General features: G+C 62.3%; 30 protein-coding genes. 22 read left to right on the top strand and 8 right to left on the bottom strand.

Translation table 11 applies throughout. The features are described 5' to 3' along the window. From PQQ51_RS30525 to PQQ51_RS30550, 6 genes are all read left to right on the top strand, one after another. Positions 1-2,570, top strand: a 2,570-nt coding sequence (locus PQQ51_RS30525) for an ATP-binding protein (protein WP_408500923.1), incomplete at its 5' end; no start/stop codon positions are given. Then, on the top strand, positions 2,567-3,154 hold the full coding sequence (locus PQQ51_RS30530; protein ID WP_408500924.1) for an HNH/ENDO VII family nuclease: 588 nt from the start codon (positions 2,567-2,569) through the stop codon (positions 3,152-3,154). The genes PQQ51_RS30525 and PQQ51_RS30530, both read left to right, overlap by 4 nt. A 13-nt stretch (positions 3,155-3,167) precedes the next feature. Beyond that, complete coding sequence (locus PQQ51_RS30535; protein WP_408500925.1) at positions 3,168-3,575, top strand: SMI1/KNR4 family protein; 408 nt, start codon at positions 3,168-3,170, stop codon at positions 3,573-3,575. A gap of 63 nt (positions 3,576-3,638) precedes the next feature. Next, positions 3,639-4,913: a hypothetical protein gene (locus tag PQQ51_RS30540; protein ID WP_408500926.1), complete on the top strand. Its 1,275-nt coding sequence runs from the start codon at positions 3,639-3,641 to the stop codon at positions 4,911-4,913. A gap of 8 nt (positions 4,914-4,921) precedes the next feature. Continuing rightward, positions 4,922-6,940: a phospholipase D-like domain-containing protein gene (locus PQQ51_RS30545; protein ID WP_408500927.1), complete on the top strand. Its 2,019-nt coding sequence runs from the start codon at positions 4,922-4,924 to the stop codon at positions 6,938-6,940. Next, positions 6,930-11,444 (top strand): DEAD/DEAH box helicase, encoded by a 4,515-nt coding sequence (locus tag PQQ51_RS30550; RefSeq protein WP_408500928.1) that lies wholly within the window; start codon positions 6,930-6,932, stop codon positions 11,442-11,444. The genes PQQ51_RS30545 and PQQ51_RS30550 overlap by 11 nt, the downstream gene beginning before the upstream one ends. An 18-nt stretch (positions 11,445-11,462) precedes the next feature. On the opposite strand, the gene PQQ51_RS30555 is transcribed toward PQQ51_RS30550, so the two are convergent. Then, positions 11,463-11,594: a hypothetical protein gene (locus PQQ51_RS30555; protein WP_408500929.1), complete on the bottom strand. Its 132-nt coding sequence runs from the start codon at positions 11,592-11,594 to the stop codon at positions 11,463-11,465. Positions 11,595-11,862: 268 nt separating this feature from the next. Between PQQ51_RS30555 and PQQ51_RS30560 the strand changes: the two genes are divergently transcribed. The 3 genes from PQQ51_RS30560 (at position 11,863) to PQQ51_RS30570 (ending at position 16,950) form a co-directional block, all read left to right on the top strand. Continuing rightward, positions 11,863-15,591 (top strand): glycosyltransferase, encoded by a 3,729-nt coding sequence (locus tag PQQ51_RS30560; protein WP_408500930.1) that lies wholly within the window; start codon positions 11,863-11,865, stop codon positions 15,589-15,591. A 124-nt stretch (positions 15,592-15,715) separates the two neighbouring features. Then, positions 15,716-16,393, top strand: a complete 678-nt coding sequence (locus PQQ51_RS30565; RefSeq protein WP_408500931.1) for a hypothetical protein — start codon at positions 15,716-15,718, stop codon at positions 16,391-16,393. A 53-nt stretch (positions 16,394-16,446) separates the two neighbouring features. Then, positions 16,447-16,950, top strand: a complete 504-nt coding sequence (locus PQQ51_RS30570) for a M48 metallopeptidase family protein (protein WP_408500932.1) — start codon at positions 16,447-16,449, stop codon at positions 16,948-16,950. An 83-nt stretch (positions 16,951-17,033) separates the two neighbouring features. On the opposite strand, the gene PQQ51_RS30575 is transcribed toward PQQ51_RS30570, so the two are convergent. Further along, positions 17,034-19,349 carry an FdhF/YdeP family oxidoreductase gene (locus tag PQQ51_RS30575; RefSeq protein WP_408500933.1) on the bottom strand — a complete coding sequence of 772 codons (2,316 nt, stop codon included), beginning with the start codon at positions 19,347-19,349 and terminating at the stop codon, positions 17,034-17,036. A 167-nt stretch (positions 19,350-19,516) separates the two neighbouring features. On the opposite strand from PQQ51_RS30575, the gene PQQ51_RS30580 reads away from it, so the two are divergent. Further along, positions 19,517-20,950, top strand: coding sequence for an aminotransferase-like domain-containing protein (locus PQQ51_RS30580; protein ID WP_408500934.1), 1,434 nt, complete (start codon positions 19,517-19,519; stop codon positions 20,948-20,950). A 33-nt stretch (positions 20,951-20,983) separates the two neighbouring features. Continuing rightward, on the top strand, positions 20,984-21,286 hold the full coding sequence (locus tag PQQ51_RS30585) for a helix-turn-helix domain-containing protein (RefSeq protein WP_408500951.1): 303 nt from the start codon (positions 20,984-20,986) through the stop codon (positions 21,284-21,286). A 33-nt stretch (positions 21,287-21,319) separates the two neighbouring features. On the opposite strand, the gene PQQ51_RS30590 is transcribed toward PQQ51_RS30585, so the two are convergent. Further along, positions 21,320-21,886 carry a lysozyme inhibitor LprI family protein gene (locus PQQ51_RS30590; protein ID WP_408500935.1) on the bottom strand — a complete coding sequence of 189 codons (567 nt, stop codon included), beginning with the start codon at positions 21,884-21,886 and terminating at the stop codon, positions 21,320-21,322. Positions 21,887-22,075: 189 nt separating this feature from the next. On the opposite strand from PQQ51_RS30590, the gene PQQ51_RS30595 reads away from it, so the two are divergent. The 5 genes from PQQ51_RS30595 (at position 22,076) to PQQ51_RS30615 (ending at position 28,053) form a co-directional block, all read left to right on the top strand. Then, positions 22,076-22,837 carry an SH3 domain-containing protein gene (locus PQQ51_RS30595; protein ID WP_408500936.1) on the top strand — a complete coding sequence of 254 codons (762 nt, stop codon included), beginning with the start codon at positions 22,076-22,078 and terminating at the stop codon, positions 22,835-22,837. Between the two features lie 227 nt (positions 22,838-23,064). Then, entirely contained in the window at positions 23,065-25,371 is a 2,307-nt protein-coding gene (locus tag PQQ51_RS30600) for a putative bifunctional diguanylate cyclase/phosphodiesterase (RefSeq protein ID WP_408500937.1), read from the top strand. 112 nt (positions 25,372-25,483) lie between these two features. Beyond that, on the top strand, positions 25,484-26,884 hold the full coding sequence (locus tag PQQ51_RS30605; RefSeq protein WP_408500938.1) for an FAD-containing oxidoreductase: 1,401 nt from the start codon (positions 25,484-25,486) through the stop codon (positions 26,882-26,884). Positions 26,885-27,001: 117 nt separating this feature from the next. Continuing rightward, positions 27,002-27,577, top strand: a complete 576-nt coding sequence (locus PQQ51_RS30610) for a TMEM175 family protein (protein ID WP_408500939.1) — start codon at positions 27,002-27,004, stop codon at positions 27,575-27,577. Positions 27,578-27,579: 2 nt separating this feature from the next. Further along, positions 27,580-28,053 (top strand): metallophosphoesterase family protein, encoded by a 474-nt coding sequence (locus PQQ51_RS30615; RefSeq protein ID WP_408500940.1) that lies wholly within the window; start codon positions 27,580-27,582, stop codon positions 28,051-28,053. Between the two features lie 96 nt (positions 28,054-28,149). Here the strand turns inward: PQQ51_RS30615 and proP are convergent, their stop codons facing one another. From proP to argA, 3 genes are all read right to left on the bottom strand, one after another. Then, positions 28,150-29,652: a glycine betaine/L-proline transporter ProP gene (proP, locus tag PQQ51_RS30620; RefSeq protein ID WP_408500941.1), complete on the bottom strand. Its 1,503-nt coding sequence runs from the start codon at positions 29,650-29,652 to the stop codon at positions 28,150-28,152. A 697-nt stretch (positions 29,653-30,349) separates the two neighbouring features. Further along, positions 30,350-30,628, bottom strand: a complete 279-nt coding sequence (locus tag PQQ51_RS30625) for an oxidative damage protection protein (RefSeq protein ID WP_408500942.1) — start codon at positions 30,626-30,628, stop codon at positions 30,350-30,352. Between the two features lie 56 nt (positions 30,629-30,684). Continuing rightward, positions 30,685-32,073 (bottom strand): amino-acid N-acetyltransferase, encoded by a 1,389-nt coding sequence (gene argA, locus PQQ51_RS30630; protein WP_408500943.1) that lies wholly within the window; start codon positions 32,071-32,073, stop codon positions 30,685-30,687. Positions 32,074-32,096: 23 nt separating this feature from the next. Between argA and hrpA the strand changes: the two genes are divergently transcribed. Further along, the gene (gene hrpA, locus PQQ51_RS30635; protein ID WP_408500944.1) at positions 32,097-36,347 is read left to right on the top strand and encodes an ATP-dependent RNA helicase HrpA; all 4,251 of its coding nucleotides are present in this window, start codon (positions 32,097-32,099) and stop codon (positions 36,345-36,347) included. Between the two features lie 296 nt (positions 36,348-36,643). Here the strand turns inward: hrpA and PQQ51_RS30640 are convergent, their stop codons facing one another. Continuing rightward, positions 36,644-38,524, bottom strand: a complete 1,881-nt coding sequence (locus tag PQQ51_RS30640; RefSeq protein WP_494478656.1) for a YadA family autotransporter adhesin — start codon at positions 38,522-38,524, stop codon at positions 36,644-36,646. A gap of 569 nt (positions 38,525-39,093) precedes the next feature. Here PQQ51_RS30640 and PQQ51_RS30645 point away from each other — a divergent pair. From PQQ51_RS30645 to PQQ51_RS30660, 4 genes are all read left to right on the top strand, one after another. Continuing rightward, positions 39,094-40,113 carry a YVTN family beta-propeller repeat protein gene (locus PQQ51_RS30645; protein ID WP_408500945.1) on the top strand — a complete coding sequence of 340 codons (1,020 nt, stop codon included), beginning with the start codon at positions 39,094-39,096 and terminating at the stop codon, positions 40,111-40,113. A gap of 95 nt (positions 40,114-40,208) precedes the next feature. Further along, positions 40,209-41,213: a sterol desaturase family protein gene (locus PQQ51_RS30650; RefSeq protein ID WP_408500946.1), complete on the top strand. Its 1,005-nt coding sequence runs from the start codon at positions 40,209-40,211 to the stop codon at positions 41,211-41,213. A 186-nt stretch (positions 41,214-41,399) separates the two neighbouring features. After that, entirely contained in the window at positions 41,400-42,230 is an 831-nt protein-coding gene (locus PQQ51_RS30655) for an EI24 domain-containing protein (protein WP_408500947.1), read from the top strand. Between the two features lie 36 nt (positions 42,231-42,266). Next, on the top strand, positions 42,267-43,103 hold the full coding sequence (locus tag PQQ51_RS30660) for a competence/damage-inducible protein A (RefSeq protein WP_408500948.1): 837 nt from the start codon (positions 42,267-42,269) through the stop codon (positions 43,101-43,103). A 200-nt stretch (positions 43,104-43,303) separates the two neighbouring features. Here the strand turns inward: PQQ51_RS30660 and PQQ51_RS30665 are convergent, their stop codons facing one another. Next, entirely contained in the window at positions 43,304-43,768 is a 465-nt protein-coding gene (locus PQQ51_RS30665) for a rhodanese-like domain-containing protein (protein ID WP_408500949.1), read from the bottom strand. A gap of 475 nt (positions 43,769-44,243) precedes the next feature. On the opposite strand from PQQ51_RS30665, the gene PQQ51_RS30670 reads away from it, so the two are divergent. Then, on the top strand, positions 44,244-44,675 hold a 432-nt coding region (locus PQQ51_RS30670), incomplete at its 3' end, for a glutamine synthetase beta-grasp domain-containing protein (RefSeq protein WP_408500950.1).

Genomic DNA, 44,675 nt, shown 5'->3' on the forward strand with positions numbered 1-44,675 from the left:
GTGTCAGCCTCAGCGAAGGGCTGAGTCAATCGTTGGGGCAGAGTCTCGGCCTGACGGAGACCAAAGGTACCTCCGAAACGATCGGAACGAGTACGACGGAGACCACGGGTACGTCGAGTTCACTGAGCTCGCAAACCAACGCGGCGAAGATCGCATCGATTGGAGGCTCCGTGGCGGGCGCGGCGATCGGCGCGGCAGGCGTGGTCGCGGCGGTGGCCACCGGGCCGTTCGCGCCGTTGACGATGATCGTTGCCGGTCAGGTCGCCAAGGCGGCCGTGACCGCGTTCAATGAGCAGCAGACCACCGGCACGAGCCAGTCCACGTCGAATGGCCGTAGCGAAAGCCACAGCACGTCATCGAGCGAAGCCACCTCGAGAACGACGTCGGACACCAGGACGACGAGTACGACGGACACCCGTTCGCTCAATAAAACCGGTGGTTCGAGCCGGCAAATGTCGATCGAGACCACCGACAAAACCATTGAACGGCTATTGTCGAAGATCGACCATCACCTCGAACGCATCGACGAGGCCAAGACATACGGTGGCTGGAATTGCGCAGCGTACTTTATCGGCGACAGCACGGCGTCTTCCGAATCGCTTGCGAGCATTTTTCTTGGATTGATCCGCGGCAGCAAATCCAGTCACGAGGATTTTGCGCTCACGACATGGCAATCAGTTCGCAAGAAATCGATCATCGATTGGCTGACCGCGTTGAGCCATCCGCAACTGCGGCCCAATTTCTCGAAGACCGTGCCGATCAGCTACCTGACGCCGGCCACGCTTGTTTCGGGTAAGGAACTGGCTATTCAATTGAGCCTGCCTCGCCGGTCCACCTCCACGGTGGCCGTGCTGGAAACGCAGGCGTTCGGCCGCAAGGTGCAGCGGCTCGACGGAACCTTTGCCGACGCCGGCGCGGGAAAAACGCTCACGCTCGGCAATATCCGCCATCTCTGGGAAAACCTGCCGCAAACTATTTCGCTGAATCTCAATCAGTTGTCCGGCCATGTGTTCGTCAGTGGTTCGACCGGTGCGGGCAAAAGCAACACGCTCTACGAAATGCTCAGCCAGATCGAAGCCGCGGGCGTGCCGTTTCTGGTGATCGAGCCGGCTAAGGGCGAATACAAGCACATCTTCGGTCAACGCGCCGATGTCAGCGTGTTCGGTACGCATCCGGCGCACAGTGAGTTGCTGCGAATCAACCCGTTCAAATTCCCCACGGCCATTCACGTGCTTGAGCATGTGGATCGACTGGTGGAGATTTTCAATGTCTGCTGGCCGATGTACGCCGCGATGCCGGCCGTACTCAAGGACGCGATTCTTCAGGCATACGAAGAGTGCGGCTGGGATCTCGAATCGTCCGCAAATCGCTACAGCGACAGTCTGTTCCCGACGTTCGCCGACCTGCTCATCGCTCTGGAAAGCGTGATCACGGCATCGGCCTATTCGCAGGAGCTCAAGGGTAACTACATCGGCTCCCTGTCGACGCGGATCAAATCGCTGACCAACGGCTTGAACGGCCAGATCTTCGTGGCCGACGAAATCGACAGTGCCACTCTGTTCGACAGCAACGTGATCGTGGACCTGAGCCGTGTCGGCTCTTCGGAAACCAAAGCGCTGATCATGGGCATTCTGGTCATGCGCCTGAGCGAATACCGGATGGCGTACGGCGGCATGAACCAGCAACTGCGCCATGTCACCGTGCTCGAGGAAGCGCACAACATACTCAGGCGTAGCGCAGGCGAAGGAGGTGCCGAAGGGGCGGCCGTGATCGGCAAATCGGTAGAAATGCTGACCAACGCGATTGCCGAAATGCGCACGTACGGTGAAGGTTTCATCATTGCGGATCAATCGCCGCACGCGGTGGATATTGCCGCGATCCGCAACACCAACACGAAAATCATCATGCGTCTGCCGGATGAAATGGACCGGCGCCTGATCGGCAAATCCGTTGCGTTGCGCGACGACCAGCTCGAAGAAATCGCGAGATTGCCGAAAGGTGTCGCCATCGTCTATCAGAACGACTGGTTGGAGCCGGTACTGTGTCAGGTCAAAAAATTTGCGGGTAGTGAAACGCCCTACGTCTACCACCCGGCGAACAAATCGGTCTCAAGTCGCAGCGTGTTCAACGAGCAGGTGCTCAAGCTGCTGCTGGCAACGCGTATTCGTAATACCGCTCCCGCCGATGTGAACCTGATCGAAGCGGGCATGCGCAGTTTGCCGATGCTCACGCGAAGCAAGCTACCCCTCTATCAGGCGCTCGACGAGTCGAAGCGAGAAGAGCCGCTTACGCTGTGGAAGCCCGAGCGCTTTGCCTTCACCGCGGCGCTGATCGTGGATATCCTGGGTTGCCGGTCCAACGTCCAGCAGGCCATCCAGGCAGCGCCTGACTTCGACAGGCTGCGCGACTGGCTGGGCGCGTTGCTGTCGTCTCTTGCTCACGGTCTGACAGCGGAACTGGCCGTCGCGACCCAGCAGTGTCTGATGAAGGACTACAGCATGCAGAAAGAAGCCGATCTTAAGATCTACGCCGCGTGGCGGGCTAGTGTTGAAAAAGGGAGTGTCCTGTGAATTATGAAACCTTCGCGTTCGAGCAGACCGACGCCCCCAGCAAGTTGACAGAACTCGCGAGCGAGATGCCCGACTTGTGCGTGGACGTCATCGAACTCGACAAACCTCTTTTCCTGACGCAGGAAAACCGTCTTGAGCTCCCGTCGCTCAAAGACGAAACTCGTGAGAAACTGAAGAACGACGGGTTTCCAGAAAGCATTCTGGACTCGATTGGGAGTGAGGCCGAAGGCCAGATCTACGGCAATGCCAATCTCGAGGCAACGAAAGTCAATGGCAAAGATGCATTGATTCGTACGGACATCGACTACGATAAGGTGGACCTCTTCGGCATGACCAACCTTGAGCGGATGCAGGATGGCCGCGCGCCGCTCGATGCCAGTGGACGGCCGATCGAGTTGCACCACATCGGTCAGAAGCAGGACTCGCCGCTTGCCGAGCTGACTTGCGCCGAGCATCGCGGGAACGGTAACGACAACGTTCTGCACAACAAGCTGAAAGAGTCGGAAATCAATCGCGAAGATTTCGGCAAGGAGCGGCAAGAGTACTGGAAGGCCCGAGCCGAACAGATCGAGTCACAAAGCTAACTGCGAGTTCATCATGCAAAACGTCAAACAACTGGTTGAACGCCATCAGGCCAATACCCGCCCGGCAGATCCGGCAAGCATTCAGGCGCTCGAGCAGAAGCTGCCGTTTACTTTGTCGAGCGAATACAGGTCTTTTCTATCGGACTTCGGCGTGATCGTATTCGGCGGCTACGAGACTTATGGCCTCGGCGTGCCGGAAGACCACTACCTCAACGTGCTCAATGCGTACACCGACCTGAGCCGCGATGCCAGCTATCCGGCGAATGCCGTGCCGCTGCTGGAGGTCGGAGACGGTCAGTACTATCTCTATGACAACAACGCGCAACGGATCGTACTGTGGGCCACGCCGAATGGCGGCGTCGTCCGTGTACTGGATGAAGCCCTGTCTACGTTTCTGTCGCAGAAGATTTTCGGCGCATAACGCTGCTGAACACGCCGCCGGCTTGCAAGAGCTGATTTCCTGCTACATATTTGACGGCTCTTCATGACCGAACTCGACAGCAGTACCGCCGCCATGCCGGCAGGCGGCCTTCCGTATTTCACCAATGTGGATCCCGCGTTGAGCAGGTCGTCTGGCGGCCGCGATCCACTGGGTTTGCTGCCGGTATGGAGCGCGTTCGGGCGCAGACTCGTTCCCAATTTGGCCTCGCCGGTCGGGCACGTGAATGGCATCAAGGCGGTGGTCCTGATCCAGTGGCTGCTCAATCTGGACGCGCTCCAGTCGCTGCTCGAGCGCGACGGTGCGCGTCGACGCTTTTTCCGGCTGATGGAAGGGCTCATCGAGTACTGGCTGTACCACAACGGCCATACAGCCTGCTTCGGCTATACGGCGCTCACCGCCGGCAAAGGGAATTTCAGTGTCACGACGAAGATGGGCAAGACCGTTGCAAACGGTCTCTACCAGTACTATCGCGGCACTTGCCGGCGTGCCGCCCTCGTGGACGACAACTGGGCGGTTGCGCCCGGTGTCGCCAGTCAGCTAGACGAGCACTGGACTGCGGATGCAACACAAGTACTCAAAGCCGCATTGGCCGATCCGCTCAAAAGCGCCAGCAATGCGTTGTTCCCCGAGCAGTATCTCGGCGGCGCGTTGGCTACGGCGTTGAGCGGCGTCTTCGATCAGAACACGCTTCGTCAAACGCTTCAGGAATGTCTTTTTGGCGATACGTATCAGCAAACACTAGCCAGTATGTTTCTCGCGCTGCGCAATGCGGCCGATACGAAGAATCTGAACCTCAAAGACCGTGTTGGCAAGCTTGTACTGCCGCAACTCGACCATGCGATCGACTGCGTCCAGCGATGCGAGCCGTTCCTTCTCGTGATGCAGGACGCGTTCGACTATCTGCGCGGCTCACCCGGCAAAAGGCTCGATCTCGTCGCGCGCGAACTGGACGCCATGCTGCCGGCTATGCGCGAACGTGCCGCGCGATTTGCGACGCTCGCGGGCGAGCAGAATTCCACGCGGATGAGGCATATGCAGGTACTAGCCGACATTCTGGCTACTGCTTCAACTGCTGCGGCTGCGTCGAAGGAAGCTGTTCTGGTGACATTCCTGCGCGAGTTGGTCGCCTATCACACGCGATGCATGAAAGAGCGCGGACGCGACCCGATGGTGCTGATTGAAAGCGACCTGGTGTTGCTGCCTGTGATTGGCGACCGAAGCCCGGAAGACGCGAAAAAGAGCCTCGAAAGCGGCCAGTCCTGGATGAACGACTACTATCTGACCACCGCATCGAATCTCTACGCGCAGGTATTTTGAGCACCGATATGACTTCACCGAAATCCGGCGCTGACCCGGTCATGCGCGCCACGCTCGAGCATATCCGTGACCGCTTCTCGACCGATCATCCGCGTCACGTTCTCTTTACTACCTTTAACTTTTCGTCGCGATTTTTCGAGGCCAACGTGTTGCCGCTGCTCGTCGGCGATAACGTGAGCGATCTGGAGGGCGCTTCGGAGACGCGTTATGCGATCAATGAAGATCTGAACACGGTCAAATGCGTCGTGGTGTGCGACCGCTCTACCTGCCCCGAGCCCAAGGGCGACATGCGCTACGGGCTGCTGCCGGTTGGTCTTGCACGCGGCCGCTTTCATCCGAAACTGATGTTGATGGCCGGTACGCTGAAGGATACGAAGAAGCAGGGCGTCTGGCTGTCAGTCGGCAGTGGCAATCTGACACTGTCCGGTTGGGCGATCAATCGCGAGGTTGTCGGAATGACGGCCGTGACCTCCAGCCATGCCCAGGTACTGCGCCCCTTGCTCAAATGGCTGCAAGACGAGGCCGCGCGTCAATTCGAATTCGCGGGCAACGCGGGATATCAGGAAGAGGGCGACGTGCGAGATATTCTGACCGCATTGCACGCCGCGCTCGACGACGCCAACCCGTTCCCGCCGCATACACCGGCTACACCGACGCTGCATCTGTCGCTGCCGCAAGGGTACGGAGAAAGCGCGATGCTCCACGCGTTGAAAGGCGGGAGCCGCTGGCGCATGGCGACGATCGTGTCACCCTACTGGAGCGCGGTGGACACGCTGGTTCAGGCGCTCGATGTCGAGCAATGCCGCTTTGTGCCATCGCTCACTGCCGACGGCCTGTACCGCTTCCCGCGCGACACGCTGGACCTGACGCGTCATGCATTTGCTGGCTTCCGGGAGGATGGCGAACGTTATACACACGCCAAGGCGCTGCTCCTTCATAACGAGAAGCAGCAAGTACTCTGCATCGGTTCGGCGAATTTCACGCAGGCGGCGATGCTCACCGCGCAGAACCAGAAATTGACGAATGTCGAGGCGATGCTTCGCTATGAACTCCACGACGCACCAGACCCGTGGAAGACAGTGCTCCGGCCGCTAGACGATCCGCCTTTCGCACAAGACGGCGAGAACGAGGAGGAGGAAGCACCCCCGCTTCCTCCGTTCGATGCAACCGTCCTGTACGACTGGAAGGCGAGTGAATTTCGCGCGCGCCTGACGCTCACCAGCGACGTGCCGGTTAGCGATATCGTGTTGTCGATCGGCGGTCGCGGTCACTGCTTCAATGCGGCCGTTGCCGGTCAACCGCAAGTCATCACGCAGCCCCATAAGGGTGCGCAGCCCGTGCGTTCGTTTTCGGTCACCTACCGCCTCGGACAGGGCGAGCCGATGATTTTTCGCGGGCTGATTACCCAGGTCAATGCGGACGACGATCAACTCGGCTACCAGCCTCGTCCGCGGCTCAACAAGGTTCTCGAATTGCTGCGTGGTCTCAATCCCGGGGCATCCGATCGCAAGACTAAGGAGCGCACGCTGTCCGACCTCGCCGACGGCCCAGGCGACGGCGAAGAAATCCCCGCCGACCCGACTTTCGATTTCTTCGGGCTGTTTCAGGGTGCGTGGAAGCTGCTCGAGTATTACCAGACGCCTGGAAGCCCGGGGGCGACGCGCGATCCCTACGACAAGCTGGCGCCGTACGGCGCCGTGACGTTATATCGGGCGATCACCGCGCAGGCCGCGGAGACGCATGAGGAAAAAATCGGCCGCTATATCCAGCTGTCGGAGATGGCCGACATCGTCGAGCGTCTGGACAGGACGACGAATGCCGCGTTGCGCGAGACGTTGCGAGACGACATCAAAGCGGAGATCGCGGTGCTCCATCGCGAGATGATGTGCCTGCTCGGCAAATCGGAGTCGTTCCGGTCGATGTTCGGCGAGGCTACGCGTGAACGCGTCGAGGGTTTTCTTGACTGGTTTCGCAAGGAGATCGGCCGGGAAGTGAGCAGTCAAACGCGAGCGGTTCATGGACAATAAAACAGACGTCATTCCGGCCGATCTGACTGCGCAGGCCGTTCGCTCATATATCGACTTCGATGGCCACGATGCCGCGCGAACAACTCCGAGTGCGCAGGCCGTCCTTCAGAGCGAAGGGGTTGCGGCTCTTTGGCATTTGCTGCAAAGCAAATCTTTCGCGTATCTCGCCGATGAAGTCGGGATGGGAAAGACGCGGCAGGCAATGGGCATCATCGCGACGCAATTCCTGCGCAAGCCGGATTCGCGTGTGGTGATCGTTTGTTCGAGCGCAACGCTACAGCGCCAGTGGCAAAGCGAATGGTCGGAGTTTTTGCGAACCTGCTACAAGCTGCTCGACAACCGTTTGCTCAGCGCGGCAGCGGCGAGCCCGCTGGAGAATCTGCATTTTCACCATAGTCTGCGTGACTTCGTCAAAACGCTGAGCCTCGGCGATGCTCGTATTCATCTGATGCGATATTCGTCTTTTAGCCGGCCGCTCACGTTCACGGGCGAAGATTCGGCTTCGATACTGGAAGAATATCGGGCCAAGGTTGGCGCGGCCTCGACCGACGATATGGACCATGACGAATCTGCGATTCCCGCGACGCGTCGGAAGCTGTCCAAAACCGAGAAGGACGATCTCACGCACGCACTGAGTGCGGCGTATTGCCGGCGCATCGGCGCATTGATGACGGGCGGCTCGCGGCGTGAGAATGACGAATCGATGCCTAACCAGCCGCTCGATCTGGTGATCTTCGACGAAGCGCAATATCTTCGTCATACGGGCAATTTCCAGAATAGTCATATAGCCGCGATTTTCCGGCGCAATGTCGAACGCTGGTTGTTCATGAGCGCCACGCCGTTGCATTCGAGCATGAACGACATTCGCAGTCTCGACACCTATCTTTGTCGCAAGCCTTTGTTCGCCGGCAGTGCCGACGATAAACGCGCGCTGGAAATTCCGCGCGATTGCGGTACTTGCAACTATCAGGAATCATGCAGCCGAATCAACTGGCAGCTTCACGTGCAGCCGGAAGGCAAGCGCGATGTCGTGCCCCTGTTGCCGACGTTCATGGTGCGTCGAACGCGCACGTACGCGGATAGCAAAGACACGCGATACGGCAAGATCCAATATCGCAAATACGAGCGGATTCGTTATACCGGCGCAGACGACCCGTTTCTGTCGCTGACGATGTCGCTGGTGCAAAAGCGGCTGGTTGGCGCGCTTGCGGGCAAGGGGAACAAGTTTCGTCTCGGCGAATGTGCGTCGTTTGAATCATTGTCCACATCGGTGGGGCGTACGCTCGGGTTCAGCAAGCAGGTCACACCGGAGCCGGTCGCCGAGCGCGAATACGAAGCGCTACGCGATACAAGACAACGCACGCAGGACGACGAACCCGGAGTAGCGTTCGACCGCACCGTCATCGACGATTTGAATCGCGACTTCGAGAGCGCGATGAACGCGCTCAATGAATCTGCACCGGGCGCACCACACGCGGCGCGGCGGGGTTTCGCGCTTCCTCACGCGAAACTGAATCGTACCGCCGACGCGCTGTTCGAACACAGCCTCAAAGATGCCAGCTGTCAGAAGACGCTGGTCTTCGTGCGGCGTATCGATACGGTGGAGGAAATCCGCGACCTGCTGAATACGAAGTTCCAGCAACAAATGGATCGGCGGATCGAGACATGGCGAACCCAATTGATGGGGCCTGCGTTTGGCACGCAAGGAAAATCGCCGTGGATCAAAGACGAGTTCTGGGAAACGGAACACGTGAGGTCAACCGGGAGTGCAGACGAGGAAATCGTCGCGACAGAGAGAAAGGCGGACGAGGATGCCGAACGCGAGAGCCTTGAACAATCCGACGAAGGACTGTCGGCCGATGAGCCACGCGGCACAGCCTATAAGGACGCGCTCAGGCTCCCTTATTTCGAAGCACTGAAGCGAGCCAGAAAAGGCGGCGATCACGGGATGCTGGTTTCATTCGGATCGCGGTTGCTCAGTGTAAAGGATGCATCGCGCAACCCGTTGCGAGGTTTTCTCCTGAAACGTCCGCCGGCATGCGATGAGGTGGTGAGCGACGCAAATGAAAGCCACTGGCGGAACAATGCGAAACGCTGGCGCCGTTTTCTGGAGATCGTTCTGGGTGACGAACGATTGATGGAACTCCGCGCCGAGCCGGGCCGCCAATGGCTGTTCGGCAACGCCGCGGAGAACACTGTCGACGCGTGGAAGCTCGCGGCGTTGCAACTATGCGTGCTTCAATCGATAAGGCAAACTGATTTTCTGGTCGATCTGTACATTCTGCATACGCACGTAGCGCGCACGCCGACGGGCGAGACAGAATTGCCCGACAAATTGCTATGGCTGCTGGAGACCGATCCGCAGTGCGCGGCAAACGATGGATTGGCCGGTTACATCGGCAACTGGAACGAGAGATTTCGCCGCTGGATCGAGCATTTCGATCTGATCGTCGACAAATGTATGCGCAGTGGCGCGGCCGTCGACTGGGCGGAGATCTACCGTGAACGCGTACATCTGGCGTTTCGCCAGATGTCGCCGGTGATCGGTCGTTCGAGCCGTTTGAGAAACCAGAACGCGGTTACGCAGTTCAAGTTTCCTACTTACCCGAACGTGCTGATCTGCACCGACGTGCTTAAAGAAGGCGTCGATATGCATCTGTTCTGCGACAACATCGTGCACTACGGAGTGGCGTGGACTTCGGGGGACCTCGAACAGCGCATCGGGCGCATCGACCGGTTAGGCAGTCTGATCGGACGAAGGATCGAGCGTTTCGCGAGTACCCACTGCGACAGTTCGCAGGATCTGCCGCGTCTTGGCGTCGCTTTCCCTTATCTGGACGGCACGCTCGACCGCTTTCAGGTCGAGCGCGTGATTCAGGCGAAGATCGTCAGCGATCTTCGAATGGATCTCGGCAAGCTCAAGGACGAAATTGGCGAGTTGAGTCTCGCAACGTTCGACGACGAGTCGATTCAAGTTGCTGCGACGAATGACTCTCCGCAATCCGGTGCGGTGTTTTTTCCGGAATCGGCGAAGCCGCTCGTCGCAAAAGATGCGATGCCGTCCGAGATTACTTTGCCTGACGGTATTCGCGGCAAGAGCGCCGACGACACGGTGCGATCAGTGCACGCCGCAGACGAAAACGCGCTCGAGTCGGCGGAGTACTTGCCGGCGTTCAACTGTGTACGTGTTCGGCGACGCGCTTCTCTCAGCGCGGAAGGCGGCCGCGTGGCCCAGCGGACCATCGACACGGGAGCCGGCGTGCTGCGCCTTTCACGAAGCGGCGCGAAGGAGGCAGACATCGTTTGCACGGAGGAAATACTGGTGCCGGGCACGCATGCCGACGCACGCTCGTTGAGCGCCGCGCTTTCTGAAAGCGAGCCTTCATCAGTCAGGCGTACCAACGCGGAAGGCTTCGCACTCGATCCGTTGGTGAAAACCGCGACCCGCGTAGTGGATATGTCACACGCGCTTCTGTCCCGGGGGCAGGGGAGCAGCAAGGTGATTCTGGAGTCGGTCGGCGGCGACTTCTGGCTGTTGCGCACCGCTGTCTGCGCGGCGGCTGCAGCGATCGCGACCGCGGACGGACGCAACTTGCCACGCTGGCTTGCGACGAAGAACCGTGACCGGCGGTGGGGCTATCTGATGGTGGAGGCCGGCATCGTATGGTTCGCTGTCGTGGTGAGCGACGCCGACAGTGGTGAGCAAAACCTGCTCACACGATTCTCTGCGGAGATGGGGCGGATCGCGCTTTACTATCGATCCACGGTGAACGATCCTGAGCAATACGTCGAGAAAGAATATCGTGCAAGCGCGTCGTTTCCGACACTGGCTGCGCTGAGCCAATCGTACGGTGGCGATGCGGATTTGCGCGTATCCCGGCTGCTGAAAACTTTGAGTGAAGGACATATCTCCGGCATGATGCACGACGATTTTTCTGCATGCGGCAGCGTGCTTGCGGGCGTTCAGGCGTGGTTTATCGGCGCATTCAACGCGGTACTGGATGCGCTGTGCGAGACGGAGGACGGTAATCCGCAGCACAGTTTCAAGGTAACGCCGCTTGCGTTTCTCGACGGTGGAATCCTGCACCTGTGTGCTGAAGGCAAGGAGCACTTTCGCATTCAGGCGTATCTGGACTTGAACGATGCGATGGGCAATGAGAATGTCATATCCGGACCGAAAATGGTTTGGGAGCTCGCCGCCAGTCCGATCGTCAAAGGACCGAAGCCGACGTTGCCGCTCTCCAGATATGAAGAGCTTCCGCACGTTCTGCGGCATGCATGGGAAGGAGAAATCGCCGAAGGCGCGGCGGCATTCACCTGCAAAGGCGACAAGTACCGCTTCGTCACGCTTTATCATCACCCCGCCGCGTGGGATAGAGCGCGCACCGATCTGCTCGAAGCGTGGCAGACGGTACGGACGAAAATGCAGGCGCTCACGAACTTTCAACGCAAAGGATGTCGCGACACGCTCATTCAGGCTGTGGGCCCGACGCGTGCAGTGTGAGCGGCCTGGGCGCGCGGGTCAGACTGCTGAAGCCCGCGCGTCGCGCTTTACCTTGTCGATATATTTACCCAATACAGTCGTAGCCAATACACCTGTGACGAAGACGATCGCAAACGCGGCGAGGCTCTCAAGCGGGGAATTGTTCTGCACGATATCGGTTCCTTAAAAGACGAGGGCGGGTTAATGAAGTCACGCGCATGCAGGTGCGGACGTGCAACTGGCGCTGCGGACCGCCAATGCAATGTGCGTGGTCGAAGAATGACAGCGCATCCGGACAATCGATGTCCGGATGCACTGCCGGTACGGTGCGCGCGTGGGTTGTGTATATTACGCGGCTACATCCGGTCCGGGTGCACGAGCCCTTCAGGGATTAAGGGAAAGTGCCGAGATCAGGAGGAACGCCTTTCAGGATTCCCGCATGCAAAAAAACTACTATGGCCACGAACGACAGCAACTGCTCGACCAGCTGAAAGAAAAGTGGCTCGTCGAGGGGCCGTTGGCCTGTTTTGTCGTCGGCTTTCCCGGGGTGGGAAAATCGGCTCTCGCTGAAACCTTGATGCAAGCTGCCGAATCGAGCGGGTGGATAACCGCTCACGTCAAGATTTCGGATCAGGTCAATCCGTCATTCAACGATGCGCTATGCTCGGTCGCCGATCAGTTGGCCGATCGAGGCAGCAGGAAAATGGCCACGGCGCTTTCGGATCCGAATGCGAACCCGGCCGCGGCGCTCGAGCGGGCATTGCGCGACCAGGTGCTGATCGTTATCGACGAAGCGGGGCGGCTTTTCGACGACGACGGCGAGGCGTCCTCCGAACTGGCAGGCGTGCTGTCCTATCTGCGTCCGCGGCTCAATTTGCCGGGCCGGATACTGTTTCTGTCCAATGTCATCGTGCAGCATGAGCGGTGGTCCGAAACGTTCCACCGCACGACGCTCCATCCGCCGACACTCGAGGAAGCGGTGGCGTTGTTCGCCGACCGGTTGCAAGGTCAGGAATGCGTCGATGCGATCCCGCCGGAGCGGATACCTGACCTCGTGCGCGTGCTGGGATGCAACCCGCGCGCGATCGAGGTGCTTGCCGGCACGCTGGCGGTCGATCCATTGGACGACATCATCGGCGCCGACCCCGGTATGTGGGAGGTCACCGACCGCGAAGTGTCCCCCGAGTTTCTCGACAAACTGGAGCGCATTCTGCTCGAGCGCACGCTGGCGAGGCTGGATCCGGTGCTGTTCAGGCGTCTCGCGATGCTGGCCGTGCATCGGACGAGCTTCAAGGATGAAGCGTTCGGCGCCGTCACCTCCGGCGCTCGCAAAGACTGGCGCAGCTTGCGGCACATGCTGATCGGCAGGTTTTTCGTCAGCGCGATGCACAAGCGCTTTTCGCTGAACCCTGTGGTGCGAGAGATCGCGTTGACGCATCTGAGAGACGACTCGCGGGCGTTTGCCACCGCGCATTCGATGGCTGCGAATTACCACTTGCAACGTCTGAAGTCGGGCAGCACCGATGAGACGAAGCGTTTGTCGGGCTTATACGCCGAACTTCGCTACCACCTGTATCACGCAGGTCGCGCGCAGGAACTGCGGGACGTGACGACCCGTGTCGGGGTCGACATGATGGTGACCTGGGGCGACAAAAGCCCGATACCCGAAGACGCACTCGAGCTGGATGAGCGGATCGGCGTGCTCTCGACGCTCCTCGAAGACGAAGGCCCGCGTCCGCTGGAGTTCTATTTGACGCGCTGCCTCGTCGGGCGCGACAAGGCGGGCGATGTCGAACAGGCGCTCGTCCATATCCGCAGGGTGTGTTCGTCCAGCCGGGCGCTGGCCAACATGTGGCTTCTGAAAGCGAAAATCCACGAAAGGCTGGGCGAGCCCGACGAGGCCATCCAGACGATTCGGGACGGCCTCGCCGCTGCGGAAGCGACCGACGCGATCGCGGCGCTGTATAAAACCGGCGCGGGTCTGCTGGAAAAGCAGGGTCGTCTCGACGACGCTATCGTCCTGGTGCGCGAGGGCATCGAAACGGTGTCGCCGTCCAACAGCCTGTCCACGTTGTACCTCGCAGCGCTCGAACTGCTGGAAACGCAGCACAAACCGGATGAAGCGCTGGCTTTATTGATGGAAGGGATCACGCGGATTCCCGCCGATCAACCTTTATTCTCGCTCTACCATGCAGCGGCTTTGCTGTTGAAGCGGCTAGGCCGCGTGGCCGAGGCGATAGCATTGCTTCTCGACGGACTCAGGATCGTGCCGGCCGACAAGGGCGCGGCCGTCATCTATCAGTCGGCCGCGGAAATGATTCACTCGGAAGGGGAAACGGATCGCGCCGTCGCTTTGCTGGTGGAAGGGATCCGCTCCATTCCCGTCGACAAGAACCTGTGCCCGCTCTATCAGTCGGCGGCCGAGATGCTGGCGCAGCAAGGCAAAATCGACGCTGCGCTCGAGTTGCTCAAAGAGGGCATTCAAACCGTACCTGTCGACAAGAACGTCGACCTGCTTTATCGGCAGACCGCCCGCATCCTGCACGCGCGAGGCGAAAGCAAGGAAGCGCTCGAACTGCTGCGGATCGGCGCGAGGCTGATTCCCGCTGCCAAGACCTCGGCCTCGCTTCATCGGGACGGCGCCGACATCCTGCTGCAATCCGGCGCGGCGGATGCTGCGTTCGATATGCTGAAGCAGGGCTTGAACGCGGCGTTTGCGCACAGCAAGGCGGTCTATCTTTACCGGAGCGCGGCTGACATGCTGATCCAGCGCGGCCATCTTGCATTGGCCGTCAAGCTGGTCGAGCAGGAGGTGGCCCTGCACCCCGGACACCTGGGGCTGGACGATCTGCTGCAGGCGTTGGTGGCACAGGCTGAACAAACAAAAAACGAGGGCGTAGCGATGCAACACGATGCGGCGATCAAACAGGATTCGTCTGATACAACGGAAGCAAAGCAAGCCGCTGAAGCAAAGCAAGCCGGCCACACCGTGCTGCTGATGGCGACCGAATGGCGCTCCGCGCATGGTGGACTGTCGACCTTCAATCGCCACCTGTGCATTACGTTGGCGGCGCAGGGGCATCGCGTTTATTGCGCGGTCCCGCAGGCCGGCGACAGCGATATCGCGCATGCGCGACAGCATGGCGTAACGCTCGTGGCCGCGCCTGCCACGTTAGGTGCCGACGAGTTGAGCGGTCTGTCGAGACGTCTGCCGTTGCCGTCGGACGTGTTGCCGTCGCATATCGTCGGCCATGGCCGGATCACCGGTGCGTTCGCCAAAGATCAGCAATGCGATTTTTTCCCGCAGGCGAAGCGGATTCATTTCGTGCACATGGCGCCAGGCGAAATCGAGTGGTTCAAGGAACCGGAGAAAGCCGCCGAAAAGGTCGACGCGCGGGAAAAAATCGAAGTGGCGCTGGCCTCGGACGCACAGCTCGTCGTCGCGGTCGGCCCGAGCCTGATGCGGGAGTACGCGGACCTGCTGCGCGGCACGCGAGGCAGCCCGCGCGTCGTGGAGTTCGTGCCGGGTCCGATCGGTGTCGTGGAAGCGGTGACGCCGCCGCATCTGAATCACTGCCTCGTGCTGGGCCGTGCCGACGATAGCGAGTTGAAGGGCCTCGACATCGCCGCACGCGCATTGTCGTATGTCGTGCGCGATCGCGCTTATACCGGGGCGCTTCCCGAGCTGGTGATTCGCGGCGCGTCGCCCGGCACCGGTGCGACGCTGCGCAAGAAGTTGCTGGATATATGCGAAGGCGTGGACGTGCCGGTCAAGGTCAAGGAATACAGCGCCGACGAGGGGGCGATCGAATCGGACATCCGCCGGGCCGCGTTGCTGCTGATGCCGTCGCGCCGCGAGGGTTTCGGGCTCGTCGCGCTGGAGGGGCTCGCACAAGGCACGCCCGTGCTCGCCACCGACAAGAGCGGCTTTGCCGATATCGTCGAGAGGCTGGCGCCCGAACGCCTGCTGCGCAACGCGGTGGTGGAGACGCCGAGCGACCGCGACAAGGCCGCGAAAAACTGGGCCGACGCGATCAGCAGGCAACTTACCGACAGACACGCAGCCTTCTCCCGTGCGGCGGAGCTGGGCAATGTGCTGGCTAAGGGCGCGAACTGGGAGATCGCGACGCGACAGTTGATGGCCGAAGTCGAACTGCGCGGTACGTGATTGCGGTGCAGGATGTAGATTGGGCGTGCATACCAAGCGCCGTCAGGCGCCGCCCAACCACGTGGCGCCACGAAGCGATACCAGGCGATACAAGCGATACAAGCGATACCAAGCGGAGAGAATCATGAAAAAACCCAAACCGAAAGTCACCCGCCAGAGCGCGGATGGACTGTTTCCGGACCTGAAGCCGAGCGGCTCGCATATCGGCGGCCGGCCGGACAATCCGTTCGGCGACACCGGCAACCGGTCTGACAATCCGTTTGGCGATTCGCCGTTCGAGCCGATCGAGCGGCGCGATCGTAGCGAAAAGGCGCTGTGGAAGGACAATCTCGTCACGCTGCCGATCGGTATCGAATTGCCGCCCGGCTATGAGTCGGCCTCGAAGTTGCGCGACGCAATGGAACGGGCATGGCGGATGAAATGGGTCAGAGAGGCCGCGAACGAAATCGTCGCCGAGTTTCCGGAAGGCTGGTCGGCGCTCAGGCCCGCGAGCGGTCCGGTCGAGTTGCGCGACGCGAGCGGTGTGGCGCGAGCGCTGTTCGGCTGGGCAGAGGATGCCGAACTCAGAATTCTGCCGCGCTACGTGGTGGAGTCGCAGGAGAACAGTACGAGCGGCCTCGGCAGTTTACTGGTGCGCGATCGCGAGAGCGGACAGATTCTCGAGCGTTCGTCGGTGTGGTCCGCGCAAACCGGGACTCATCATCCGGATTGGGCGAAGCTGTCGGCGTGGCTCGACAAACAGTATCCGTTGCATCGCGATCCGCTGCGGCTCTGGAGCGATTGCGAAACCAATCTGCGTTGAGCGGTGCGCCAATCCATCACGCCGTCGCCGGAAAAATCGGCAAGAACATCGTCATGCACCACCTGAAATACCTGACCGGCTATCCCGCGCCTCTGCAAGAGAAGGTGCAAAAGCTGATCGCCGACGAACAGTTGGGCGTCTATCTCGCGCAGCGCTATCCGAATACGCATGCGGTGCAAACGGATCGGGCACTGTACGCGTATTGCGCGGAGCTCAAGCGTGAACATCTGCGCAGCGCGGAGCAGATCGACAAGGTCACGTACGACAGCAAGCTCGATGTCGTGCGTCACGCGCTCGGCCTGCATACGAGCATCTCGCGCGTGCAGGGCGGCAAGCTGAAGGCGAAGAAGGAGATCCGCATCGCGTCGCTGTTCAAGGACGCCGCACCGGAATTTCTGAAGATGATCGTGGTGCACGAACTCGCGCATCTGAAAGAAAGCGACCATAACAAGGCGTTTTACCGCCTCTGCGAGTTCATGCAACCGGGTTATCACCAGATCGAATTCGATTTTCGTCTCTATCTGACGTATCGCGATCTGGCAAAAAAACAGGCCTGAGCGCGAAGCGTCAGGCCTGCCCTATCGACACGCTCAACACGCTCACCACGCGTGTTCTGCTGTGCACCGAAGCGGTGGCAACCTCAAGCGGCAACCGCTTCTTCGACCGAAGCCGTCAACAGCACCGGAATCGACTTCGAGGTCGGCGTACCCGCACCGTCGGCAACCGAAGACAACGGCACCAGCGGATTCGTCTCCGGGTAATACGCGCCGAGGCAACCGCGCGGAATGTCGTATTCCACCAGCAGGAAGCCTGCCGCGTGACGCTCGACACCGTCGGCCCACACGCTCGTGATATCCACGCGCTGGCCGGCGACGAAGCCAAGCATCGCCAGATCGTCCCTGTTCGCGAACAGCACGCGGCGTTGGCCGTACACGCCGCGATAGCGATCGTCGAGACCGTAGATCGTCGTGTTGTACTGATCGTGCGAGCGGGTTGTCATCAACGTCATCAGACGCTCGCCGTGTTCGGCCCGCGCCTGATGAATCGGCGTATCGACGGCGATCGCATGCACCATGAACTGCGCCTTGCCGCTCGGCGTCTTCCAGATCCGCTCGCGCGATGCGACGCCCAGATGAAAACCGCCTGGGTTCTTCAGCCGCTCGTTGTAGTCGTGGAAACCGTCGATCACCTTCGCGATGCCGTCGCGAATCAGCGCGTAATCGGCAGTTTGCGCGAGCCAGTCGACCTTGTCGCTGCCGAGCGTCGCATGCGCCATCCGCGCGACGATCGCGATCTCCGACAGCAGATTCTCCGAGGCCGGCTTGTTCATCCCATACGAGATGTGCACCATGCTCATCGAATCCTCGACGCTCACGCCTTGCGCCACGCCGTTCTGCAAGTCGATCTCGGTGCGCCCGAGCGTCGGCAGAATCAGTGCGTCGCGGCCATGCACGAGGTGGCTGCGGTTCAGCTTGGTGGTGATGTGCACGGTCAACTCGCACGAGCGCATCGCTTCCCACGTGCGCGGCGTGTCCGGCGTCGCGATCGAGAAGTTGCCGCCGAGGCCGATGAACACCTTCACCTTGCCGTCGAGCATCGCCTGAATCGTGTTGACGACGTCGAGCCCATGCTCGCGAGGCGGCTCGAAATCGTAGACTTCGCCGAGCCGGTCGAGGAACGCCTGAGTCGGCCGTTCTTCGATGCCGACCGTGCGGTCGCCCTGCACGTTCGAGTGGCCGCGCACCGGGCACAGGCCCGCGCCGCGGCGGCCGATATTGCCGCGCATCATCATCAGGTTCGACAGGATCTGCACCGTCGGCACCGAGTTCTTGTGCTGCGTGAGACCCATGCCCCACGTCGAAATCACCGCGCGGCCCTTCACGTAGATGTCGGCGAGTTTCAATACGTCTTCGAACGGCACGCCCGATTCTTCGACGATCGTGGCCCAGCTTTCGGCGCGCAGATCGTCGGCGAATGCGTCGAAGCCGACCGTGTGTCCGGCGATGAACGCGACGTCGAGCACGCGCTCGAGACCGGAGGCCAACGCTTCGTCGTCGAGTTCGATCACGCGTTTGGCGACACCCTTGATCAGCGCGAAATCGCCGCCGATCTTCGGGCGGATGAACACGGAGCTGATCTTCGTGCTGCCCATCGTGATCATTTCCACCGGATGCTGCGGGCTCGCAAAACGTTCGAGACCACGCTCCTTCAGCGGATTGATCGACACGATGGTCGCGCCGCGCTTCGCGCATTCGCGCAGTTCGCCCAGCATCCGCGGATGGTTCGTCGCCGGATTCTGACCGAAGATCAACAGCGTGTCGGCGTGTTCGAAGTCGTCGAGCGTCACCGTGCCCTTGCCGATGCCGACTGTGTGCGGCAAGCCGCGGCTGGTCGCCTCGTGGCACATGTTCGAGCAGTCGGGGAAATTGTTGGTGCCGTACATGCGCACGAACAACTGATACAGGAACGCGGCCTCGTTGCTCGCGCGGCCCGACGTGTAGAAGGCGGCGCTGTCGGGGTCGTCGAGACGCTTCAGATGCCCGGCGATCAGGTCGAACGCTTCGTCCCAGCCGATCGGCACGTAGCGGTCGCGCATCGCGTCGTAGACGAGCGGGTCGGTCAGGCGGCCATGCTGCTCCAGTTCGAAATCCGATTGCGCCATCAGTTCTTCGACCGTGTGTTCCTCGAAGAACGCCGGCGTCACGCGTTTGCTGGTCGCTTCGGCGGCCACCGCCTTCACGCCGTTTTCGCAGAACTCGAAGGTGGACGCGTGTTCGCGGTCCGGCCACGCGCAGCCCGGGCAATCGAAGCCGTCTGGCTGATTCTGCTTGAGCAGCATCCGATAGTCGCCGCCCGTGACCTTTTCCTTGAGCAGGTTGAGCGCGACATATTTGAGCGCGCCCCAGCCCGCGGCGGGGTGCGTGTACGGTTCGATGCGAGCGTTGGGTTTCTTCATGGTCTGCTGCCGGTGGGCCTGAGCGAGGCTTTTTAAGCCAATGCCTGCAAGCCTACTGTGTTCCAAATGCAGTGCAGCATACAGAAAATCGTAAAGCGGAGGAGTACAGTTAGGTGCTTTCTGTCATAGACTGACGTTCCCGCCCACGCGTTGCTTGAGCCAAGTCCTTGAAACTGTACGAAAAGCTCGCCGATGAGATGACCGAAGCCGTGCGCCGCGGCGTGTTCGCGGCGGGCGAGCGGATTCCTTCGGTGCGGCAGGCGAGCCAGCAGCACGGCGTCAGCATCAAGACGGTGCTGCATGCGTACGCGTTGCTGGAAAGCCGCGGGATCGTCGAAACGCGGCCGCAGTCGGGGTATTTCGTGCGCGACGCGGCGGCCGTCGCGGCAGCGCTCGACGAACCGCGCCTGAGCCGCAAGCCGGTCGCGCAGGCGCCGCCGGTGGCCGCCGAGGTGGACGTGAGCCGGTTGGTGTTGTCCACGTTGCGCAGCATCCGCGCGCACGACGCGATGCCGCTCGGCTCGCCGTACCCCGATCCGTCGCTGTTCCCCGGGCGTCGGATCAACCAGTACGCGAATGCGATTGCACGGCGCCAGGCGAGCTGGAATCTGATCGACGACCTGCCGCCCGGCAATCCCGAGCTGATCCGCCAGATCGCGCGGCGCTACGCGGAGAACGGCGTGCCGGTCGATCCGGACGACATCGTCATCACGCTCGGCGCGACCGAGGCGATCAACCTCAGCTTGCAGGCGGTCGCGAAACCCGGCGACACGGTCGCCGTCGAATCGCCGACTTACTACGCGATGCTGCACGCGATCGAGCGCCTCGGGATGCGCGCGATCGAAGTGGCGACGCATCCGGTGCATGGCATCGATGTCGACGCGCTCGCGCAAATCATCCGTAAGCAGAAGATTGCGGCGTGCATGGTGATGCCGAACTTCCAGAATCCGCTCGGTTTCCAGATGCCCGACGCGCGCAAACGGCAACTCGTCGCACTGCTTGCCGAGCATGAGATTCCCGCGATCGAAAACGACGTGTACCAGGAGCTGTATTTCGGCGACGCGCGGCCATCGACGCTGAAGAACTTCGATACCCAGGGACTGGTGCTGCATTGCGCGTCGTTTTCGAAGAGCCTGACCGCGTCGTACCGGATCGGTTGGGCGATGCCGGGGCGTTATCGCGCGCAGGTCGAGAAGCTCAAGTTTCTCAATACGCTGACCACGCCATCGGTGCCGCAAGTGGCTGTCGCCGATTATCTGCGGCAGGACGGCTATGATCGGCATCTGCGCCATGTGCGCAAGGTGTACCGGCAGCAGGCGAGCATCATGATCGCGATGGTGCAGCGCTTTTTCCCGGCCGGCACGCGCACGTCGACGCCGCAAGGCGGCTATGTGCTGTGGGTGGAATTGCCCGAACGCGTCGATTCGATGCGGCTTTATCAGGCGGCGCTCGCGCGCGGCATCACGATCGGGCCGGGCATGATGTTTTCGACGCGCAACGATTTTCGCCATTTCATCCGGCTCAATTACAGCTATCCGTGGACGGCGCAGACCGAAGCGGCGCTGAAGACGCTGGGAGAACTGGTCGCGCAGATGGCTTGAGAGGAGACAGGCATGACAGAAGAAACGATACCCATGGATGACGACGAACTCGATCCGGTGCTGGTCGCGATCCTGGCGCAACTGTGGCGCGCGCATCGGGAGACGCCGGGCGGCGCATGGTCGCTGGCCAAACTGTCGAAACAGGCGGGGGTGCCGATGAGCGGTTTGCGGCGGCAATTGACGGCGCTCGTCGACGGCGAACTGGTGGAGACCGCCTTCAACGACGAAGGCACCGGAACCGCGCGACTGAGCGAGATCGGCGTCGGCCTGTGCGCGGAGTTGTTCCGGGATTCGGATCCACCGGAGGAGACGGAGCCGTCGCCGAAGCTTCACTAAAACTACGCTCTTCGTTTCGCGTCAGAAAAACGATTACTCACCCCGCTCCGAAGGAGCCACCATCGCCACCCCACAAAACCAATCCCCACCCCGCGGTTCATACCGCCATGGACTCTTCTGCTGAATCACAGTCGAACACTGATCATGCAATTCGATCCCAGGGTTCGCCGCCGTGCACTGAAGCAGCATAGCGGTCTCCATCTGCTGCAAAGCCGGCGCGGGCATCGGCGCGTTACGCCCATCGTCGGCCCCGCCGGGCGTCAACCCGGGCGCGCCCACCTGCATGCTTTCAAGCAACCGTTTCAATTCGTCGATCCGCGTCGAATACCACGTCCCCAGACACGCTGCGTCCCGGCAATTCGCCTCTCGCCATGCCCACTTGCTGTCGCTGTCCGTCAGAAAGGCCCGCCGGTTTAACACCCGGCGCCGCGCTTTCCAGTACAGTTGTCCAAGCGTGTCGTCGAGCTTCGACAGCGCAGGGTCGTTGCAGATCATCCGTTCGGTCAGCGAACGTCCTTTGGTGCAGTCGAAGCTGGTAGCTTGAGCAGGCAGATGCGCGAACAACAGTGCAGCGATCAAGACAGGGCGGAGGATTCTCATGGCGGTCCCGGCAGTACATGGTTTTCTATCCCGTCGATGATCAGCCGAGTCGCCGGAAGACAGACCCCGGAGCACAACGTGACTTCAGGCAGGTGATTACCAAATCTTGCGTTGCGTTGCGATGTGCCAAAGCCTGAAACGGTAGAACTGCGCGAACGCCAGGCGTGGGATCAAAAGGGGAGAGACGAAATGAAACAACCACTCGTTCGATGGCTTTACCTGGCAACCGGTTTGCTCGCGCTGCCAGCCGCGGCGTTCGCTCAATCGCAGGCCTATACCAACGGACCGGTCAACGTACGCGCCGGCCCCGCGTCGGACTATCCGGTCGTCACGCAATTGCCAGGCGGCGTCCCGCTCTCGGTGATGGGCTGCCTCAGCAACTACCAGTGGTGCGATGTCGCCGCCCCCAATCTGCGTGGCTGGGTCTACGCCGGCCGGCTCAACTATCCGTACCAGGGCAGCAACGTCCCGCTGATGAACTACGGCACGGTAATCGGCTTGCCAATCGTGACGTTCTCGATCGGCACGTACTGGGGTAACTACTATCGCGGTCGACCATGGTACGGCCAGCAGTCTCGTTGGTCTCACCATCCGCCGCCTCCGCCGCCGAGACCCGGCGCCGGACGTCCGCCAGGACCGCCACCCGGACATGGCGGCGGACGTCCCCCAGGACCGCCGCCAGGCCATGCAGGAGGCCGCCCGCCGGGAGGACTGCCGCCAGGCCATGCAGGAGGCCGTCCGCCGGGAGGTCCGCCACCGGGCAATGCAGGAGGCCGTCCGCCCGGGAACGCTGGCGGCGGCGGCCGTCCACCGGATAACGCGCAAGGCCGTCCGCCGGGCGGTGGTGGTCGGCCCGACGGCGGCGGTAGCAGGCCGCCTGGCGGTGGGGAAAATCGCGGCGGTGGGGGCAACAACGGCGGAGGAGGAGGCGGTGGCCGTCCGCCCGGCTAAAGCGGCTAAAGCGGCTAAAGCGGCGAACGCAGCGAACACGGCAAACGCAGCAAACACACCGTTCCGCCCGATCTTCGCCGCACACGGGGCAGCCCATTCCGGCCGGACAGAAACCCTCACCGGCCGCCTGTCATGCCCATGCGTGCCGACTAAAATTGACCTGTTTAACGTAAACCCCGCTACGCCGCGTACACTGATTTGCCGATGTCGGGTTAGGGGGCGCATTTATGACACGCGAAGCGACATCAGATAGCGCGATGGGCGCGATGCCGGACGGCGCTCGCAATGGGCAGAATCTGGCGGAAGAGGTATTGGCGTCGGAGCGCACCGTGTTGCGGCTGATCACCCGCAACACGCCGCTACCGGAACTGCTCGACGAAGTCTGCCGCCGCGCGGAAGCGCTGCTCGGCGAAGGCGCGTCGTGCTCGATCCTGCTGCTCGACGCAGACGGGGTGCACACCCGCGTCGGCGGCGCGCCGTCGTTGCCGGCGCATTTCAGCGCCGCGTTGGACGGCTTCGCAATCGGCCCGCAGGCCGGTTCGTGCGGCACCGCGATGTTCGAGCGCCGCATGGTCGCCGTCGACGATATCGAAACCGATCCGCTATGGGCCGATTACCGGCATCTCGCATTGCCGCTCGGTCTGCGCGCGTGCTGGTCCGTGCCGTTTGAAAACGATTCCGGCGTGGTGCTCGGCGCGTTCGCGGTGTATCACCGCGCATCGCGCCGGCCGACGGCCGAGGAAGAGTCGATTCTGAACGACATCAGCCATAGCGTCGGGGTCGCCGTGCATCAGGACGCCATGGCCAAACGCCTCGCGCTCAGCGAGGAACATCACCGCCTGGTGGTCGATCATCTGAACGAGGGGATCGTCGTACAGTCGCGCGACGGCGTGGTGCTCGCGTGCAACCCGAGCGCGCAGCGCATCCTGCGCGCGAGCGCCGGGATCGTCGGCCGCGACATCATGACGGTGATGACGTGCGTCTACCACGAAGACGGCTCGGTCCTCACCGAAGCCGAGCGTCCGACCATGCAGGTGTTCGCGAGCGGCAAGCCGATACTGGGCGCCACGATCGGGCTGCAGCTGATCGGCGGCGACATGGTCTGGATCACCGAAAACGTCGTGCCGATCCTCAAACCGGGCGACAGCGAACCGGGCTCGGTACTGATCTCGTTCACCGACATCGGACCGGTGCGTGAAGCGCAACGCCAGCTCAAGCTGCTCGCGACCCGCGATCCGCTCACCGGCCTGTACAACCGCGCGTATCTGACCGAGCGGATGCGCGACCTGTTCACACCGGACGGCTCGGCGAGCGGCGAATGCGCGCGCGTCGCGGTGCTGTTCCTCGATCTGGACGGCTTCAAGAAGGTCAACGACACCGCCGGCCACGAAGCGGGCGACGCGCTGCTGTGCAGTGTCGCGGAGCGGCTGTCGGCCTGCATCGGGCGCGGCGACATGCTCGCGCGCGTGGGCGGCGACGAGTTCGTGATCGTCGTCAGCGGCCATGAGGACACGGATCATCTGACCGCGCTCGCGCGCCGCCTGCTCGACATGATCGCGGTGCCGTTCGCGGCGGCGGGCAACGAGTACTACCTGGGCGCGTCGATCGGCATCAGCGTGTTTCCGGAAGACGGCCAGGACGTGCCGACCCTGATCCGCAACGCCGATTCGGCGATGTACTACGCGAAGCAATGCGGCCGCAACAATTTCCAGTTCTTCACCGCGGAGCTGAACCGGCGTCTGCAGCGTCGTTTCTCGATCGAGCAATCGCTGCGCCGTGCGCTCGCCACCGACGAGCTGAGTCTCGTGTACCAGCCGATCGTCGACAGCCGGTACGGCCGCACGATCGGCGCCGAAGCGCTGCTGCGCTGGTATAACAGCGAGCTCGGCGACGTGTCGCCGGCCGAATTCATTCCGGTCGCCGAAGACGCCGGCCTGATCGTCGAGATCGGCCACTGGGTGCTGACGCGCGCGTGCGAGCAGCTCGCGCAGTGGCGCCGCACGCTCGCGCCGGATCTGGTCGTCGCGGTGAACCTGTCGCCGCGGCAGTTCAACGACGGTCTCGTCGAGCGCATCGAACGTTGCCTCGCGACGTTCGGGCTCGAACCGGCCGCGCTCGAACTGGAAATCACCGAGCGGCTGCTGATGAGCGACAGCGAAATCGTGTTGCCGATGCTGAGCGCGCTGACCGCAATGGGCGTGAAAATTTCCGTCGACGACTTCGGCACCGGCTATTCGTCGCTGTCGTATCTGAAGCGCTTTCCGCTGCATAACCTGAAGATCGATCGCTCGTTCGTCGCAGGGTTGCCGGACCATCGCGATTCGATTGCGATTACCCAGGCGGTGGTGGCGATGGCGCACTCGCTCGGCATGAACGTCACCGCGGAAGGCGTCGAGACCGAGGCGCAGGCGGCGTTTCTGCGCGGGATCGATTGCGACAAGCAGCAGGGCTATCTGTACAGCCGGCCCGTCGGAGCGAGAGCGTACGCAAGAACTTTGAGCGCCGCGCGCACCGGGATGGCCGATATTTCGTAGGGTCTTTCGCGGTTTCGAGGCCACGCCGGCACGCGTGAAAAGCCGCCTCAGCGGTGCCCCTCAAGCCGCGAGCCGATGCAACGAGCTGCACCTGAACCTCGGGAGAGATGCCATGCCACAGCACTTCGACGCAGTCGTCATCGGCACGGGACAAGGCGGCGCGCCGCTGGCCGTGCGCCTCGGTGAAAGCGGCCGCAAAACCGCGGTCATCGAACGCGCGGCGTTCGGCGGCACCTGTGTGAACGTCGGCTGCACGCCGACCAAATCGTATGTGGCGAGCGCCCGCGCCGCACATGTCGCGCGCCATGCCGCGGAGCTGGGCGTGCAGGTGAGCGGCGCGGTCGGCGTCGATCTGGCGGCCGTCAAAACGCGTAAGGACCGGATCATCGGCGAATCGCGCGACGGCGTCGAAAAATGGCTGCGCGGTGCGGACAATGTCACTGTTTTCAACGGCCATGCGCGTTTCACCGGCGCTCACACGCTGTCCATCAGCGCGCCCGACGGCAAGCTGCTCGACGAATTGAGCGCCGACGAAATCTTCATCAATACCGGCACGCGCGCGGTCGTGCCGACGCTCGACGGACTCGAGCGGATTCGTTACTACACCAACTCCAACCTGCTCGATCTGACGCAATTGCCCGCGCATCTGGCGATTGTCGGCGGCAGCTATATCGCGCTCGAATTCGCGCAGATCTTCCGGCGTTTCGGCAGCCGCGTGACGGTGCTCGTGCGCGGCGAGCGGCTGCTCGCGCGCGAAGACGCCGATTTCGCCGACTCCGTGCGCAAGGTGCTGGCGCGCGAAGGCGTCGAATTCCGCTTCGGCGTAGAGCCTTCGCGCGTCGAACCGCATCCGCATCGCGAGCACGACGTGTGCATCGGCTTCGCGCAGAATCTGCCCGCGCTCGAAGCGTCGCATCTTCTGTTCGCCACCGGCCGCGAGCCGAATACCGACGACCTCGGCCTCGCCGCCGCCGGCATCGCGACCGACAAACACGGCACGATTCCCGTCGACGCTCAGTTGCGCACCAACGTGCCGGGTGTCTGGGCGATCGGCGACGTCAACGGCCGCGGCGCATTTACCCACACTTCGTACGACGACTTCCAGATCGTCGCGGCGAATCTGCTCGACGGCGGCACGCGCAGCGTCGACACGCGGATCATGACGTACGCGGTGTTCGTCGATCCGCCGCTCGCGCGAGTCGGTCTTTCGGAGGCCGACGTGCGCAAGTCGGGCCGCGACGCGCTGATCGCCACGATGCCGATGACGCGGGTCGGCCGCGCACGCGAACGCGGCGAGACCGACGGCTTCATGAAGGTGCTGGTCGACGCCGGCAGCAAGCAGATTCTCGGCGCGGCGATTCACGGTATCGAAGGCGACGAGGCGCTGCACACGTTCATCGACATCATGACGGCGGGCGCGCCGTATCCGACGTTGCAGTACGCGATGCATATTCACCCGACCATCAGCGAACTGGTGCCGACGCTGCTCGACGGTCTGAAGCCGTTGAAGTGAGTGGCGGCCCTTTGCAGGCCGATCGAAAGCACATCGACAAAGCCGATCGCCATCGCGGATAATCGGCAGCGGCGCGGGCTGCGCGCCTAACCGCAATCAATCTCAGGAATCCGACCGATGGGCAAGGGACGCATCGAAGCCTTCAGCGATGGCGTGATCGCCATCATCATCACGATCATGGTGCTCGAATTGAAGGTGCCCGAAGGCTACGATCTTGCCGCGCTGCGGCCGGTGGCGCCGGTGTTTTGCGCGTACGTGCTGAGTTTCGTCTACGTCGGCATCTACTGGAACAATCACCATCACATGTTTCATACCGTGCAGAAGGTCAACGGCGCGGTGTTGTGGGCCAATCTTCATCTGCTGTTCTGGTTGTCGCTGCTGCCGGCCGTCACGCATTGGGTCGGTGAAAATCATCTGGCTTCGTGGCCGACCGCGATGTACGGCGTCGTGCTGTTCATGTCGGCGATCGCCTATTTCATTCTGACGCGCGTGCTGATCCGTGAACATGGCGGGGAATCGACGCTCGCGAAGGCGGTCGGCAACGACTTCAAGGGCAAGGTCTCGGTGGTGATCTATCTGGCCGGTATCGCGCTGGCCTTCGTCGCGCCGTGGGTCTCGGCGGCGTTGTACACGCTGGCCGCCGCGTGGTGGCTCATTCCCGACCGGCGCATCGAACACGTGCTGGAAGCGTAAGCGTGCGTGCCCCGTCCACTCGCATCGGCCTGATCTCCGACACGCATAACCTCGTGCGTCCGGAAGCGTTGCAGTACCTCGCGGGTTGCGACGCGATCATCCATGCCGGCGACATCTGCAATCCGTCTGTGCTCGATGCGCTCGCGCAGATCGCGCCTTTAACCGCGGTGCGCGGCAATAACGACGTCGGCGAGTGGGCGGCGGCCGTACCGACGCACGCCAAACTCACCGTGCAGCAGGTGGCGATCCTCGTCGTGCACGATATCGCGGACGTACCCGCCGGTCCGCGCAGCGATGGTATTCACGTGGTCGTTACCGGCCATTCGCACAAGCCGTCGATCAGCGAGCGCGACGGCGTGCTGTTCGTCAATCCGGGCAGCGCCGGTCCGCGGCGGTTCAAGTTGCCGGTGTCCGCGGGCATGCTGATCGTCGAAGGCGCACAGGCCACGGCGAAGTTCGATTTGCTGCTGACATGAAAAAACGGGCCGGCAAAAAATTTGCCGGCCCGTTTTCGGACACTTTTCCGACACATCAGCTATGGAGCGCGATGCAACCCGCGCTCAAGTACGCGCTCATGCACGCGCAGTAGCCGCGGCCGCATAACCCTCATCCATTTCCGCCGCTTCGCATTCGCCGCGCAGTACCGCATGCGCTTCGGCACGCGTCGCCACGCACGGACCCGAGCCGAGCAGCGGCTTGCGCGCGGTTTCGCGCAACGCGAGCACCGCCGCGATCCCGATCAGCGACGCGCCCATCAGATAGTACGCGGGCATCATCAGATTGCCGGTGCTGTCGACGAGCCATGCGGTGACGAGCGGCGTCGTGCCGCCGAACAGCGATACCGAGATGTTGAAGCCGATCGCCAGCGCGCCGTAGCGGATCTTCGTCGGGAACAGTGCCGGCAGCGCCGACGGCATCACGCCGGTGAAGCACGACAGCAGCACGCCGAGAATCATCAGGCCGCCGAACACCGGCAGCACCGTGCCCATCCGGATCAGCAGCAGCGCCGGAATCGACAGCGCGAACAGACCCACGCAACCGAACAGCATCACCGGCTTGCGGCCGATCGTGTCGGACAGACGGCCGGCGGCGAGCGTCATCGGCATCATCAGCACCATGACGAGCAGCACGAGGAACAGGCCGTGCGTTTCGTTGAAATGCAGCGTGGCCGACAGATAGCTCGGCAGATACGACAGCGCCATGTAATCGGTGACGTTGAAGATCAGCACGAGGCCGACGCACAGTAGCAGCGGCTTCCACTGCTGCATCAGCAACTCGCGCAACGATTGTTTGGGCAGCGCCTTGTCTTCCGCTTCGCGCTGTTCGGCCTGCTTCTTGAACGCAGGCGTTTCTTCGAGCTTCAGCCGGATGTACAGACCCACCAGGCCCAGCGGACCCGCGATCAGGAACGGCACACGCCAGCCCCACGACAGCAGCGCGTCGTTCGACAGCACCGCCGTGAGTACCGCGACGGTGCCCGCGCCGAGCACGTAGCCGATCAGCGTGCCGAATTCGAGGAAGCTGCCCATGAAGCCGCGGCGCTTGTCCGTCGAAAATTCGGCGATAAAGGTCGCCGCGCCGCCGTACTCGCCGCCGGTCGAGAAGCCTTGCACCAGACGCGCGACCAGCAGCAGCACCGGCGCGAAGATGCCGATCGTCGCATAGCTCGGAATCAGGCCGATCGCGAAGGTGCCGAGCGCCATCATGATCATCGTCATCGCCAATACGCGTTGACGGCCGATGCGGTCACCCAGCGGCCCGAACACCATGCCGCCGACCGGTCGCACGAGGAACGCCGCGGCGAACGTGCCGAACGTGGCGATCAACTGTGCAGCCGGGCTGGCCGACGGGAAGAAAACTTTGCCGAGCGTGACGGCGATGTAGCTGTACACGCCGAAATCGAACCATTCCATCGCGTTGCCGAGCGCCATCGCGCCAACGGCCCGCTTGAGGAGAGATTTGTCGACGACAGTGATGTCGTCGAGGGAGAGGCGCTGTTCTTCTTTGTGATGTCGCCAGAAGCCGTTGCTGGAAGCGGTCAAGGTGAAAACTCCAATGACTGCGACGAAACTCATGAAAACGCGCATGAACGTTCCGCCACGGGTGCTGGGGAAGTGTCGTTTCGCGAGCGAAAAGCGGCGGCGGGTTTTCGCGGTCGACGTTTGAACGTCAACCGCGAAAGAGTGGGCGCGAAGGGAAACACAACGCCCGTGCCTCGCGAGACAGATCGCGAAAAAACACTCGTCTAGATTGTGCTGACTGTTGCATCTGCGTGGCCGTGGAAGGGGGGCAGATGCATGAGGACGCTGGGGTGGCTGGAAGCTGGCCCATGCGCCGCTGGAAGGCTTGAAACGAAAAAGGCCGGTGCTGGATCGCCGCAGTGCTGCTAACTGATGCGAGCTTATGCGGTGAAACGACCGACGAGCCTTCTTGTATAAAAACTGTTCAATCCACGGCTCGCGCACGCAATGCGTGGAACTTAGGATGAACGTGAATGAAGGTGAAATGCTGTTGGAACGGTGCACATAATAGCACGATGACAGAGGATCGTGCAAACCCGGTGTCCGCCGTGGGTTTGGGGGACGGTGCTCAATCCCTTGCGGGGCGGGGGATCCGGCGGATTTTCTGGGTATGGAAAGAGCGCTTAAAAATGGCCCGAAATGTACCGTCTGGAGAGTTTTAACGCATGCTTCAGACGAAAAAAAATCCGCGCACGCGGCGCGGATTTTTCATCAAGCGGGGCAGGGCGCGAGCGTTGGCCCGAGGCGCAAATTACTCGGCAGCCGGCGGCGGCACATAACCCTGCGCTGTATCCGCGCCTTCGCCGAAGAAGAATTTTTCGGTCTGCTTCATCAGGTATTGACGCGCGCGCGGATCGGCCATGTTCAGGCGGTTTTCGTTGATCAGCATGGTTTGCTGCTTCAACCAGGCCTGCCACGCTTCCTTCGAAATGCTTTCGTAGATCCGCTTGCCGAGTTCGCCCGGCAGCGGCGGGAAATCGAGAGCTTCGGCTTCCTTGCCGAGCTTCGCGCATTGAACCATACGAGTCATGCTGTGTTTCTCCGGTAATCAGATGTGGGGCGGCTAGTCGTTTTATATGGGGCCGCTCAGAGCTGTTTCATCAGCACGAGCGACTTGCGCTGCCAGTTGTAGAGGCGGCGGCGGTCTTCAGGCAGATCGTCGACCGTGACCTTGACGAAGCCGCGCTTCAGGAACCAGTGTTCGGTGCGCGTGGTGAGCACGAAAATGCGTGTGAGGCCGCGGGCGCGCGCGCGTTGTTCGATGCGCTTGAGCAGGCGCTCGCCGTCGCCCGTGCCTTGCGCTTCCGGCGCGACCGTGAGGCAGGCCATTTCGCCGATGCGCTCCTGCGGATACGGATACAGCGCCGCGCAGCCGAACAGCACGCCATCGTGCTCGATCACCGAGAAATGGTCGATGTCGCGTTCGATCTGATGGCGGCCGCGCCGTACCAGCGTGCCGTCGGATTCGAGCGGCTCGATCAGCGAGAGAATGCCGCCGACGTCGTCCGGCGTGGCTTCGCGCAGGCTTTCGAGGTTCTCGTACGAGATCATCGTGCCCACGCCGTCGTGCAGGAACAGTTCGAGCAGCAGGCTGCCGTCGAGCGCGTAGGGGATGATGTGCGCCCGCGCGACGCCGCCGCGGCACGCGCGGATCGAATGCTTCAGATAGAAACCGGCGTCGCCGGTGACTTCGCCGCTTTCGTGCAGCTTGTACGCGTCGTCGAGCGACAGTTCGCGGACCAGTTCGGGGCCGTCTTCGCCGGTTTCCATCAGGCCCGGCGTTTCGGTCAGGAACACGATCTTGTCGGCGCGCAGCGCGATCGCCGCCGCCGATGCGACGTCTTCCATCGACAGATTGAAGGCCTCGCCGGTGGGCGAGAAGCCGAGCGGCGACAACAACACCAGTTTGCGGCTCGCGAGCGAATGGCGGATCGAATCCGCGTCGATCTTGCGCACCACGCCGGTGTGCGCGAAGTCGACGCCATCGAGAATGCCGACCGGCCGTGCCGTCACGAAGTTGCCCGACACCACGCTGATGTGCGCGTGCGCCATCGGCGTGTTCGGCAAGCCCTGGCTGATCGCGGCCTCGATGTCCAGACGGACTTCGCCGGCCGCTTCTTTTGCGGACTCCAGCGCGCGCGCGTCGGTAATTCGCATGCCGTGCGAAAACTCGGATTCCACGCCGTGCAGGCTCATTTGCTCTTCGACCTGCGGTCGCGAGCCGTGCACCAGAACGATCTGGATGCCCATTGCCTGCAACAGCGCGATGTCGGACACGAGCGCGTTCAGGAGCCCCTGATGCACCACCTCGCCGCCGAAACCGACGACAAAAGTCTTGTTACGGAACGCATGGATGTAAGGGGCGACTGAGCGCATCCAGTCGACGAATTGCGCGTGCTGGGCGAGGTCTTCCGTTGCTCCGGTGGGGGCCGGAACGCTCGCGGGCGCGGGGACGAGGTCGGTTTGGGAATTCATGCCGGGGATTATAATGCGCCCCCATGTCGAATGTACCCAAAAGTCCCGCTCCGGCGAACGAGAATACGGCGCCGGCCGCCGATCAGGTGAAGGCCGGCGATCTGCCGCGCCGCGATGACGGACGCGCGCAAAACGCGGCGCGTGGCCAACGCCCGCGGCAAGAGGCTGGGCCAGGCGCCCAGCCCGGTCGTGAATCACGGCCGCCGCAAGAGCCACGTCCGTCAAGTCCACCACGTCCACCACGTCCACCACGGCCGCCGCGCGTCGTCGAGCCGAACCCGATCCCGCCGATCACCTTCCCCGAAGCGCTGCCGGTGTCCGGCCGCCGCGAGGAAATCGCGCGCGCGATCGCGCAAAACCAGGTGGTGATCGTTTGCGGCGAGACCGGCTCGGGCAAGACCACCCAATTGCCGAAAATCTGCCTCGAACTCGGGCGCGGTCTCGGCGCGGGCGGCACCGGTCTGATCGGCCACACGCAGCCGCGCCGGATCGCCGCGTCGGCGACCGGCCGGCGCATCGCCGAAGAACTCGGCACGCCGTTCGGCGAAGTGGTCGGCTACAAGGTTCGCTTTACCGACAATCTGTCGCCCGGCGCGTCCGTGAAGCTGATGACCGACGGCATTCTGCTCGCGGAAACGCAGACCGATCCGCTGCTGAAAGCCTACGACACGCTGATCATCGACGAAGCGCACGAGCGCAGTCTGAACATCGATTTTCTGCTCGGTTACCTGAAGGAAATCCTCGTCAAGCGCCCCGATCTGAAACTGATCGTGACCTCGGCGACCATCGACGCGGATCGCTTCGCCCGCCATTTCGGCAGCGAAGAAAAACCCGCGCCGGTGATCGAAGTGAGCGGGCGGCTCTATCCGGTCGAAGTACGCTACCGGCCGGTCGCGGAAGACAGCCCGGCGGTGAAGGCGGCGGAGGGCACGGCCTCGACGTCGGCGGGGTCGCGCGAATCGCGTGACAGGCCGAAAACGCAGCGCGAGACTGACCGCGATCTGATGGAAGCGATCGTCGACGCGGTCGACGAACTGTGCCGCGAAGGCCCCGGCGACGTGCTCGTGTTCCTGCCCGGCGAGCGCGAAATCCGCGACGCCGCCGAAGCGCTGCGCAAGCACCATCCGCCGCATACGGAGATTTTGCCGCTGTTCGCGCGCCTCTCGGCGGCCGACCAGGAGCGCGTGTTCCGCACGTCGAACGCGCGCCGCATCGTGCTCGCGACCAACGTCGCCGAAACCTCGCTGACGGTGCCGGGCATTCGCTATGTGGTCGACACCGGGCTCGCGCGCGTGAAGCGCTACTCGTATCGCAACAAGGTCGAGCAGTTGCAGGTCGAGTCGATTTCGCAGGCGGCCGCGAATCAGCGCGCCGGACGTTGCGGTCGCGTTGCCGACGGCGTGTGCATTCGTCTCTATGAGGAGAGCGATTTTCAGGGCCGCGTGCGTTTTACCGATCCGGAGATTCTGCGTTCGTCACTGGCCTCCGTGATTCTGCGGATGAAATCGCTGCATCTGACGGCGATCGAAACCTTTCCGTTTATCGAGCCGCCGCCGGGCCGCGCGATCGCCGACGGCTACCAGTTGCTCAACGAACTGGGTGCCGTCGACGACGACAACCAGCTCACGCCGCTCGGCCGCGAACTCGCGCGCTTGCCGCTCGATCCGCGGGTCGGCCGGATGATTCTCGCCGCGCGCGATCAGCAGGCGTTGAAGGAAGTGCTGATTATCGCGAGCGCGCTGTCCGTGCAGGACCCGCGCGACCGGCCGATCGAAGCGCAGGAGCAGGCGGACCAGGCGCATCGCCGGTTCGCCGACGAGCGCTCCGAGTTCCTGCAATGGCTGAAAATCTGGAACTGGTTTGAAGAAGCGATCGCGCACAAGAAGTCGAACAAGCAGTTGCACGACGAGTGCCGCAAGAACTTCCTGTCGCAATTGCGTTTGCGCGAATGGCGCGACGTGCACTCGCAACTGCTGACAGTGGTGCGCGAACACGGCTGGCGTCTGAACGAAGCGGAAGCCACGTTCGAGCAGATCCATCTCGCGCTGCTGACGGGCCTGCTCGGCAACATCGGCCTGAAAGCCGACGACGAACCGTATTACCTCGGCGCGCGCGGCATCAAATTCTATTTGTGGCCGGGTTCCGCGCTGGTGAAGAAGGCGGGCAAATGGGCGATGGCCGCCGAACTGGTCGAGACGAGCCGCCTGTACGCGCGTTGTATTGCGAAGATCGAGCCGGAGTGGATCGAGAAGATCGGTGCGCATCTGCTGAAGAAGTCGTTGTCTGAGCCGCATTGGGAGAAGCGCGCGGCGCAGGTGTCCGCGTTCGAGCGCGCGATGCTGTACGGCCTGCCGATTTATCACCGGCGGCGCGTGAGTTTCGGCAAGCAGGACCCGGCGCGGGCGCGCGAGTTGTTTATTCGCGGCGCGCTGGTGGAAGGCGAATTCGACACGAAGCTCGCGTTCTTCGCGCACAACCGCAAGCTGCTCGCCGACATCGAGCAACTTGAGCACAAGTCGCGTCGTCAGGACGTGCTGGTCGACGATGAACTGATCTTCGCGTTCTACGATCAGGCGCTGCCGGCGGGCATTTACACCGGCGCGTCGTTCGAGCGCTGGTATCGCGACGAGGTGAAGAAGAGCGGTCAGACCGACGACAAGCTGCGTCTGCTGTATCTGTCGCGCGACGATCTGATGCGGCACGAAGCCGCCGGCGTGACGACCGACCTGTTCCCGAAACGGATGACGATGTCGGGCGTCGAGATGGGGCTCACTTACCACTTCGAACCGGGCTCGCCGCGCGACGGCGTGACGCTCGCGGTGCCGCTGTACGCATTGAATCAAGTGGATGCGCGGCGCTGCGAATGGCTCGTGCCCGGCATGCTGAAAGAGAAGACGCAACTGCTGCTGAAGTCTTTGCCGCAGAAGCTGCGGCGCAATTGCGTGCCGTTGCCGGAGTACGCAGCGGGTTTCGTCGAGCGTCATAGCGGGCAGCGTTTCGGCGCGGGCGGCTTGCTCGAGTCGCTGATCGCGGACATTCGCGAGCGCACCCAGGTCGCGATGAAGCAGGCCGACTTCAAGCTCGAGACGCTGCCGCCGCATCTGTTCATGAACTTCAAGGTCGTCGACGAGCATGGACGTCAGCTCGCGATGGGCCGCAATCTGTCGCAATTGCGCGCCGAACTCGGCGGCCAGGCGCAGCAGCATTTTCAGAAGATCGCATCGGGTGCGGCTGGTGTGGCGCTGGCGGGCGCGGGCGGTGGAAGTGGCGCGGCGGGTTCGCCTGCGGGCGTTGCCGGTGCTGCGGGTTTGGCTTCGGCTTCGGCTTCGATTTCGGCTGACGCGAGAGGCAAGGGTGCTGGCGCGGGTCCGCACACCCAGGCTTCGGCCCAGCCAGGTACCGCGGGCACTGCGGGCACCGCGCTGTACGAAAAGCTCACTACGTGGAATTTCGGCAAGCTTCCGGAGCTGCTGGAGATCCGCCGTGGCGGCCAGACGCTGTTCGGCTATCCGGCGCTCGTGGATCGCGGCACGCACTGCGACGTCGAAGTATTCGATTCACCCGACGAAGCGGCGCGCATCCATCGCGCCGGACTGCGGCGTCTGTTCGCGTTGCAGTTGAAGGAGCCGATCAAGTATCTGGAGAAGAATCTGCCGGGTCTGCGCGAAATGGCGATGCAGTTCATGCCGCGCGGCACGCAGGAAGAACTGCGCGATCAATTGATCGACACCGCGCTCGACCGCGCCTGTCTGCAAGATCCGTTGCCCGACGACGACACCAGCTTCCATACGCGCCGCGACGAAGGCCGCAGCCGTCTCACCTTGCTGGCGCAGGAAATCTCGCGGCTGGTCGGGCAGATCCTGAGCGAATACGCGAGCGTGACGAAGAAGCTGGTGCAGGCGAAAGCGTTCACGACCGCGCACGCGGACATGCAGAACCAGCTCGACGGCTTGATCGGCAAACGCTTTGTGGTCGATACGCCCTACACGCAATTGACGCATTTCCCGCGCTATCTGAAGGGCATTGCGATGCGCGTCGACAAGCTCAAGGCGGATTCGGCGCGCGACGCTCGGCAGTTCGCCGAGTTTCAACCGTTGCTGCAGAACTACCAGCGCGCGCTCGCTCAGCGGGGCGGGGTGCTGGATACGCGGCTGTCGGAATTCCGTTGGCTGCTTGAGGAGTTGCGCATTTCGTTGTTCGCGCAGGAACTGCGTACGCCGATGCCGGTGTCGGTGAAGCGGCTTTATAAGGTGTGGGAGTCGATGCAGCGCTGAGTTTCGCTCAGGCCGTGCGGGACGGATGCCGGTTCTGCCCGGTGTCCGGCTTTGCGCGGGTTCATACATTCTCGCGGCCTCGTTTATCCGCGTTTCGATCCGCGGGTTGTCGCCTGGCGCGCGGTTCGCTGACGAACGCAAAAAAGCGCGCGATATCGCTCCGTAGAGGAATGACATCGCGCGCAAAGGGCGTGAACCCGTCCCCGGGTCCACGCCCGCTCGCTGCTACAACGAGAGATCACTCGTCTGCGAGATGGCGGATTCAGATCGAACCCGTCACGCTTCGCACCCGTGTCTTACCAGTGCATGCCGGCGCCGACCGACGCGCCAAACTGACCGCGCGAATCCGTGGTGCCTTGCACCTTGTAGACCCACTTACCTGTTTCCGACAATTGCGACACGCCGACGGCCATGGCCGACTGGCCGCCGTACGTGCCGCCGGCGATCGCGACCATGCCGTGCCCCGGCAATACGGCTTGCGGCAAACCGGCCACCGCCAGCGCGGACGCGGTGCCGCCATACGCGTCGCGGCGAGCGGAGCGGATCTGGTCGTCGGTGTAGCTGTTGGCCTGGCCGACTGCGCCGCCGATGCTTTGCTGCAACTGGTTCAAGTTGACCGCGTCCGTGCCCTGTACGCCCGCCGCAACGTTCGCGATCTGTCGCTCCTGACCCACCGCGCCGATCGACACCGTATTCGCGCGATCTGCAACCGATCCCTGGCCGAGCGCGACCGAATTGTCGGCGCCGGCGTTTGCCGCAGCGCCTAGCGCGATGGCGTTGCTGCCCGCAGCCTGCGCGTTGGCGCCCAAGGCGATGGCGTTGTTCGCGCCGGCAATTGCGTTTGCGCCGAGCGCGACGGCGTTGCTGCCCGCGGCCTGCGCGTTGGCGCCCGACGCGACCGAGTGCGTGCCCGATGCCAGCGCGCCCTCGGTGTCGCGATCGCCTTCGGCGCTGAAGAACGGATTGGCGGTGTTGACGGTGATGTTGCCGACCGCGCCGTTGATGGCCGCGTCGAGTTGACTGACGTTGACCGCGTCGGACGGCGCGACGCCGTCGGCGACGTTGTGAATCACGGTGCCGCCGCTCGCCGGATCGCCGAGTGTGACGCTGCTTTTGTCGACGCTGCCATCGGGGTTCTGGTCATAGACCACTGCGCGGTCGAGCTTCGTGGCGTCGGCACGGGTTTGCGCGCTCACCGCGTTCAGTTGGGCAACGTTGACGGCGTCGGTATCTTCCTTGCCGGCCGCGACGTTGGTGATCTGGCGTTCGCTGCCGGCGGACCCGACTGAGACCGTGTCGGCACGATCGGCGACCGAGCCGCGACCAAGCGCCACGGCGTTCTGCGCCAGCGCGCTGGCGCTATCGCCTAATGCCACCGCGCCGTCGGCGCGAGTGGCGGAACCCCGGCCCAATGCGACGGAACCTGTGCCGGACGCTTCGGCCAGCGTGCCGAGGGCGACGCTGCCCAGACCGTTGGCGACCGAATTCATGCCGACTGCGATGGCGATTGCGTCACCGGCAACAGCATTGGTGCCGACCGCGAGCGAGTAGTCATCGTTCGCCTGCGCATTGGCCCCCACTGCGATGGCGCCGATGCCGCTCGTATTGGCGAGTGCGCCGAGTGCCATGCCGTTCTCGCTGGACGCCATGGCGGCGTAGCCCAGCGCGACAGCGTTGAAGCCATTGGCGGCCGAGAACGCGCCGATGGCCGCCGCATTCGGGCCCATCACCGTCGCCAGATTGCCGATCGCCGTGCCGTTATCTTCAGTTGCCCACGCGGATGAGCCGGCGGCGAAAGCGCCGGTCCCCGTGGCGCGGGCAAAAAGGCCAAGCGCGTTTGCACCGTCGCCAGTTGCCGTAGTCATTTCGCCGATCGCAGTCGAACCGATGCCGGTTGCGACTGCGTTCCCGCCTGCTGCGACAGCGCCGGGTCCGCTTGCAAGGGCGGGTCGGTCGCCCGTATTGGAATATGCGCGCGCATCGTAATAGCTGGTTGCAGCGTCTCCCGCCGCATGGGCTCCTGTCGTGCTGCCTAACAGCGTGGCCCCGGCCAGCGCAGCCTGCGCGAGAAGCTGTTGTCGCAGCGCTGCGCGACTACTCTTCAATTGAGTCGTTTCCGACATGTTGATCCACGTCCCGGAGCTTTTGCACCGGACCGTTTTGTAAATCCTGTTCATTATTCAGAAACTCCGTGGTATTGCATGCGTGGACGGTGTGTAAAAAACACGGCAATCCGGATAAAGCTCTATTGGCCCAACGTGTGCCGCTCAAAAAATAAAAACAGATAGACCGCAGTGGTGCCGTCTTTCATGTTTTATGTTCAGCTGATTTTCGTGAGCGGGGATCGCCTTCGTCACGCGCTGATGTCACAGGGTTGATTGCCTAGGCGATGCACTGAAGCATTCTCCGGTCTGCTGCGGAACGGTCGGAATAAGCCAATTCTTAAATGGCAGAAAATAAAATCGTCGATTGGATATAAATTTGAATATGTGTGTTTTTTTGTGAAAAATAGAGAATTTCTAATATTTTCCTTATTTTTTCTCATTTGCGAGCGCCGGATTTAGGACTGCAATAATCATTTGTCGACGCAAAAACAGGCCAACTAAACCTGTCGAAACGACATGCCTATGCAGAGACACCAATTCGTTGCGTCCCCCATTATTCGACGCGACAAACCAGTATCCACATCAACCTCGCGCCCCAGCAAACGTTCTACAATGACGGTTGTTCTCCGAAGTGAGTTTTCATGCGTAAATTTTTTCTTCCCGGCTTGACTTCCACGTTTGCCGCCGTCGCGGCGCTGGTCGCCGCCGCAGGCTTTTTTTCTCCGGCGGCCCACGCCAACAACGTGATCGTGCTCAATTCCGGCGAAGCCACGCTGAGCCTGATCGACGAAACCACCCGCCAGGTCGTCGGCACGGTGCCGACGGGTAAGGAACCGCATCACCTGATGGCCACGCCGGACAACTCGTCGCTGATCGTCGCGAACTCGGTGTCGAACAATCTGATGTTCGTCGATCCGAAGACGGGCAAGGTGCAGCGCTGGGTCGAAAACATCGAAGACCCGTATCAAATCGGTTTCTCGCCCGACCGCAAATGGCTTGTCACCACCGGTCTGCGGCTGGATCGCCTCGACATTTATCACTACGACAACGCGCAGAACCAGATGACCCTGGCTTCGCGTCTGCCGCTGGCCGTAATGCCCAGCCACATGGCGTTCACGAACGACAGCAAAACGGTGTTCGTCACGCTGCAGGTCTCGGGCGAGCTCGCCGCGATCGATCTGGCCACGCAAACCGTCAAGTGGAAGATGAAGGTGGGCAAGGTGCCGGCCGGCCTGTGGATGACGCCGGGCGAAAAATACCTGCTGGTGGGCATGACCGGCGCGGATTACGTCGCGGTGGTCGACTGGCGTAACCAGAAAATCGTCAAGACGATTCACACGGGCAACGGCGCGCACAACTTCCGCTCGCTCGCCGACGGCAAGCACGTGGCCGTGTCGAACCGCGTGGCAAGCACCATCAGCATCATCGACGAAGACTCGCTCACCAATGTCGGCGACATCACGGGTCTGATGCCCGGGCCTGACGACATGGAACTTTCTGCCGACAAACGCTACCTGTGGGTGACCTTCCGCTTCGCAAAGCACATCGGTATTATCGATCTGACCACGCGTAAGCTGATCCAGACGATTGCCGTCGGCCGGTCGCCGCACGGCATCTATTTCTTCAATCGCGCGCCGCTCACCGCGCCGAACGGCGCGTAATCTGGCATGAACGGCGGCACGAGCGTCGGCGCGAAAAGCAGCGCGAGTGCCGCGTATGAGCCAGTCGCGGCGGATGAAGCAACCAGGCCAGCACCATGTTCCAACTGATTTTTTCTTCTCTCGACAGTTTGGTCTCCGCCGTGCAGACATTGCTGTACGTCGACGTGGTGCAGCCGTTGCTGTTCCGTTTCAATCTGATGGATTACGACGAAGACACGTACGACAGCCTGTATTGGGTGATCGTCGGCGTCTTCGAGGTGCTGGCGATGTACGCGGTGCTGCGTCCGCTCGAGGCGCTGCGGCCGGTCGAGCAGTGGGAGAATCGCAAGGCGGTGCGGGTCGACGTGATCTACACGTGGATCGCCAAGCTGGGCATCCTCAATCTGCTGTTCTTTTTCGCGCTGCAGCCTCTGTTCGACAACGTGCAGGCGTGGCTGCGGCTGCGCAACATCGCGAATATCGAATTCGACAATCTGTGGCCCGGCGTGACCACGCAGCCGCTCGTCACCTTCGTGATGTATCTGCTGGTGCTGGACTTCGCCGGTTACTGGTATCACCGCTGGGAGCACCGGATCGGCCTGTGGTGGGAGTTGCACGCGGTGCATCACAGCCAGCAGCAGATGTCGCTGTGGTCGGACGATCGCAACCATCTGCTCGACGACCTGCTGCAGGCGTCGTTCTTCGCGGCGATCGCGCTGGTGATCGGGGTGCCGCCTTCGCAATTCGTCGTGCTGGTGGCGATCACCAATCTCGCACAGAGCGTGCAGCACGCGAATATCCGTCTTTACTTCGGCTGGCTCGGCGAGCGTTTGCTGGTCAGTCCGACGTTCCATCGCCGTCATCATGCAATCGGCTACGGTCACGAAGGGCTGAAGTACGGTTGCAACTTCGGCGTGCTGTTTCCCTGGTGGGACATGCTGTTTCGCAGCGTGTCGTGGAGTCGCGAGATGGAACCCACCGGCATTCGCGACCAGCTCGAAGGCCGTCGCTATGGCGAGGGTTTCTGGGCACAGCACTGGCTCGCATTCGTGCGCATCGCCGGGAGACTTTCGCCGAAACCGAAGCGCCGCGCCGAGCCGAGCGACACGGCTGCGGTCTGAACCTCCTTCCTCCGGCGCCGCCGGTTTCCCCGGCGGCGCGTCACGTGGTTTATCCTGTCCACGTTTGCGCGTGCCCACCTCGCCTGTTGCGCGGTTCGCGTTCCGCCTCCCGGAGTGCGGCTGCGTCGGCCGGTTCGCTGCGCGGTCTGTCCGGTTCCATCGTTTCGTTCACTGACACCTGCTCGCATGAATGACCTGTTGCGCTCGTTCGGGCGCGCACTCGCAAGCGCGCTGCACCCGCGCATGCTCTGGCTGACCTTCATGCCGTTTCTCGCGGCGACGGTCGGCTGGGGCGTGATCCTGTGGTTTTCCTGGCAGACGCTGATCGGCGCGACGCGCTCGTGGCTCGAAACCTGGTCGTTCACGCTCACGCTCTATCGCCTGTTCGACTGGCTCGGGTTTTCGGCGCTGCACGCGGCGATTGCGCCGTTCATCGTGATCGCGATGGCGATTCCGCTGATCGTCGTGACCGTGCTGCTGCTGATCGCCACGCTGTCGATGCCGTCCGTGATCCGCTTCCTGTCGGCGCGGCAATTCGCGAGCCTCGAGATGCGTCGTGGCGGAACGTGGTACGGTAGCCTCGGCCAGGCGTTGTGGACCACGCTGATCTGCATCGTGCTGCTGATCGTCACATTGCCGCTGTGGCTCGTGCCGCCGTTCTTCGCGCTGATTCCGCCGCTCCTGTGGGGCTGGCTGACCTATCGGGTGATGAGCTACGACGCGCTCGCGTTGCACGCCACACGCGACGAGCGGCGCGCGCTGGTGCGGCGCTTCCGCTTGCCGTTGCTGCTGATCGGCATCGCAAGCGGTTTGCTGGGTTCGCTGCCGACGCTGCTGTGGGCGTCGTCGGTCTGGCTGATCGTGCTGTTCCCGGTGATCACCGCGGTGACGATCTGGATCTACGCATTCATCCTCGTGTTTTCGGCGCTGTGGTTCGGCTACTACTGTCTGCGCGCGTTGCAACGCATGCGCGCGGAAGAGCAGGGCGTACGGCAGACGGCGCCGGTTTCTTACTGACGAATTACTGTTACTTATCAAGCGAAAGAGGCGGCAATGGCATTTGGCGTGATCATCATCGGCGACGAAATCCTGTCGGGCAGACGTGTCGACAAGCACCTGCCGAAGGTCATCGAGTTGCTCGGCGCGCGCGGGCTGTCGCTCGGCTGGGCGGAATACATCGGCGACGACCCGGAGCGCATCACGGCGACGCTGCGGCGCACGTTCGCGTCGGGAGACGTGGTGTTCTCGACGGGCGGCATCGGTGCGACGCCCGACGACCACACGCGTCAATGCGCGGCCGCGGCGCTCGGCGTGCCGCTCGAATTGCATCCGGAGGCGGCGAGGCTGATTCAGGAACGCATCCGCGACATGCATCCGGGGAGCTCGCCCGCGCCGCTCGATCTCGATTCGCCGGAGAATCGTCATCGGTTGAATATGGGTACGTTTCCGCAGGGCGCGTCGATCATCCCGAACGGCTACAACAAGATTCCGGGCTTTTCGATCAACCAGCATCACTTCGTGCCGGGCTTCCCGGTGATGGCGTGGCCGATGATCGAGTGGGTGCTGGATACCCAGTACGCGGATCTGCACCACGCGATGCCGCATGCGGAAAAGTCGCTGCTGGTGTTCGAATTGCCGGAGTCGCGACTGACGCCGCTGATGGAAAAGATCGAACAGGATTTTCCGGGCGTGCGCGTGTTCAGTTTGCCGAGTGTCGGCGATGCGGAACGCGGCGGCGTGTACGCGCGGCATCACATCGATCTGGGCGTGAAGGGCGAGCCGGAAGCGGTAGCGGCGGCCTTCGTGAAGCTGCGGGAAGGCGTGCATCTGCTGGGCGGCGATATCGTCGAGCAGGAAGCCGCGGCGGCTTCGGTCAAGCCGCGCGCCTGATGCCGGTGTTCGTTGCGTAAACTGGGCTTAGGTTTTTAAACCCGGCTTGAACCCGGTTTGAGTCCTACTGCAAATTCACTCAGCCGGCCGAGCACCCGCGGTACCGCTCGGCTTTCTGTAGGGTGCGCATCATCGGCGTGTCACATCCAGCACCGACGATGCGTCTAAGCTTTACTGCTCTCCTCAACGGCCAACGAGCGTTACGCGCCGATCCACGGCAAGCCGCGAAAACACCAGCCCGCTACCGTCTTCCGATGCCCCTGGCCGTCCTTGTCGCCTTCGAAGCCTTCCAGCAGGTCATACGCATGGGTGAAGCCCGCCTGGGTCGCGGCGATCGCGGCGAGTTTGGAGCGCGCGGCGCTGCGGCACAGGAACAGCACCGGCGTATCGGGCGAGGCCACCTCGCTCAACTGCTGCAGAAACGCCTGATTCGGCACGGCGCCCGGATAGCGCGTCCATTCCACGTGCGCGTATTGCCCGTCGCCGATAACCGGCCGGCCGACCCAGTCGAGTTCGGCGCGCGTGCGTACGTCGACAAGGCGCGTGCGTGGATCGAGCTGAAGCAGTTCGAACGCTTCGGCGGGCGAGACCGCGCCCGCATAGGGCAACTGGTTTTCGGTGCGGCGCTTGTCCGCCTGGGCGTACAACTGTTCGAGCGTGCTCATGAGGGCAAACCTCCTGTGGACCAAACGACCATTCTAGCGCGCGGCGTGCGGGGTGGAGACGGGCGGTCGGACACGGACTTGCCGGGCAGCACGGAGAGGAATCATCGCGGGAGCGAGTGGCAAACCGCGGTGGGCCGAATGCATCTAAATGGTGCAAAATATAGAAAATGCACCAAAATAGTTTGGGTGCCGGCAACGACTATTGCGGTTGCCTCAATGTGGTGCATTCTTCGGCTGGAAGATATAGGGGCTGCATGCGCTTCGGTGCGGCCATTCCCTGCAAACGCGCGTGCGGCGAGCTTCTGCGCCGGATTGGCGCATACATGGCATGGAAGCTGCTTTATTGGTCGCGATCGATTTGTCCAGGCATTGTCATATGTTCGTCCCAAGCGATCGAGGGGTGGACGCGCCGGGATGGGTCAGCTAGATTGGGCGGCGGCTGAGTCCGCCGAATTTGTTAATCAGGAGATAGGTTATGAGTAAATCCGTGGCCGACGTCGTTCAACTCGTCAAAGACGAAGACGTCAAGTTTGTCGACTTTCGTTTCACCGACACGCGCGGCAAGGAGCAACACGTTTCGGTGCCGGTGTCGGCATTCGATGAAGACAAGTTCGAAAGCGGCCATGCGTTTGACGGTTCGTCGATTGCCGGCTGGAAGGGCATCGAAGCATCGGACATGCTGCTGATTCCGGACGCGAACACCGCCTTCATCGACCCGTTCTACGAAGAATCCACCCTCGTGCTGACCTGCGACGTCGTCGAACCGGCTGACGGCAAGGGCTACGAGCGCGACCCGCGTTCGCTCGCGAAGCGCGCTGAAGCGTATCTGAAGAGCACGGGCCTCGGCGACACCGCCTTCTTCGGCCCGGAACCCGAATTCTTCATTTTCGACTCGGTCCAGTGGAAC

The sequence above is a fragment of the Paraburkholderia xenovorans genome, from assembly GCF_046030735.1.
Classification (GTDB): domain Bacteria; phylum Pseudomonadota; class Gammaproteobacteria; order Burkholderiales; family Burkholderiaceae; genus Paraburkholderia; species Paraburkholderia xenovorans_A.

Excerpts from the sequence above, each read along its gene's own strand:
- PQQ51_RS30535 (WP_408500925.1), top strand. The coding sequence starts at position 3,168 with ATGCAAAACGTCAAACAACTGGTTGAACGCCATCAGGCCAATACCCGC.
- PQQ51_RS30540 (WP_408500926.1), top strand. The coding sequence starts at position 3,639 with ATGACCGAACTCGACAGCAGTACCGCCGCCATGCCGGCAGGCGGCCTT.
- PQQ51_RS30545 (WP_408500927.1), top strand. The coding sequence starts at position 4,922 with ATGACTTCACCGAAATCCGGCGCTGACCCGGTCATGCGCGCCACGCTC.
- PQQ51_RS30550 (WP_408500928.1), top strand. The coding sequence starts at position 6,930 with ATGGACAATAAAACAGACGTCATTCCGGCCGATCTGACTGCGCAGGCC.
- PQQ51_RS30560 (WP_408500930.1), top strand. The coding sequence starts at position 11,863 with ATGCAAAAAAACTACTATGGCCACGAACGACAGCAACTGCTCGACCAG.
- PQQ51_RS30565 (WP_408500931.1), top strand. The coding sequence starts at position 15,716 with ATGAAAAAACCCAAACCGAAAGTCACCCGCCAGAGCGCGGATGGACTG.
- PQQ51_RS30570 (WP_408500932.1), top strand. The coding sequence starts at position 16,447 with ATGCACCACCTGAAATACCTGACCGGCTATCCCGCGCCTCTGCAAGAG.
- PQQ51_RS30575 (WP_408500933.1), bottom strand. The coding sequence starts at position 19,349 with ATGAAGAAACCCAACGCTCGCATCGAACCGTACACGCACCCCGCCGCG.
- PQQ51_RS30585 (WP_408500951.1), top strand. The coding sequence starts at position 20,984 with ATGGATGACGACGAACTCGATCCGGTGCTGGTCGCGATCCTGGCGCAA.
- PQQ51_RS30590 (WP_408500935.1), bottom strand. The coding sequence starts at position 21,886 with ATGAGAATCCTCCGCCCTGTCTTGATCGCTGCACTGTTGTTCGCGCAT.
- PQQ51_RS30595 (WP_408500936.1), top strand. The coding sequence starts at position 22,076 with ATGAAACAACCACTCGTTCGATGGCTTTACCTGGCAACCGGTTTGCTC.
- PQQ51_RS30600 (WP_408500937.1), top strand. The coding sequence starts at position 23,065 with ATGACACGCGAAGCGACATCAGATAGCGCGATGGGCGCGATGCCGGAC.
- PQQ51_RS30605 (WP_408500938.1), top strand. The coding sequence starts at position 25,484 with ATGCCACAGCACTTCGACGCAGTCGTCATCGGCACGGGACAAGGCGGC.
- PQQ51_RS30610 (WP_408500939.1), top strand. The coding sequence starts at position 27,002 with ATGGGCAAGGGACGCATCGAAGCCTTCAGCGATGGCGTGATCGCCATC.
- proP (WP_408500941.1), bottom strand. The coding sequence starts at position 29,652 with ATGAGTTTCGTCGCAGTCATTGGAGTTTTCACCTTGACCGCTTCCAGC.
- PQQ51_RS30625 (WP_408500942.1), bottom strand. The coding sequence starts at position 30,628 with ATGACTCGTATGGTTCAATGCGCGAAGCTCGGCAAGGAAGCCGAAGCT.
- argA (WP_408500943.1), bottom strand. The coding sequence starts at position 32,073 with ATGAATTCCCAAACCGACCTCGTCCCCGCGCCCGCGAGCGTTCCGGCC.
- hrpA (WP_408500944.1), top strand. The coding sequence starts at position 32,097 with ATGTCGAATGTACCCAAAAGTCCCGCTCCGGCGAACGAGAATACGGCG.
- PQQ51_RS30640 (WP_494478656.1), bottom strand. The coding sequence starts at position 38,524 with ATGAACAGGATTTACAAAACGGTCCGGTGCAAAAGCTCCGGGACGTGG.
- PQQ51_RS30645 (WP_408500945.1), top strand. The coding sequence starts at position 39,094 with ATGCGTAAATTTTTTCTTCCCGGCTTGACTTCCACGTTTGCCGCCGTC.
- PQQ51_RS30650 (WP_408500946.1), top strand. The coding sequence starts at position 40,209 with ATGTTCCAACTGATTTTTTCTTCTCTCGACAGTTTGGTCTCCGCCGTG.
- PQQ51_RS30655 (WP_408500947.1), top strand. The coding sequence starts at position 41,400 with ATGAATGACCTGTTGCGCTCGTTCGGGCGCGCACTCGCAAGCGCGCTG.
- PQQ51_RS30660 (WP_408500948.1), top strand. The coding sequence starts at position 42,267 with ATGGCATTTGGCGTGATCATCATCGGCGACGAAATCCTGTCGGGCAGA.
- PQQ51_RS30665 (WP_408500949.1), bottom strand. The coding sequence starts at position 43,768 with ATGAGCACGCTCGAACAGTTGTACGCCCAGGCGGACAAGCGCCGCACC.